Here is a 57,052-nt window from a genome sequence, read left to right on the forward strand (position 1 = left end):
AAATCCTATTGAAAATAAAAGGTAAAGAGATATAAATTTCGATGAGCTTTTAGGAATCTCAAGATCACTTTTAAGCTGGACTGCCAGAATACCCATTACGAAGAAAAGTAAGGCTGGGCTTGTCAAATTTTCTATTAAAAGATTTAAATTCATAAAAATTGCTGTTATAAGAGTTTAAGGTGCTGTTCCAGTTTTTTTAATCTTTAGCAGCTCTTCGAAGTTTATCGTTAATGGTTATTCCCAATCCTTTGTCAGGTAGCTGTTCAAAAATAATTATGTCTAAATTCTTTTGATCCAGCCGATGCATTGCAGCATAGACATTTTTTGCAGCCACTTTTAAATCACCTGATTCTGATAAAATTTCCTGGTGGTCTAATGGTAAATCACCTAAAGGGTTTTGAAAAAGAAGAGCGCCAATTTTCTTTCCTTCAAAGAATTGCAGTGTAGTTTTTAAATTGTTTGTTAAACAACTTTTGGTTTTAGGAGAATAATGTTTAGATAACATTCCCGGCGCTTTAGGTCTTTGATCCTCGTGAGTACAAAAATGAAGTTTGCCGGTGATTTTCTCAATTTCCTCTGCAGTTATAGCACCCTGCCTAAATATTATCGGGTTTTGGGATTTGTCAAATCCCACTATAGTCGATTCAATTCCCCTTTGACATTCCCCGCCATCTATAATAAGGTTCAGCTGATTCTTGAAGTACTTTAAAACATGATCAGGTTTTGTGGGACTAATAGATCCAAATGGATTTGCACTGGGCGCAGCTAAAGGAAACGGGAGTTTTTTCAGAAGTTCCAGGGTCAACCAGTGATCAGGAATTCTTACAGCTACAGTATCTAATCCTGCAGTAACTATAGAAGGTATAATTTCCTTTTTCTTCAAAATTAGAGTTAAAGGACCCGGCCAGAAGGTATGTGCTAACCTATAAGCTACATCAGGAATATTCTTTGCTAATTTTTCTAGCTCGTCCACCGAGGCAATATGTACAATTAAAGGATTGTGAAGAGGCCTATTCTTTAAATCAAATATTTTTTTTACTGCAGCTTCACTTAATGCATTCCCGCCTAATCCATAAACTGTTTCCGTAGGAATAGCTATAATTCCTCCATCTTTTAATTCGGAAATAGCAGTATCAATAATTTCACTCATCGAATTTTAAAGTTTCTCAGCCTGTTCTTCTGTTGAACAGGAAAGGATTATGGATGATTTAATACTTACAGTCGAACCTTCCCTTTCAGCCTTCTCCAAAAAAGAAATAATATGTTCCCTTGTCTCCCGTAGTTCGTCCAGTCTCACCCGTGAGCTCCTATCGGAACTCCCTATGCGAATTTTTGAACTGAAGTCTCTCTTGTTATGAAAGTGAATTTTGCTGCCAATCATGTTAAGCAAAATATCTCTTGCCTCTGCAGGACTAAAGGTTCCGTCAATCAACTTTAAATTTTTCATGATGTAGAAATTATAAGATTTTCCTGAATTAGTTTTAGAATCGACCAGGCGATTTTTTTTCCGGTGCAAATTTGAAACATTGTATATATAACGGAAAATTTATATTTTTGATAAAAAACATAAGAACTTCTTATGAATTATACTTTACATCAGCTAAAGATCTTTCTGGAGATTACCAGAACTCAAAGTATTACTAAGGCTTCTGCAGAACTACATCTCTCGCAACCGGCTGTATCCATGCAGCTTAAGAACTTTCAGGAACAATTCGATTTTCCACTGACAGAAGTTATAGGTAGAAAGATTTATATCACAGACTTTGGAAAGGAAATAGCTATGGCGGCTAAAAATATCCTGGAACAGACTGAAACAATAAGCGCAAAGAATGCTGCTTATAAAGGAGAACTTATTGGAAGGCTTACAGTTGCTGTTGTCTCTACCGGAAAATATGTAATGCCTCATTTTCTCTCCGGTTTTATGCGGAATCATTCAGCCGTAAATTTGTCTTTAGATGTTACGAATAAGGCTGCGGTTATAGAAAATCTGGAAAAAAATGAAATTGACTTTGCTTTGGTCTCTGTTCTTCCTGAACATTTACAGATCGAAAGAATTCAACTTATGGAAAACAAGTTATTTCTTGTAGGGGGAAGAGAACAGACTTTGGAAAACAAACATCACAGTAGAGATATTTTAAAAGAGATTCCCTTGATATATCGAGAAGCAGGATCTGGTACGAGACATGTCATGGAAAGTTTTATGAAGCAGTATAACCTTCCTGTATTAAAAAAAATGGAGTTAACTTCAAATGAGGCAGTTAAACAAGCAGTAATAGCAGGATTAGGCTATTCAATTATGCCGATCATAGGAATTAAAAATGAACTGAAAAACGGCGAGTTGGAAATCATACCTGTTGGAGGATTCCCTATACGGTCAAATTGGCAAATTATATGGATGAAAGGCAAAAAGTTTTCACCTGCGGCTGCCTCCTATTTGGAATATCTAAAAAAAGAGCGGTTAAAAATAATAAAGGACAAGTTCGACTGGTACGAGAAATATTAATAATAAACCTTAAAATGAGAGTGGAAAAAAAATAATTAATAGCTGTAATAAGTTATTGTTATAACTACTGAATAGATCAAATTTTTCTTCTCCCCCTCTGCAAAATCAAAAATCTGGCAATAAGAGAAATGTAATATCCGGTGTCTTAAAAAAGGTAGTATCAACAATCCTGCAGAGTTCGGGTGCGTGTTCTGGGAGTAGAGTTGGCCAGCGCCTGGCAGAATTATTATCTTTTACGGAGGGAAAGGTTCTGGCTTTTCTTTATACCTTGAGCTGAATACATGTCCCCGAAATCATTAAAAAAAGAACCGGCTCGAAGAGATCTTGAGCCGGTTGTAATCTGAGTGAAAAATTTTATTATTCCAGCCACTCTACAGCTCCGGTATCCACATTATAATAGGCCCCTACTATATTAATTTCTCCATTTTCTGCCATTTCTGCAATTATAGGACTGTCAGTCTTGATTTTGTCGATTGTATGTTTTACGTTATTTTTAATAACTGCATTCAGATATTCTTCGTTCTTAATAGTTCTCTGATCTTCAGCGAAATTATTTGTCATTTCGATAGCGGGATCAATGTGGGCAAGCATTGCAGTAATATTTCCCAGTTCCACGTTTTCTATAGCAGATTTTATGGCACCACAACTTTCATGTCCCATAACCACAATGACCTTTGATCCTGCAACCTTGGTGGCAAATTCCATACTTCCCAACATTTCTTCATCTGCAAAGTTACCTGCAATACGACCCACAAAAAGATCTCCCAGTCCCTGGTCAAAGATTTCTTCAACAGGTACTCTGCTGTCTATACAGGATAATACCATTGCCTTTGGATACTGAGCGCCGGCTGTGGCCTCAATTCTCGCCTGACGATTTCTCGGGGTGAGGCTGTCTTTTATAAATCTTTTGTTACCTCCCTTGAATTCGGCGACGACATCTGCAGGCATAAGGGCATCACGTTCCTGTTGGGTTAAAGTGACATCAGCATCCCATTCTGCTCTTTGATTTGTCATCTCCATGTCTTCAGTCCCAGTGACGGGCTCATTCCTTTCTTCAGCCTCCCCACATGATGCCAGGATTAGGGAAACACCTAAAATCGTACTTAAATAATTTAATTTTTTCATTGTTCTCTTTATTTGGTTTGTTGTTGTTTAATAATTTAAAGAATTGTGTATAGAAATTTATTTCTTGTTAAACTTATTCATATTTTAACCCACAGATGTTTAATCAGTCCTCTGACATTGATTAAATTCCTCTTTTAATCCAGAGATTTTTCCTTTATTTTTAAAAAGTTGAGATAATTTTCTTCATTTTTAAAGTACGCAACTTCCCTCTGCTCACCAGTAAGAACAATAAATGCAGTAGCTTTATCTACTTCCTCTGAGGTCATGGGATCAATAGCAATACGAACATCTTCATCTTGTGGGATACGCTCTACGCACATTTCACAGCAACCGTAATACATCCTTCCATCATAGGGAACTTCCAGCTGCAGCCTCCCCATGTATGCATTGTTTACCATGCACACCTCATTATTAGGTACTTGATCCCATAGCTTATATTTTGCCCCTGTATTGGCTGACTTTAATACTTTGTTATTTCCCTGCTCTGTGGGTGTATTACCATGAGAAATTGCAGTCTCATGGCCTTCGGCTGATTTTCTCTCAACTCTCTCTTCACACGCGGTAATGAGCGTAAAACCAAATAGGAATATTACTTTTTTTAGCATTTTCACAATTATCTTTAAACTTCCACCTTCCGGGAAATTAGGACTAGTTCTATGATTTATGGTCTGCAAAACTAAGGGAACAGACATAATAATTCAACCACGACATAACTGAAAAAACTTATGAGAATGATAAGAGAAATTTAGGATGAAAATGAGCATCCAATGAAATGGACAACCTTATTTGTTCTAATTTTATAAAAATCAACCTTAAGGATTAATAACACCGCACAGGAAGTGTAGAGTAGTTCAAAGATTGCAGATAAAACCAACCTTTTCAGAAATTAGAAACGCTAAAAACGAAAATATGAAATGTCCGAATGATAGTACAACCTTAGTAATGACTGATCGTAACGGTGTAGAAATTGATTACTGCCCAGAATGTCGGGGGGTCTGGCTGGACAGGGGAGAATTGGATAAGATCATCGAACGATCCTCAGCTACTGTACAGGGAAACCAGGCTTCACAACCCCGAAATGATAGATATTCGAGCACGGGAGAATATAAGAATCAAAAACATCGAAAAAAAGATTCTTTTCTTGGGGATCTATTTGATTTTTAAAACTCATTTTAGGTAGTCGTCAAGAAGTTGACATTTCTATAAGAAACCTTGTTGGTCAATTTTTTGAAATCATCTGCAATAAAATTTTTGGATGCCGTTGAGAAAAATATCTACTTTTGGGGCATTAGGAGGATAGAAGATGGTGGAGATTATTAATGGAATGCTGTGGAGCATTTCTCCTTTTGGAGAGGCCAAGGTGGGTATACCCTATGCTATATTAAACGGTGTTAATCCTATTTTAGCCTTTCTTTTTTGTTTTATTGCAAATGTGCTCGTATTTCCGGTAATGCACTTTTTCCTGCACTTTATTAATAAGCATTTGCTAGGCTGGAGGTTGTATAAAATTGGAGCTATAAAAATAGCTAAAAGAGCAAAAAAGGGTGCCGGCAAGAATGTTCTGAAATATGGCTTTTGGGGATTGTTGATCTTTGTAATGGTACCCATACCCGGCACCGGCGTTTATGCAGGTACTATTGCAGCCTATCTCTTCAGAATTCCAAAGGGTCGGGCTTTTGCTGCAAATTCTATTGGTATATTTTTCTCCTGTGTTATTGTATGGGTTGCGACGATAGCGGCTTCTGGAGAATTGGTACTTTAATTATATGTTCTGTTTCAACAGATTTATTATATCATATCTAAAGGTCATTTATTAACTATAGGGAATCGTATGTATATTTGAGAAATTATCACACAACGCTTTAAGTAACAGAATTTTGGGCTAATATTGTATAATTTATAATTTGAAAGGCGTTAAATTATTCAGGGGATGTAGAGTTGTGACTTCATCCCCTTTTTCAAATATCCAACTAATTTATTGTCAATGTGTTGCGGATTAACTCTGTAGCCTTGACAAGATGTTTTTCCTTTGAGTCCCCGTCTGAAAATACAAAGTCCGCCCCGCCTGTCCGCGTTGCGTTTTTTCATTTTCCTACGAAGCTTCAGGCAAGCCTGGCTTCTCCGTAAAACGAAAAAAGTCCCCAGCTTTCGCTGCGGACTTTCTACTTTAAGTGACCTCGACAGGATTCAAACCTGTAACCTTCTGAGCCGTAATCAGATGCGCTATTCAGTTGCGCCACGAGGCCTTTTTGCGGGTGCAAATATAGGCCATTTTATAAAAAACGAAAAGATTTTTGACTTAAATAAATTATTTTTCCTCTTGGCCATGATTTTCTCTTCACCGGTGTGGAATTTTAGTTCTTCTTTGTGAGGGGAATAACTCATTTATCCGGAAATTTTTTTTGTTTAAAATTTAAAAATTGGATGTTACTTGCTGCTTCCTCACCTTGCATAGAACCCTGCAAGTACTATATTTGCTTTATGGCTGAACTAGATGAGTTTGTAGCTGAATTTGCCTCCTTCGTTTGGGGCCTTCCGCTTTTAATTTTACTTACAGGAGGTGGATTATATCTACTTATACTTTCCAGATTTCTTCCTTTTCGATATTTACGACATTCCATAGAAGTGCTGCGGGGAAAATATGACGACCCCAATGATCCAGGGGAAATCAATCACTTTAAAGCACTTTCTACTGCTTTATCTTCTACCATAGGCATGGGGAACATAGCCGGTGTTGCAGTGGCGATTGCTATTGGAGGTCCCGGTGCGATGTTCTGGTTATGGATAAGTGCTATTATTGGAATGGCCACAAAATTCTTCACCAATACCCTGGCGGTCATGTACCGTGGGAAAGATTCTGAAGGGAAACTACAGGGTGGTCCTATGTATTTCATTACCGAAGGTCTTGGAAAGAAATGGTGGATCATGGCAGCCTTTTTTAGTGTTGCCGGTCTTGTAGGAGCGCTACCGGTGTTTAATGTAAATCAACTCACGCAGGCCATCAATTATATTCTCCTAACTCCAAATGGGGTGGAGGTGACTTTTACTTCCAATTTGATCATTGGGATCATCCTGGCGATAATTACGGCAGTGGTGATCTATGGAGGACTGGCCCGCATAAGTAATACGGTTTCCAAAATGGTCCCGGTTATGGTTGCGCTTTATTTTGTTTCTGTTCTTATAATTCTTATTGTAAATTTTGAGCAGGTACCTTATTATTTCGGTCTTATTTTTACAGATGCTTTTGCAGCAGAAAACTACGCCGGAGAGCCATTTTTAGGAGGTATGTTGGGAGGACTCATTATTCTGGGTATTCGCCGTGGGGCTTTCTCCAATGAGGCGGGAATAGGGACCGCTCCCATGGCACACGGGGCAGCTAAAACGGCCGAGCCTGTACGGGAAGGTCTTGTGGCAATGTTGGGTCCGGCCATTGATACTCTTATTGTTTGTTCCTTAACGGGAATGGCCATCCTTGTCACCGGGGTGTGGCAAACGCATGATGTGAATGGGGTGAGTTTAACCGCTGCTGCTTTTAATGATTCGATCCCGGTCTATGGAAATTACTTACTTTTGGTGTGCATCGCCATCTTTAGTATTTCCTCTTTGTTCTCGTATTCTTACTACGGAAGCAAATGTCTTTCCTTCCTTATTGGAGCTAAGAATAAGCATTATTACAACTATTTTTATATTCTGAGTATACTTCTGGGGGCGACCACGTCTTTAAGCTTAATGATCAATCTTATCGACGGATTCTTCGCTTTAATGGCAATTCCAACCATGACTGCGACTCTTATTATGGCGCCCAGAGTGCTGAAGGAAGCAAAAAGATACTTCTTAAACCTGAAGGCTTCTTCTAATCCTGTTAACCAAAAGTAATCACTCTTCGTTCATCCTGGCTCTGTTGCGCAGCCTCTATGATCCTTATGACATCACGGGCCTGTTCTGGTTTAACGGCTAAGGCTTCACCTGCCGTGATCGCATTATAAAGATTCTGGTAAATTACCGTGTAGTTTCCGCGTTCACTCTCGATTAAATTTTCTTCTTGTACGGTTTTCAGTTTTCCCCAGATATTCTTGGGCTCCACTCCCCATTCCGAAGTGTCTATAGGTCTTTTTCCCTCTTTAAGAGCTTCTTCCTGTACATCTGTGCCAAACTTTACAAAGCTCCCTTTGGTCCCAAAAACCTGGAATGTAGGTCCTTTATCTTTGACCAGCATTCCTGCCTTTAAGGTGACCTTGAGGTTAGGGTAGAAGAGCAGGAGTTCAAAAGCATCGGGTACTGTCGCACCTTCCCGCTGTGTCCTTATATCGGCAAAAACTTCTTTTGGGTTGCCAAACAGGTTTAGCGCCTGGTCGATGAGGTGACTGCCCAGGTCGTAGAGAATTCCGCTGCCGGGATTTTCTTTTTCTTCTTTCCAGCCGGGTTTAACTTCATTCCTAAACCGGTCGAAATGGGCTTCATATTCCACTACCATTCCTAAAAGGCCATTTTTAACGACCTTTTTTACCGTTTGGAAATCACTGTCCCACCGGCGGTTGTGATTTACACTAAGAACTAACTTTTTTTGATGAGCCAGCTCAATAAGGTTATTGGCCTCTCTTGAATGTGGTGTAAAGGGTTTTTCAACCATTACATTTTTTTTCGCTTCAAGAGCCAGTTTTGCAAAGGTGTAATGCAGGTGATTAGGTAAAACCAGAACGACAAGATCGATATCTGGATCTTCAATGATTGCTGAATATTCTTTTACCACTTTTACCTGCGGAAAGTCTTTTTTGGCAGCTTTGATGTTTTTGGGGCTGGAGGTGAGGATCTTGGTGACATTAAATCCTTTAATGCTGGAGAGGATAGGGGCATTGTAGATGCTTCCACCGGAACCATAGCCGGCAAAGGCAGTATTTACCTGCTTCATTTTTATTTTCAAGGTAGAAATTTCCGCAGAATATTACCCCTTAAAAATGGTATTTTTAGAACCTATTTTTCAGTTTCCTTTGTTTCTTCTACTCCTCTTAAAAAGAACTGTCGCACGGGCTCCAGCTTTTTAATTTTCAAGATGCATTGCGAGCTTAGTGGTTTCCTGCAAAACTGAATGACCTGGTCATAAGTTTGTGCTTTGAGATAATCCTGTTGATTTATGGAAGAGGTCACTACAACAATATATACCTGGGCCTGCGGCGGATTCTTCTTTAGTTTATTCAGGAATTTCCAGCCGTCCAGAACAGGCATATTAAGATCCAGGAAAATGAGAAAATGCTTGTCGGACCTGTCATTTTTCTGAAGATAATCCAGAGCCTCCTTTCCGTTATAACACAATACGGGAGGATGTTCAATATGAGAGGACTTGAGGCTGTTTTTATGCAAAAGGGTAACCACCTTGTCATCATCTACTACCAGTACTTCTAACTGGCCTGCGTTACCTGACTTCAACATTAATCTTTTCAGTTTTTTCTACAATATTTCGAATGATGCTGTCCAGCTCATTTGCCGAATCTTTTATGTGAAACAGGATCTCTTCTTGTGACATATCTTCAAAAACCTCTTCATCCAGCAGGTGAAGCAGGCCTTTTATTCGTGCCAAAGGAGCCCTCACCACATGTGATTGTTCCCAGGCGATCTCTTTTAAAACCTTATTTTGACTCTGTATTTTTCGAAGTAATTTCCTTGAATTGGTTACGTCCAGCACCGCACCTATCATTCTTGTCGCTTTTTTGTTTTCATCTCTAAGAATATAGCCCCGGTCTGTAATATGGGCAATCTTACCATCGGCTTTTACGATGCGATATTCCAGTTTCCATTTATCGACTTCAGGATCTTCTATGGCGCAGGCCAGGGAGCGTTGAACTTTTTCTCTGTCCTCATCGGGTACTTTGGTGAGCCAGAAAGAATGTACCGAGGTAGCTTCATTGGTGTCATAACCAAAGATCTTTTTATAACCTTTGCTTCGCGTCACCGAATCTGTAGCAATATCCCAGTCCCAAATCATTTCATTGGTAGCTTTCATAGCCATTTTAAAGCGCTTATTCGCAATCTTTAAAGCCTCTCTTTTTGCGGTAATTTCTGAAATATCACTTGTGGCGCCAATAAGCCTTAGGGCTTTGCCGGTATGGTCGCGTAGAATATATCCGCGATCTACAACCCTGGCATAAGTACCATCTGCTTTTCTAAAGCGGTATTCTGTCTTGATAAAATCTTCATCGGGATTGGAAATAATTTCAGCAAGTTTCTTTTTTTCAACAGGCTTATCTTCGGGATGTATATTAATTTTCCAGAAATCCCTCCTGTTAACAACATCTGCAGGGTAACCGAATAGCTCATGAGGGCCCCGGTGAAAACGGGTAACATCATTGCTGGTAAGATCCCAATCGTAGATTAGATCCTGCGTGGCGGTTGCTGCAAGTTGGTACCTTTCATTTATGTGTTCAATTTCACGTGCCTGTTCAATAACTGTAGTGATATCCCTGGAATTGGCAACTATACCTTTAACCGCCGAATCATTCATAAGATTAGTGGCCGTGGTCTGTACCCAGCGATACTCTCCTTGTTTATTTCTAAACCTAAAAGGAGAGATCCTTACCTGCTTTTTGTCTTTAAGTTGGTAAAACTGTTTCTTAACCCTTTCCCAGTCATCACAATGGATGAAATGGTAGGCATTTTTTCCTATAAGTTCTTTTGGATCAAATCCCAGGATGGATTTGTAATTTTCACTTACAAAGGAGTAATAACCATCAATATCTAGAATACCAATAAGATCTGATCCCTCCTGGACCATAGATCTGAATTTTTGCTCACTAAGTTTAAGTTCTTCCTCTCTTTTCTTTACTTTTTTCAAAGCAGCATTTTTCTCGAAGGCATTGGTGAGGTTCTGGGTAAGGCTTTTGAGAAAACTAATTTCTTCTTCTTTCCAAATACGCTGAACAGAACAATCGTCAAAACCCACAAAACCTGAGAGGTTTTCCTCCACAAAAATTGGAAGCAATAACATGGACTTTATTTGCTGCTCCAGGAAAATATCTTTTAATGTGCCGGGAGCCAGCTCTTCCAATGTAGCATTAAAGGGAAGATTCTTAATTAGGGGTGCTGTGATCTCCTCAACTTTTTTAATTGGCATATTCTGCATCTCCTGGTTGTCGATCTGCGGAATGGCTCTTTCACTGCACCATTCCACTTTCTGACTAATGAGGATCTCTCCTGTTTCGGGATGGGTATCGGCACCAAAATAATACATTCTGTCTGCTTCAATTGTTTCGGCTATGACGCCAAAAGTTTCATGAAGAACCTCGTTATTGATCTCATTTTCGAGGAGCGAACTTACAAATGCAGCGTTGACCTCCAGGAAACGACTTTTTTCTATAATTACTTTTTCACTCTGCTTGAGCTGGGTAACATCTTTGGCAATCCCATGAACCTCCACAACCTTCCCCTCGAGGAACATTGGCATTAAAAGAATTTTAAGGACCACGGTTTTTCCTCCGGCCGAAATGAAATCGGCTTCAAAGGAAGTGATTTGACCACCCACTGCCTTATAAAAATGATCCAGGATGAGCTGCTTGTTATAAGGGGCGCAAAATGGTAAGAAACTGGAGTTTATTAATTCTTCGGAAGTTAGTTCTGCTAATTTTAAGAGGCTGTCGTTGGCATGTAAAAAATTACCTTTCAGATCGAGCCTGTAAAGACCATCTGGGTTTTCCCTAATAAAATTCTTGAACTGTTGCCTGTTAGCGTTCAGCTCTTCCTCAATTTCCCGATCGCGTTTTTTACGTTTGTTTTCCAGAGTAACATCCTGGGTAGTATGGAGAATAGCCACTACTTTTCCCGCTTCATTTTTTACCGGTACATTTTGAGAGGTGAAATAGCGTTCTTCAAACTTTCCAGTTATCTTATTTTTAATATCGTAGCGAAGATCTTTGGCTGCTGCTTTTTTTCCGGTCTGCATTACTTTCTCCAGTGCGAGGTTGAAATGATCATGACCGTATTCTTTGAGATCGGGATTGGGAGGGAAAGCTTCTTTGCTGTTTTTGTTTATAAGTTCTTCTCTTGTAGTATCGGTCAACTCAAGATAGGCCGGGTTTACTTCAACAACTGTAAACGCTCCGGAATCTTCGGGTCTTAACACCAGGCAGGCAAATGGAATAGCTTCAAAAATTTCTTTCCAGCAGTTTTCTCTCATTGTAGGGGATATGAAAAATAAAACCTGCCTTTGGCTTAATATTTTGTTAAAGGCACAACAAATATAAACAAAAAATTATCTCTGTAGCTATTGACAATTACCAAGTTAGCCCTTTAGGCGACAAAATTATCCCCTTTAACTGGCAAAAATTAAAGTTTGTGTAAGAATATTCTTTCATTTATTGAAGTAATGAAGTATAAGCACATTTTCTATTTTAACAAATTTGTTCCCAATCAGTGTTTTACAGGTACCAGCAGTACTGGAATACCGAGATCATCAATAAGATCCTGCCCTAAACTGCCTACAAACATTTGATAAAAGAAATTCTTTTTATGGTGCCCCGCAATAACAATATCTGCATTAATTTTTTGAACCTCCTTTTTAATCATTTTTGCTGTAGATCCCTCCAATTGTACAGCCTCGGCTTCAATATTTTTTTGTCGTAGATCTTCTGCTAAACGTTTAACAAGAGCACCTTCTACTTTACGTTTTTCTACCCTTTTGTCCTGTGCAAATTGAGGACCTGCTTCAAGACCCAGGAAGTCATCGGGATCGGGTTCGCTAACGTGAAGGATCCATATCTTGGATCCAAAGGCTTGTGCTAATTCTTCGGCTTTGGCTAATAAACGATCGGCATTTTTCTCAAGGTTGATCGCAACAAGGATCTTTTTCATATTGGTTTGGATTAGGAAAATAAAGTTAGGGAAAATACTCGGTTTTTAAAAGTATCCACAGCTCCGGAATAATTAAAACCGGCCCAAAAGGGTCCGGTTTCCTGTCATTTTTGAGGGGTTTAATCGATTAAGGTTTCATTGAATAATTTTAGTATCCTTTTATACTCATCGGTCCAGCTACTGGGCTGTGTGAAACCGTGATCCTCTACAGGATATACTGCCATTTCCCAATTGTCTTTCTCCAGTTCTATCAGCCTTTGAGCCAGCCTCACCACGTCCTGGAAATGGACGTTGATATCAATCATTCCGTGCGCGATCAAAAGATTTCCTTCTAAACCTTCAGCAAAATATATAGGGGAGGAGCGCCTGTAGGCTATAGGATCATTAACCGGTTCATTAAGTATGTTTGAGGTGTAGCCATGGTTGTAGTGGGCCCAATCTGTAACCGAACGTAAGGCTGCCCCAGATTCAAATGTTTCGGCTTCAGTAAACATAGCCATCAGGGTGATGAAGCCACCATAACTGCCGCCATAAATCCCCACTTTTTCGGGATCTACACCATGTTCAGCAATAAGGTATTTTACCCCGTCCACCTGGTCGCTGAGGTCTTTGCCGCCCATATGCCTGTAGATACCCGTGCGCCAGTCCCTGCCGTAGCCGGCACTTCCGCGGTAATCAATATCGAGTACCGTGTAACCGAGATCTGTGAGCAGGTTGTGAAACATATATTCCCTAAAATAACTTGACCACCATTTATGCACATTTTGAAGATAGCCTGCCCCGTGAACAAAAATAACGGCAGCACCATTGTTTGCCTCCTGCGTGGGTTTGTATAACCTGGCGGGTACCATTGCACCATCTTCAGCTTTAAATTTCACAAGTTGAGGATCCCTCCAGTTGTAACTCTTAAATTCCGGAGATTGGCCCGATGTTACCTGCTTTGGCTGAGCTCCAGCCGAAGTTTCCTTGACGTAAAGCTCCCACGGTTTATTGGAATAGGAATATCTTATAGCCATGTATTTTTCATCGGGCGATAGGTTGACCTCGTTATTTCCCGTGAGGCTGGTGAGCTGCTGCATCTTGCCGCCGCGCACAGGCATTTTGTAAAAGTGCCTCTCGCCAGAATGAACTTTTGAGGTCGTCAAATAAAAAGTTTTTCCATCATTTGAAAGTATTGGATCAAACACTTCAAATTCTCCATGAGTGAGCTGTTTCTTTTTTCCAGAGTTGACGTTAAGAAGGTAAAGATGGGAATAGCCGCTCTCTTCACTTTGGAAATAAATGGTCTCATTGTCATGTAACCAGCCAATATCGCCTCCACTCCAGGAATAGCCGATTCCGGGACCTGCGATCCATGCTTCGTCCCTCTGTCTGTCCAGGGATTTCAATTCTCCTGTTTCAAGATCCAGCCTTGCAATCCAACGATCCTTATTGTCCTGGGAACGAATTACCATAACCGCTTTCTTTCCGTCATGGGAAAACCACGGGCCATAGGAATATACGTCCCGTACTTCCTCTGGCCATACCTTGTCGGGGTAATCCATGACATAATCGGGAAGATCTTTGATTCCGGGTAAATTCCCGGTCTTAACCTGGTAAACCGTATCTGTTTCAAGATTATAGATCATGGCTTCCATTGTAGATTGCCCGGCTCCTACTTTGGTTCGTGCAGGCAGGTTCACGGTATAACCTGAGAGATCTGTATAGTCAGGCACACCTGTATCCTTTGCATCTGTGCTGGAGATCAATTGGAAAGTGACGTAATTTCCCGTTGGTGATACCTTTAGGTTTCGCAACTGTTTGCCGCCGGTGTAAAATGAAAAAGGTTTAGGCCCGGCAGTAAGGTCACGATAACTTTTTTGTGCTTCCTTATTGTCATGACGTTTTCTTACTTCTTCGAGAAGTTCAAAATTTTCATCTTGTAGCCATTGCTCTTGTGCAGAAAGTTCCTTTTCTTTCTTTTCTTCTTTAGTGCCCGAATTTATATTTGTTAGTTTTTTAATACCACCAGATTCGAGGTCAAAAACAAATGCATTGTCGCCAAGAATAAAGCTAAGGCGGGTTTCGTCATTTAAGAACTGTGGATTCGAAATACTACCATTTAATTCGAGAAGTTTTATTTTTTCCTGCTTCTCGAGGTTATAAAGGTAAAGTTCTCCATGGCGCGTGTAGACCTTCATGTTACGTGCTTTATTAAAATCGCCCGAGTTTGGGGGCAGCTTATTCTCCTCCTGCCATGAAACTTTTTCTATTTGTTTCGGGTTTTGAATACTTACCCTGTAAAGTGAGTCTGAAGGATTATTGTCGGGATTGTAGTCAAAGTAAATGAAGTTACTGTTAGGTCCCCACGTAATGTTCGAAGGGAATGTTCCCATCCAGGAAGGATCCTGCATTATTTTTTCTACCGTTAGATCTGATGTTTGGGCGTGAATAACCTGAAGGCTAAAAAAAGCCAGAATGAAGAGAAAATACTTGTTAATCATAATAAGTGTTGGAATAGGAACGGCAATATAAAAAATCCTCAGGAAAGGGATAAACATAAAAGCACCCTTGCCTGGGCTAAGGGTGCTTTTATTATGGCAGACTTTATAATATAAAGCAGGTTTCTATGAATTACTGGGAATCTCGTCTAATTCTTCTTCTTTTGGTACCACGTATCCAAGCAAAGTTTTGAGGGATTTAAGTTCAAAGAGCCAGTTCTCAATATGTGCCTTGTGCCTAATCAAGACTTCACGGCATGAGCCGTCATGAATTCGGCAAAGTGCTTCCTGGTATTTTAGTAGACTATTTTTATTTGCTTTTAATGCTTTTTTAATGCATTTCATCTTATTTTCCTGGCAATTACTTTCCGTTTTTCTCGGGTAAGAAACGGAAGGGATAAAAGGTTTTTTTCCACTGAAAAAGTAAATTTCTTCACTTATTTCTATTGCGAATTGAGAGCGGCGGGAAGCCAGTTTTTGAAAATAAGATTTTAGAGAAGCCTCTTCCAAAGCCTCTGTGAATTTGCGTAACCGTTTTGAACTTTTGAAATTATCTTCCAGAAGTTGTCGCAATGTTAGTTCTCTTACCGCCTCATTACTCATGACATTCTTACATTAATTTTTGTTCTTATTAGGAGACATTAAATTAAGGAATTTACTCAAACGTTTTCGTTAAAAAAGGAGGCTTAACTCTTATTTGGCATTTGAAGAAAAACCTGACAAAAAGTTTCATAAATTTTTCTTTTTTGTCCCTTATTTTTAAGCAAAAAGAGGCTGTCTTAAAGTATATTTTTAACGTAAGTTCCTGAAACAAATCTGAACAACGTTGAGAATAATTTTTTAAGACAGCCTCTTGAAAAGAAATTACCTAAACAGTTAGGATTTAGCCTTTTTGTTTAAGCGGTCTTCGGCCATATCTGTAAGAAGATTATCGGCTTTATATTCTTCATCCAGCGTTTTTTGAAGTTTATCGGCAATGTCATCGTGGCCCAGTTCTTTTGCATAACGCACAGCTGTACCATAACCTGAGATCTCATAATGCTCCACCCGCTGGGCTTCTGCGATTAGACCTGCATCGCGCACATCTTTTTCGGTATCCTCTTTAAGAAAAGACTCTGCCTCCTTTACCAGACCTTCCATGGCCTTGCATTTTTCGCCGGTTGGTTTTATGCCAAGCTTTTCTGTAATCTCCTCAAGACGCTTTACATGCCCTTTAGTTTCTTTGAGATGATTTTCAAAAGCTTTTTTCAGTTTATCGTCTGTAGCGTGCTTCTGCATTTTAGGAAGTGCTTCCACCAGTTGATTTTCAGCGCTGTACAAATCCTTTAATTGATGTTCAAATAGATCTTTTAAATTTTTCATTTTTCTTATTTTTATTGTTTTTAATAAATGTATATACCATTACACTCTATACCAGTTAAATGAGTTATAAATCTTTGTTGGTTTTTTACTAAAGAAGTAGTGGAAGGAGGCTTCCGGAACACTTATTTTCTTACTAACTTCGCAATAAACCCCGTACATGTTCAAAATTCAAGAATACATTCGCGACATAAAAAATTTTCCGAAACAAGGGATCGTCTATAAGGATATCACTCCTCTCCTCGAAAACCCTGTTGCCACCCGAAAAACACTGGATGCTTTTTTGTCATTTTTGGAAGGTCATCACATTGATAAAGTGGTGGGCATTGAATCCCGGGGCTTCTTTTTTGCAACGCTTTTAGCGCAGGAATTGAATGCAGGTTTCGTCCCTATAAGAAAGCCGGGAAAATTGCCGTTTGACACACATCGCGAAAGTTATTCTCTGGAATATGGAGAAGATATTCTTGAAATTCACAGTGATGCAATTCAAGAAGGGGAAAAAGTGCTGGTACACGATGATGTTTTGGCAACGGGAGGAACTGCGGCTGCAGCATGTAAACTGGTTGAAAAGCTTGGAGGTGAAATAGTGCAGTGTAACTTCCTTATGGACCTGTCGTTCCTGAACGGAAAGGAAAAAATAAGCTCCTATAAAGTAGTGTCACTAATTAGTTATTAGTGAATTAAGGAATGGTTGATTAGGGAATGGTTATTTGGAAAACCATTTTTTTAAACCTTAAACCTTAAACCTTAAACCTTAAACCTTAAACCTTAAACCTGGGACCTTGAACCCTTCAGAGGGAATTTTTTGTCACCCATGTCTTCCATCCTATGATAGCTTTCTGAAATTTAGTGGCTTTAGCCAGATCCAATTGCCGTTTGGAATAGCTGGGAAGTACTTTCCTGTTCACTTTGGCCAGAACTCTAAAAAGGTTCTTTTTCATAAAAGGTGGTTTCCATCAAATATAAAAATAAGTTCTGAATTCTCTCTTTTTGAGGAGTCCTTCAGGAAAAGTTAAATAAAATTCCATTTCTCAAGAGTGCCAAAAGATCCCCATATCAGTTATTCCTTGAATTATTTATTGATCCTCCCAAAAGCCTAATTTCATGCATTCACTGAGAAACTTCTATCTTCGCAAAAAAAATTAATGAGCATATTTTACATTATCCTTGGTTTCATCCTGTTAGTTGTGGGAGGAGAATTTCTCGTAAGATCATCAGTAGCGATTTCTTTAAAATTAAAGCTTTCCCGCATGGTAATTGGCCTTACCGTGGTCTCTTTTGCCACATCGGCACCCGAGCTGCTGGTTAGCCTGCAGGCGGCCTTGGATGGATTTTCAGATATCTCTTTGGGTAATGTTATTGGTTCAAACATTGCTAATATTGGCCTTGTTCTGGGGATAACCGCTATGATCTCCCCGCTAGTTATTGACCGTGAATTCTATAGGTTTAACTGGCCTATCATGATGCTCTTTTCCCTGGCGCTCTTTTATTTTCTCTCTACTGAAAAAGTACTTTCCCGCCCCGAAGGGATATTTTTACTGGTAGGGATTGTTCTGTACCTCTTTTTATTAATTCGCCGGGCCCGTATTAAACCCGAATTACAACCCGATGAGGTGGATCCCGATCTACAGGTGGCATCTAACTTTAAAACAATACTGTGGTTAATTATTGGTGGTGCGGCATTGTATTTTGGTTCAGAATTTTTGGTGTCGGGTGCTGTAGACCTTGCATCGGCTTTAGGAGTGAGTGAGAGGGTGATCTCGGTAACTATGATCGCAATAGGTACCAGTGTGCCCGAGCTTGCAGCATCTGTCATCGCCGCTATGAAGCATGAAAAAGCCATTTCTCTTGGAAATTTAATAGGCTCCAATATTTTCAATATTGCCTCGGTGTTGGGAATTACCGCGATCATTCAGCCTATCGCAGTAAGTTCTGAAGCTATACTTACCAGTGACATTTTCTGGATGATTGGAATAGCCTTTATCTTAATTCCGCTTGCCTTTCTTCCGAAGAGATATTCCATGAATCGCTGGAAAGGTTTTTTCCTCGTTGCGGGATATGCCGCATTTGTGAGTCTTGCATTCTTGAATTAATTAGGGGGTTATCATAAGAAAAACAAAAATTATTATAAACATACCCCAAAATTTTAGGGGGTGTGTCTAAAAATAAAATATATTTGTTGCCGTTAACTCATAAAAAACAAAATTACTCATGGCAACATTAAGATTCCAGGCACTCAAGGAGACTCTCAATCGTAAACCTGTTGAGGTTGAAGAAAAGGAAAGACGTTCAGAATTGTTCGGCCGCAATGTCTTTACAGAAAGTGTAATGCGACAGTTCCTTACCAAGGAAGCCTACCAGAGCGTATTGGAAGCCAATGCCACCGGAAAGAAGATCGATCGTACTATTGCAGATCATATCTCTACCGGAATGAAAGAGTGGGCGATCTCTAAGGGCGCTACTCACTACACCCACTGGTTTCAACCCTTGACCGGAACCACTGCCGAAAAGCATGATGCGTTCTTTGAAACTATTGGGGACGGACTCGCAATTGAAAAATTTGGCGGAGGTCAACTTGTACAACAGGAACCCGATGCTTCAAGTTTTCCACACGGTGGGATAAGAAATACTTTTGAAGCACGTGGTTATACCGCCTGGGATCCTACATCCCCCGCTTTTATTTACGGAACTACATTATGTATTCCCAGTGTTTTTGTTTCCTATACAGGAGATGCGCTGGATTATAAGACGCCATTGCTAAGAGCATTACAGGCAGTAGACCAGGCAGCTACAGATGTCGCAAAATATTTTGATAAGAATGTAAATAAAGTGCAGGCAACCCTTGGTTGGGAGCAGGAATATTTCCTTATCGACTCCGCTTTGGCTGCTTCAAGACCCGATATACAGCTTGCAGGAAGAACTCTTTTAGGACATTCTCCGGCTAAAGGTCAGCAGTTGGATGATCACTATTTTGGCTCTATTCCTTCAAGGGTTCTCGCTTACATGAGAGACCTGGAAAAGGAGTGTATGCTGCTGGGAATTCCTGTTAAAACAAGACATAACGAGGTGGCTCCAAACCAGTTTGAGCTCGCTCCAATTTTTGAAGAGGCTAACCTGGCAGTTGATCACAACTCCCTGCTTATGGATATTATGTCAAGAGTGGCCGAGCGTCACAATTTTGTAGTGTTGTTTCATGAGAAGCCTTTCGCAGGAATTAATGGAAGTGGTAAACACAACAACTGGTCTTTGAGTACAGATACCGGAGTAAACCTTCTTGGTCCCGGTTCTACACCCATGAAGAACCTTCAGTTTTTGACATTTTTCATCAATACTATTAAAGCCGTTCACGACAATGAGGAACTGTTGAGAGCAACCATAGCCAGTGCTTCGAATGACTTTAGGCTTGGTGCCAACGAAGCTCCACCGGCCATTATTTCAACCTTTATAGGTTCCCAGTTAACTGAAGTTCTTGATGAACTTGAAAAAGTGACTGACGGGAAACTTTCTCCGGCAGAAAAAACTGAACTTAAATTAAACGTAGTTGGAAAAATCCCTGAAATTCTGCTGGACAACACCGACAGGAACAGGACTTCCTCTTTCGCCTTTACCGGGAATAAATTTGAATTCCGTGCAGTAGGGTCCACGGCAAACTGTGCCGAGCCTATGACTGCTTTGAATTCAATTGTTGCCAAGCAACTAAAGGATTTCAAAAAAGAGGTTGACAGTCTTATCAAAGGCAAGAAAATGAAGAAGGATGATGCCATCTTCAATGTCTTGAGAGAGTACATTAAAGATTCCAAAAACATTCGTTTTGAAGGTGATGGTTATTCTGAAGAATGGGAAAAAGAAGCCGCAAAACGCGGACTAAGTAATAACCGTAATACTCCGGAAGCACTTAAAGCTCTTATAAGTACAAAAACCGTTGAGATGTACAATGAACTTGGGGTTATGAACAAGGTAGAGGTCGAGGCACGCCACGAGATCGAACTGGAGGAATACATCATGAGAGTTCAAATCGAGAGCCGAATTCTGGGAGATATCGCCCGTAACCACGTGATCCCTACAGCCATTCGTTATCAAAATATCCTAATCAAGAACGTACGCGGTCTAAAAGATATCTTTGGCGATGGTTTCCAGACCCATTCCAGGGAACAACTGGAGATCATTAAAGAAATTTCCGAGCATATTGAAAAGATCAATTCGGGAATTACAGACATGATCGAGGCGCGTAAAAAGGCTAATAAGATCGATGATGCCGAAGAAAAAGCATTTGCATACTGCAACGAGGTTAAACCATTTTTCAATACAATTCGATACAACTGCGACAAGCTGGAGTTGTTGATCGATGATGAGATATGGCCATTGACCAAGTATCGTGAATTACTATTTACCCGATAATTCTTTTTAAAAATGTCACTTTAAAGCCACTTCTTTTTTGGAGTGGCTTTTATATTTTAAGAAACTGAAGGTCAAAAATCTTAAACTAATTATCTTTGCCCCGCAAAATAGATCTACATGAGCCAGGAAATAAGTAAAAGATATGCAGGCCGCGGAGTTTCTGCCGGAAAGGAAGATGTTCACAACGCAATCAAGAATGTCGATAAAGGCTTATTCCCGCAGGCTTTCTGCAAAATTGTGCCCGATCATCTTACCGGGGACGGGGACTATTGTCTCATTATGCATGCCGATGGTGCCGGTACAAAATCTTCCCTGGCTTATATGTACTGGAAAGAAACCGGTGACCTCAGCGTTTGGAAAGGCATTGCGCAGGATGCTCTTATTATGAATATTGATGACCTTCTTTGCGTGGGTGCGGTAGATAATATCATGCTTTCTTCCACAATTGGCCGCAACAAGAATCTGGTGCCTGGGGAGGTAATTTCCGCTATCATCAACGGTACCGAAGAACTGCTGGAAGACCTCAAAAGCTTCGGAATTAATATCCATTCCACAGGCGGTGAAACTGCCGATGTGGGTGACCTCGTTCGTACAATTATCGTCGATTCCACTGTAACTGCAAGAATGAAGCGCAGCGAAGTGATCGATAATGCTAACATCAAACCCGGAAATGTCATAGTTGGTCTTGCCTCTTTTGGGCAGGCGAGCTATGAAAAAGAATACAACGGCGGCATGGGCAGCAATGGATTGACCTCTGCGCGTCACGATGTCTTCGGAAAAAATCTCGCTAAAAAATATCCTGAAAGTTTTGATCCTGCAGTACCTGAAAACTTAGTGTACAGCGGCTCCAAAAACCTTACTGATGCTATTGAGGAAAGTCCGCTGGATGCTGGGAAGCTTGTGCTTTCACCAACCCGCACTTATGCTCCCGTCATTAAGAAGATCCTGGAAAAATATTCAAAAAATGACATTTCAGGAATGGTTCATTGCAGTGGTGGGGCACAAACCAAGGTGCTTCATTTTGTAGACAGGGTGCACGTGATAAAAGATAATCTCTTCGCAGTTCCGCCTTTGTTCAAATTGATACAGGAGCAAAGCAAAACCGATTGGAAGGAAATGTACCAGGTGTTCAACATGGGGCATAGAATGGAATTGTATGTTGATGAAAATATTGCAGAAGATATCATCTCCATTTCCAAATCCTTTAATGTAGATGCGAAAATTGTTGGTAGAGTAAAGGCTTCAGAAGAGAAAAAGCTCACCATAAAATCCGAATATGGATCTTTTGAGTATTAAGAATTTTTTTTCCTCATTTTAAGTTTCCGGTAATTTGCCAAAAGGGCCAGAAGCTTAAATACATACATTAATCAGTTACACAAAGTGCAGCGTTATAAAAAATTCTTATCAATAATAACTGTAGCTTTACTGGTTGCGAACTTACTGGTGTATGGTATTTTTGGGGATGATGTAAGCAGGACCATGCGGTTTATTAGTATGGTCGTATTTTTTGTGATATTTCTAAATCCTGCTTATTATAAAAAGAATGCCTTACTCATATTTGTTGCCTTTGTACTAAACGACTTCCTGCTCATTTTTTATGAGACTTTAATCAATCAAAACCTGGTGCTTTTTATAAGGTTATGTGCTTATTTACTACTAGCCAGATTAGTGTTTCCATATCTCAGGAAAATTAAAATTCACATCTTTGATAAGATCCTGTTCACAGGAATTTTAATCATAAACTGGTTCTTACTGTATAATATAAAGGATACTATTGGGTCCGGGCAAAATGCCTCATGGCTGGAAGATGTGTTGATCTATGCTTATGGAACTTCATTGATTATTGCCGTAGCGACAGCATTTTCTTTTTACAGCAGGTACATTGATAAAGCCTCCATATTTTTTCTGCTTTCAATAATTGGACTGTTAATGTCTGACTTGACTTTTTTCGTCGGATTTTATTTAGATTTTCCTGAGTTCTATTATCTGGACAGGGGGTTTAATATCGTTTCCTTAGGCTTTTTACTTCATTTTTTACTTCTTTTTAAAAATAAGATAGCAAGAGGGTTCTATAACGGGGAAAATGATGTTATTTAAAGAAGAGCAGATTACTCTCTAACCGAAGTACTGGTGTTCACCCATTTCTTCTCCTTTAGCCTTTTTAGCTTCGGCTCAATGTAACGCTTACAAAATGAAGGATCTGGATTTTTTCTGTAATAATCCTGTATCTGTTCTTGTATAGCTTCGAATTTATTTAAAGGCAACATCTTCGTCAATTTATTTGGCTTGAATTCCTTCTGCAATTTCAGATCCAGAGCTTATTTCTTAATCAATTTTGTTAGTAATGTTGTTAATTTCAGGAGAATAAACCCTGGTTATGATGAACCACAGCAATAGCTTTTGTTGATCACTTTTTAAATAACTCTTATTAAATGTCTTGGCATGATTTGTTTATGGGAAAAAGAATTGATAAATGAATTTTTTATAATTTAGCATTTTATTAACATTTTTCTCAATCACTCAAAAATTTGGGGAAAGCTAACTTTCAAAATCTTTCAATGAACAAAAATCTTCTATTGGTGCTGATGATCCTCATTGGCTACGGTTCCTACGCGCAAATCAATTACGAGCCCGGGTATTTTCTTGATAACCAAGGGAAAAGGCATGAGGTTCTTATTAAAAATTTCGAATGGAGGAACAATCCATCTATGATTGAGTATAAAACATCTCAGAATTCTGAGATAATGACAGCTTCTATTGCCGATATTCAGGAGTTTCGGATAGGGGAATTTCTAAAGTATACAAGGCAAACGGTTCAACTCGACCAATCGAGCGACAACTTGAAAAGCCTTAGTAGAACCGGTGCTCCTGAATTTAAGGAAGAAACTGTTTTTCTTAAGGTATTGATAGAAGGGCAGGCCGACCTTTACCAATTCACAGATGATGTGCGGAACCGGTTCTTATTTTCTGTTAATGACGGGCCGGTTGAACAGCTTGTTTTTAAGCAGTACCAGTCTTCAACAGGAAACCAGCGAAAGAAAAATAATCAATTCCGCCAGCAGTTGTTAAACAATCTTTCCTGTTCAGAATTAGGGTTACAGGATGTGGAAAGGTTAGGCTATTCAGAAAAAACTCTCCGCTCTTTTTTTAAAGAATACCATTCCTGTACAGGTGCAGATTATGTGGAATATGGAATACTTGAAACAGGCGAAAAAGGAGCTTTAAATTTGAAGATCAAATTAGGCCTAAACCAGGCTCCACTTGAAATAGAGCGCGAGGGAAGTATGTACGCTATTGGTCATCAAGTGAAATTAGATATGGAACCCAGCTTTAGAATTGGATTGGAGGCAGAATATGTTTTTCCCTGGAATAAGAATAAATGGTCAGTTTTTATTGAACCTGTATACCAGCAGGTAAAGGGAGAAAAAGAATTTAATTATGTTAGCTACAACCCTGATAAGGTTACGACCTTTACAGTGGATTACAGTATGATATCCGTTCCTGTTGGGCTTAGGCATTACTTTTTCCTCAATGACGATTCTCGTTTATTTGTAAATGCCGCTTACGTTTTTAATTCCTATGTCAACAGCAATGTAAGCGACAGCGAAGAGGTGTATTTCCATGAGATGGCGATAAGGAATAACAGTCATACTGTGGATATCGGAGCAGGATATTCGTTTAGAAACAAGTTTGGAATCGAGGTAAGATATGGTTTACCCCGGGAAATATTTGCCGATCACAGTTCTACTTCCCAATCCCCTACGCATGGAGATTGGAAAGCAGTAAATCATTCTTTTGTTTCTTTGATCCTTGGGTACACAATATTTTAAGGTTATTATTCCCAGAAGACACCGTCTGCAAGGTCACACGCCTTTTAGACGGTTTCTTTTTTGGAACAGATCAGGGTCATGGGATCTCAATATATCTATATTCCTATATTTCCTTTAGCCGTTCCAGCTTCGGCTCAATGTAACGCTTACAAAATGGAGCATCTGGATTTTTTCTGTAATAATCCTGTATCTGTTCTCTTGAAGGTTTAAATTTCCGGAAAGGCAGAATTTCTGTCACCAACTCCTCTTCAAATTCCTTCTGAAGTTCTTTCAGGATCCTCTTCCCTGCTTTTTCATCTTCCGTAGAGAAATAGTAGATCGCACTTCGGTATTTTTCCCGAAAGGAATGATTGGACGTGGAATTATGCGTGTGCAAGTGAATTTCCAGAAGCCTCTTCATTTTTACCCTTTTTGGAAGGTAATGAACAATGACTGCTTCAGAGAATTCTTCTGCAGGAGCTTCTGAAGCAATATATCCCTGCTCGACCTTCACTACCCCATCTACCGATTGAAAAATGGCTTCGGTACACCAGTGACAACCTCCGCCCAGGCCAATTTTAAGAGAATCTTCCACTTCAATAAATTTTAAAATTGGATTAAAAAATAGCACCGGCTTTGAATGGTGATAAGGAGTAAAAAAAGACATTTTCATGTATATAGAAAAATGATCATTAAATTTCCCGCAGATCACGCTGATTTTCACAGATCTAAAGTTCATTAATCTTTCTATGAATTCCTTCAATAATGTTGTCTACATTGAAATTCACGAGAATTCCCAGTTTTAATCCGGTTAGTTTTAAATATATAAGAGTCTGTTTATGATGAACTGGAGCAATTGCTTCTATAGATTTCACTTCAATCAAAACCTTCTTTTGTATAAGAAGGTCCATTCGAAACCCCACCTCCAATTTTTCATTATTGAAAATTACAGGTACAGCCACTTCTTTTCCTACACTAAGCCCTTCTTTTCTCAATTCCGACGCGAGAGCTGCGACATAAACAGATTCTAATAAACCCGGCCCGAATGAATTAAATACCTTAAAAATAGCACCTCCAATCTTATATGAAATTTCATTTTCGTCCATGAAGAATTAAGATAATATATTATCTGCGGTGATCTGCGAAATCTGCGGGAAACAATTTTGAAAACCAATCCTATTCCTGCAGAAGATTTTTTATGCCTTAAAAAATCCTTTTAAGAAATCCGACGGATTTATTGTAAATTTGGCCTTTTAAGGAGATGTTATGATCGAGAAATTAAATATTGTAAAGCAGCGTTTTGACGAGGTGAATGACCTGATCATTCAACCCGATGTGATCGCCGATCAAAAGCGCTATATAGAGCTGAACAAGGAGTACAAGGATTTGAAAAAATTGATGGAGGTTCGTGAAGAATACATGAGCCTAATCAACAATAGAAAGGAAGCTGAAGAGATCATTGCCGATGGCAGCGATCCCGAAATGACCGATATGGCCAAGATGCAACTGGAAGAGGCCAAAGAGCAGATTCCGGGGATGGAGGAGAAGATAAGAATGATGCTGGTGCCAAAGGATCCTGAAGATGCTAAAAATGTCGTGATGGAGATTCGCGCAGGTACCGGTGGAGATGAAGCCAGTATTTTTGCCGGAGATCTTTACCGCATGTACACCAAATATATCGAGAGTAGAGGCTGGAAACATAATATTGTTGATTTTAGTGAAGGAACCAGCGGCGGATTCAAAGAAATAATTTTTGACGTCACGGGGGAAGATGTCTACGGAACCTTAAAGTTTGAAGCGGGAGTGCACCGGGTGCAACGTGTACCACAAACCGAAACTCAGGGGCGTGTACATACTTCGGCAGCCACAGTAATGGTATTGCCCGAGGCTGAAGAATTTGATGTGGAGATTGATCCCAAGGATGTGCGTATTGATTACTTCTGTTCTTCGGGACCGGGGGGACAATCGGTAAACACAACCTACTCAGCGGTGCGATTGACGCATACACCCACAGGACTGGTGGCACAGTGCCAGGATCAAAAATCCCAGCACAAGAACAAAGAAAAGGCTTTTCGCGTGTTGAGGTCCAGGCTTTATGAGCAGGAACTTGCAAAAAAGATGGAAGCAGATGCCGCCAAGAGAAACTCTATGGTTTCCAGTGGTGACAGGAGTGCAAAGATCAGAACTTATAATTATGCACAGGGCAGGGTGACAGATCACCGTATTGGCCTTACGCTTTATGACCTTGGAAACATCATTAATGGAGATATCCAGAAGATCCTTGATGAGTTACAACTTGTAGAAAACACAGAAAAACTGAAAGAGAATTCAGACGTTTTTTAAATAATTAAACCACTAAAGCTGCCGCACCCCGGCAGCTTTTTTATTTTTAGCTAATGACAACTTCCCAGCTCTCAGAACAAATACGTTTAAAAAAGTCATTTTTGTGCATCGGTCTTGATGTTGATCTACAAAAGATCCCGGAATTTTTACTGAGAGAAGAAGACCCGATTTTTGCCTTTAATAAAGCAATAATTGATGCGACCCATCATTTGGCTGTAGCTTACAAACCTAATCTCGCATTTTACGAGGCTCACGGTCTTAAGGGCTGGAAAGCCCTTGAGAAAACGATCAATTACCTGAATGAAAATTTCCCTGAAATTTTCACCATTGCCGATGCCAAAAGGGGAGATATAGGCAACACCTCGGGCATGTATGCGAAAGCCTTTTTTGAGGATCTAAATTTTGATTCGGTTACAGTAGCTCCATATATGGGGAAAGATTCTATAGAACCCTTCCTGGCTTATCAAAACAAACACACAATTCTCCTGGCTTTAACTTCTAATGCCGGTGCCTATGATTTTCAAACGCAAATAGTGGAACGGGAGGAATTGTATAAAAAGGTGATCAAAACTTCCAGAAACTGGACCAACGGTCAAAATCTAATGTACGTTGTTGGTGCGACCAAGGCAGAATATCTGCGTGAAATACGAAAAATCATTCCCGAAAACTTCCTTTTAGTGCCGGGAGTGGGAGCACAGGGTGGAAGTTTAAAAGAAGTTTGTGAATATGGAATGAGCCGCAATGCGGGCTTGCTAATTAATGCTTCCCGGGCAGTAATTTATGCCTCCAATGCTGAAGATTATGCTGAGGCCGCTGCTGCCGAAGCCAGGAAGCTACAGCAGGAAATGGCAGCCTACCTATAACGGAAACTGCTTCTAAAAAGGCTGTCAAAAATGTCATTTTTTGCACCTCAAAAATTCCCGGTCTATGAAAGTTTTTCACGATCAATTAAATCGCAAACTTGAGTTGAAGGATCTTCCTCGGCGTATCGTAAGTCTTGTGCCTAGCCAGACAGAACTGTTGGTGGATATGGGACTGCGTAAGAAGATCGTGGGGGTGACCAAATTTTGTGTGCACCCCGAAGACCTTCGGAAGGAAAAAAAAGTTGTAGGTGGCACCAAACAGGTGCATTACGACCGTATCAAAGCACTTGCACCCGATGTTATTCTTTGCAATAAAGAAGAGAATACAGAAGAAATGGTGACTGAGCTTGAAAAGATAGCTCCTGTCCATGTATCTAATGTTATGACTATTGACGATTCCCTTGAGCTTATTCGGCAGTATGGAAAAATGTTCAGAGAATATGGGAAAGCTTTAGAAATAGCAGAGAAAATTACATTTCTACGGGACGAATTTCAGGAGGAAATGAATAGTGTTCCGCAACGCAAAGTGGCTTATTTTATCTGGAAAAATCCGTGGATGGTGGCTGGGAAAGACACTTTTATAGATCATCTCCTGGAACTTAACCGGTTCAAAAATGCCTTTTCGGGAGAAGATTCCCGCTATCCCGAAATCGTGATGCATCAGTTAGAACAGCGAAAAGTAGAACTGGTGCTTCTTTCGACGGAACCATTTCCATTTAGATCGAGAGATAGAGATACGTTTAAAGAGGATGTGAAGATGGACCGGGTCCACATCGTGGACGGAGAATATTTTAGCTGGTACGGGTCGCGTTTAATTTCAGCATTTGCTTACTTTAGAAAACTTCAGGCAGTTCTTTCCTGATTCTTTTCCATGCGACGGATCTCCTTTAGGATCTTGCAGGCTTTTTCATTGAGCAAATCGCTGCGGGATTTATCCACTAGGGCGAGCTCAAATGACCTGCGCATTAGGAAAGTATATTTTTCCTGTAGGCGCTCCAGCGTAGATCTTGGTTCAAATAATCGAAACATAGGATTTTTCTTATTACCACAAAGATATCTTTCAAGATTTCGAACAAGTGCTAACCTAAAGTTAACATTTTGATAAAAGTGGGTTTTATACCGGCTCCTGTTGTTAAAAACTCAAATTTTTGTTCCTAAAATTTCAGGTTCTATGGTTGCTTCGGGAGTTTTTCGACTGTTCATAAGCGTTTGAATGGAATAGAAATGTGCTAAAAGAAAAGTTTGCAAATTTTTATGTTTGAAAATTTAAATGCCGAATAAGTAGCTGAAGTAAAGGAGTTATTGGTGAGATTTCCTGAACATCTAAATTTTCCTTATTAATTCATTTGAAAGGTGATTCATAACAGCGAATTAATTAGGTAAACTTGCTGATTTTTAGTGATTTGATTTCTTGTGTCTTCTCATTGGCTGCAAATTTGCTTATTTAACCTTCTTAAATTTTTGAATTATCCTGAAATTGAATTGTTTTTTTCTATTCATATTTCATCTAATATTTATTTTTAAAAGGTTTTTTTAATTCGTAGCCCTAAACGTTAAATATGTGGTTTGTAAAGGATTACCTCTATATCTTGTTACTTTCTAAAGTATTAACCATTTAATTAATAATTATGACCAAAAAATTAAACTTTTCAAAAATCATGTTGTCGGCTCTTGCAATGGGTCTGGTTTTTACTTCTTGTCAAAAGGAAGAGGTTATTAACGAGGTTGAAACTGCTACTGTGGAGTTAAATGAGCCTCCTTATAATAGTTATCTCGTAGTGACAGAGAGCTCTACGATGAGTAAAAGCGCTGAAGACTTTTTAGCTGGTAGTGGAAATGTCCTTAAAAGTTTTCCTGATATTGGTGTAGCGGTTGTAAGTTCCGATGATGTCAACTTTGAAAAATCCACTTTAAAAAATAAAGAATTTGCGTCTGTAATTCCCAATTATATAATAAAATGGATTCCCACAGAGGAGCTTGTGGCTGCGGACGCTAATCCAACGAGTATAGGTGATGACGAACCTTACTTCCGATATTTATGGGGTATGGATGCTATTGATGCACCCGAAGCCTGGAATGCTGGTTATACTGGAAGTGGAGCAAGTGTATATGTTTTGGATTCTGGTATTTCACCTACTCATCCTGATATTGCTCCCAATATGAACTATGGAGATTCGAAATCATTCATTGAGGGTGAAGAATGGTACGTCACTACAGCGGATGAATCTGCACATGGCACTCACGTCGCCGGAACTATTGCTGCTGCAGACAATGGTCGTGGTGTAATTGGGGTTGCACCAAATGCTGAGATAGTAGGTATAAAAGTTTTATCGGGGAAAGATGGAAGAGGTCCGGTAAATGCACTTATTGAGGGAATATATTATGCTGGTAATATGGGAGCAGACGTAATAAACATGAGCCTCGGAGTTACTGTTGACAGAAGGAGCTTTATATTGATTGATGCAGATGGAAATGAATTTCGAATCCCGGCTAAACATTATAATCACCTTATTATCGCTCAACAAAGAGCAGTTGATTATGCTTATAAAAAAGGAAGTACGTTGATAGCTTCTGCCGGTAATGATCCTATTAATTTTGACGGATATTCTTCTCACATGAAACTCCCCGGGGGATTAAATAACGTAATTACTGTTTCTGCTACCTCACCAAATGGTTTTACGCTTCAGGACGAGTCTTCAAATTTTGATTTTGCAACCAGTTATACCACTTATGGCAGATCTTTAATAGATATCGCCGGTCCTGGTGGAGATGCGTATATGGCAGATGGAGCAATTAATCATTTAGATATGGTGTTGAGTGCCACTCCTACTGGCTGGGGCTGGATGGCTGGTACCAGTATGGCCGCTCCACACGTTTCTGGTGTAGCTGCTCTTATCATTGGTAAAAATGGAGGAGAAATGGCGCCTCATGAAGTTGAAATGCAATTATTGAACACTGCAGATCAAGTAGATGGTAATGGTCAAAGCATTTACTTTGGCAATGGAAGAGTTAATGCTTATCGTGCAGTGACCGAATAGGTGCACGTTCATTGAACATTAATTATAACAAACCGGCTTCCTAAAATTAAGGAAGCCGGTTTCTTTTTTTACAATTTTGGTTCAATAGATAAAATTCCAGGTTATAATTATGAAAAGCGCCAACCCAATTCAGGACTCCAAACTTCATAAACTTTAAACCTTAAACCTTAAACCTTAAACCTTATATATTGTTATCAGTCCTGCAAAGCGAACACTCTTTGCAATAAATTGGTTGTTCTGGAGGCGAAATTGTTCCTGATTTCTTTTTCTTCCACAGCGATCATGGTGTAAACTCCGTCGAGGGCCTCCTTCGTAACGTAATCGGCAAGATCGGGGTTGACGTCGGTAGTGAGGGGCAGAGCATTATACCGGTTGATGATGTTGGTCCATATTTGTGTGGCTCCCACGCGGTCAAGGGAATTTGTGATGACCGGGTTAAATCGGGTATAAAGTGGATCTGTAGTTTTTTGCTGGAGGTAGGACGTAGCGGCGGTGTCGTCTCCTAAAAGGATATTGCGGGCATCGGTAAAGGTGATCTGTTTTACCGCGTCAACAAAAATGGGAGTCGCTTCTTTTACGGCATCTTCGGCGGCACGGTTAAGCACTTTTAAACCTTCATCTGCAAGAGAGCTCATTCCCAGGTCACGAAGGGTTCTGTCCACCTTTTGCAATTCCGGTGGAAGGTAAATCCGTACAAGTTCATTGCTGAAAAACCCATCCTCCTGTGCAAGTTTGGTCACCTGCTTTTCAATTCCAAAATCCAGCGCCTGTCGTAGACCTGCGGCTACTTCGGTATTGGTGACGCCGGTACCTTCCTGGGGCAGGGAATCGGCTATTTGTTGTAATTCTGCACAACCTGTAAGTAATGGGACTATAAAAAGGAGGAGGAAAAGTTTCTTCATAATACTGTTTTTGCCAAAGTTACTTATTAGCCGGGGATTAAAGTCATAAACAAAAGTTATCCTGTTGTTCCCTACTTTTTAGCAAAATTCCGGAATTGGCCTTGTAAGTTTATTATCGGTTTCAAAATGGCAACTTCGTTTCTAAATTCGTAAATTGCACGCCCTAAAACGTTTTCGAAGAAATGGAACAACAAGCTCCTTATAAACCCAAGAATAAAGTAAGAATAGTAACTGCAGCTTCTCTTTTTGACGGGCATGATGCCGCAATAAATATTATGCGACGCATCATACAGTCCACCGGAGTGGAGGTGATCCACCTTGGCCATGACCGCAGTGTGGAAGAGGTTGTAAATTGTGCAATACAGGAAGATGCGAATGCGATTGCAATGACTTCTTACCAGGGTGGGCATACAGAGTACTTTAAATATATGTATGACCTGCTTAAAGAGAAAGGTGCAGAGCACATCAAGATCTTTGGCGGCGGCGGCGGAGTGATCCTGCCCGAGGAGATCAAGGAACTTGAAGATTACGGTATTACAAGGATCTATTCTCCCGATGACGGCCGCGAACTAGGTCTGCAGGGAATGATCAACGATCTTGTAAAGCAGGCAGACTATCCCCTGGGTGATAGCCTTAATGGTGAAATAAAGGAACTGGAGAACAAAACTGCGGGTGCAATTGCCAGGGTAATTTCGGCTGCAGAAAATTTTCCTGAAATAGCAAAAGACACTCTTGAGAAGATACATTTAGAAAATAAAGAAAGAGATATTCCCGTCCTTGGAATTACCGGAACTGGTGGTGCTGGGAAATCTTCCCTGGTAGACGAGCTTGTTCGCCGCTATCTTATGGATTTTCCTGAAAAGACCATTGGAATAATTTCTGTTGACCCGTCAAAAAGAAAAACCGGAGGTGCCCTTTTAGGAGATCGCATCAGGATGAATTCCATTAATAGTCCCCGGGTTTACATGAGATCTTTGGCAACCCGCCAGTCGAATCTTGCTTTATCTAAATATGTTGCTGAAGCTATCCAGGTATTAAAAGCCGCGAGTTATGACCTTATTGTATTGGAAACTTCAGGAATAGGGCAATCGGATACCGAAATTCTGGAGCATTCTGATGTCTCACTTTACGTAATGACGCCCGAATTTGGTGCTGCCACTCAGCTGGAAAAAATCGACATGCTGGACTTCGCCGACCTTGTTGCTATCAATAAGTTTGACAAGCGAGGAGCTCTGGATGCGCTTCGGGACGTAAAGAAACAATATCAACGCAACCATGGATTATGGCACGAGAATGTAGATAATCTTCCTGTTTATGGAACTATCGCTTCCCAGTTCAATGATCCGGGGATGAACACGCTCTACAAGCAGATCATGGATATGATCGATAAAAAAGCAGGAGGTCATTTCAACTCTACTTTTAACATCTCAAAAGAGATGAGCGAAAAGATCTTTGTGATCCCGCCAAACAGGACGAGATATCTTTCAGAAATTTCTGAAAATAATCGCTCTTATGATGAGAAAGCAGCTTCCCAGGCCGAGGTGGCCCAAAAGCTATATGGAGTTTTTAAGACCATAGAATCTGTTACTGGAGTAAAGCTGGGATTGAACCAGTATGGACTTGATGAAGATGATCTTAATAATGCTACCACTTCAGAAAACAAGGAACTTACCGATCTTTTAAAGAAAGAATTTGATAAAGTAAAAATGGATCTCGATCCATATAATTGGGAAGTAATTACCGGGTGGGACGAAAAAGTTAATAAATACAAGCAACCTGTCTACAGTTTTAAGGTTCGTGATAAAGAAATAAAGATCGAAACCCATACCGAATCTCTTTCGCATACCCAGATTCCAAAAGTGGCACTTCCAAAGTATCAAGCTTGGGGAGATATTTTGCGTTGGTGCCTTCAGGAAAATGTGCCCGGAGAATTTCCGTATACTGCGGGACTTTATCCTTTTAAAAGACAAGGAGAAGATCCAACCCGGATGTTCGCGGGAGAAGGCTCGCCGGAGAGAACAAACCGTCGTTTCCATTACGTAAGTATGGGCTTACCGGCAAAAAGGCTTTCTACGGCATTTGACTCGGTAACCTTATATGGAAATGATCCCGATCATCGTCCCGATATCTACGGAAAGATTGGGAACGCCGGAGTTTCTATTTGCTGTCTTGACGATGCCAAAAAATTATATTCGGGGTTTGATCTTGCAGATCCTATGACTTCGGTAAGTATGACCATTAACGGTCCTGCTCCAATGCTGCTCGGGTTTTTTATGAATGCTGCTATAGACCAGCAATGTGAGAAGTACATCAAAGAGAACGGCCTGGAAAAAGAGGTGCAGAAGAAGATCGATAAGGTCTATTCCAAAAAAGGAATGGAACAGCCAAAATACAGAGGCGAACTGCCGGAAGGAAATGACGGACTCGGATTAATGTTACTTGGTGTGACCGGAGACCAGGTATTGCCCGCAGATGTTTATGCTGATATTAAAAAGAGGACTTTAAGTCAGGTTCGGGGGACTGTGCAGGCGGATATTCTTAAAGAAGATCAGGCACAAAACACCTGTATTTTTTCTACAGAATTTGCATTGAGGTTAATGGGAGACGTGCAGGAATATTTTATCGAGGAGAATGTGCGGAATTTCTATTCGGTTTCCATTTCAGGCTATCACATTGCCGAAGCCGGAGCTAATCCTGTTACCCAGCTCGCTCTTACTCTTGCCAACGGATTTACTTATGTGGAATACTACCTGAGCAGGGGAATGGACATTGATAAATTTGGACCTAATCTTTCTTTCTTCTTTTCCAACGGAATTGATGCGGAATATGCGGTCATTGGAAGGGTGGCCAGAAAGATCTGGGCTAAAGCCTTGAAATATAAATACGGAGCGAACCCAAGGGCGCAAATGCTGAAGTATCACATCCAGACTTCAGGAAGATCCCTGCACGCCCAGGAGATCGACTTTAATGATATCAGGACCACTCTCCAGGCACTTTATGCGATCTATGACAATTGTAATTCACTGCATACTAATGCTTATGATGAGGCCATAACTACGCCAACAGAAGCTTCAGTAAGAAGGGCTATGGCGATACAGTTGATCATCAATAAGGAATTAGGATTGACAAAGAATGAAAACCCAATTCAGGGTGCTTTTATTATTGAGGAACTTACAGACCTTGTGGAAGAAGCGGTTCTTTTGGAATTCGACCGTATTACCGAAAGAGGCGGTGTGCTGGGAGCCATGGAAACCATGTATCAACGCAGTAAGATACAGGAAGAAAGTCTTTACTACGAAACCCTGAAGCACAATGGGGAATTCCCTATAATTGGGGTAAATACCTTCCTTAGTTCTACAGGATCACCAACAGTGACTCCCGGGGAAGTTATAAGGGCCACAGAAGAAGAGAAACAGGCACAGATAAATACTTTGAAGGACCTGCATGAAGCTAAAAAAGAACTGGAGCATGAAACCCTGGAAAAGGTGAAACAGGCGGCTATTCAAAATGAAAATATCTTTGAAGTTCTTATGGAAGCGACCAAAGTCTGCTCCCTTGGCCAGATCACTACAGCTTTGTTTGAAGTAGGAGGACAGTATAGAAGAAATATGTAAGCAGAGAGCCGGCTTTTACTTTTGTGAAAGCCGTGCGAATCGCTTATCCCGATGAGCGGCAGCGAGATCGGGATCTCTTTGAAACGGAATTTCGTTTATATTTTGAAAACTGTGCGAATTCCTTATCCCGATGAGCGATAGCGATATCGGGAGCTTATCTTGACAGATTTAAATCATTAACCCTTTCAGGGTTTCAAACCCCTGAAAGGGTTTTACCTTTAAACCTCACAGTTTTTCAAAACCTGTGAGGTTTTTTTATTCCCGTTTAGCAGGGTTTAAATGCGATTATCTGAGAGCCAAAAACAGGAAGGAGTCTCAAAAATGGCATTTTGAGACTCCTTTTCCCGAAGCATTTTTTATATCTAAATCTTGATTAGGTTGAGATTCTTGGTTTAATCTTCCTCATCAAAAGGATTATCAAATGGAATATTGTCATCGGGATCGACATCGTCATACTTCACCCCCGGAGGATTAAATAATCCCCAGCGGTCAATGATGTAGTTCCATTGATCAAAGGTTTGTACCCATTCGGCAAAAAGTACCCGAAATTCCTCCACTTCTGCCCTTAACATTTCCAGGTATTCCAATTCTTTAAATCCTTCCATGATGAACCCGTTGCAACCTACAAAAATCTCGCGGGCACACTTCCGGATTATTGCGGCATTTTCCATTTTTATATCGTAGAGTTCAACGCCTTCTGCTCCTGCAATTTTAGGTGCAAGCTGGAGTGCATCGGTATACATGTTCTGTGCAACCGCGATTGTGAATTCGTTGTCTTCGGGTACCAGTTGTTTAATTCGCACAACAATCTCCAGGATCTCCATGGCTTTTTGGTATAAAGGCATGCGCTCCAGTTTGTCCTTATTCATTTACAGGAATTATATAAGTGAGTCTTCTTCGTTGTTGTTGACTACATTATCCTGGTGGAGTTTCCACTTCTCATAAGCTACAAGATCATCGCTTACCAGTGTAAGGCAGGCAGCAATAACGCCTGCATCATCCAGAAAGCCGGCCACCGGAATAAAATCGGGAATAAGGTCAAATGGCATGAGCACATAAAGTAAGGCTCCTGCAACGGCAGCTATTGTCTTCCAGGGCACCTGCCTGTAATTGCCGTTCCAGTAGTCGCGAATAAGCCCAAACATACTTTTTGCTTTGGCAAGATACCCACTCATGGAATCATTATTTCGAAATTTGTCTTCAATTTTTTGCTCTTTGGCCAATACTTTTTCCAGGTCTTTTTGCTCTACTTTTTCTGCCTGTTCATTAAGTGCTTGTTTAGCCTCTTCGGGGGTGATTTCTTTCATTTTATTCTTCATTATTTCGGTTTAACTGTGCTGTCCTTCTAAATATGTTTTCTATATGGTAATGAGATGCGCTTTTGATCCTTGAGAGTTCTTCCCATTCAATTGGGGTGGCAACTCCTGCCTCTTCAGTAGCCCTTAAGGAATAAGGACAAACTGCAGTTTGAGCATAAGCATTCCGCAGGTAATCCACGAAAATTTTTCCTTCTCGCTTGTCTTTTCTCAACTGGGTTGTAAATAATCCGGGTTCTTTCTTTTCTGCCTCTTCAGCAATATCTCTGGTGAGTGTCTTTACCCTGTCAAAATCTTTCCCCCGTCTTAATTTATAATATAAATGTAAGCCGCTTTTTCCGCTAGTCATAAGAGAAGGATCATTTTTTTTGCTCTTCAGGAGATCCCTCATAATTTTCGCCCCTTCTTTTATCTTTTCAAAATCCTCGTCGAATGGATCTAGATCGAAAACCACCCTGTCTGGCTGGCGCAATTTATCTTTTTTGCTTAACCAGATGTGAAAAGCCACGGTTCCCTGGTTTGCGAGATAAACAAGACTTTTCCTGTCATTGCATAAAACCTGGGTATTTGTTCCTTCCTCTGTTTCAATTTTAATTGTTTTAATAAAAGAGGGGAAGTAATCTGAAGCGTTTTTTTGGTAAAAACCACTTTCGTTAATACCGCCTGGAAACCGGTGCAAGGTAAGCGGCCGGTCTTTGAGAAATGGCAACATTAACGGCGCGATCCTTTCATAATAGGAAATCATATCTGCTTTAGTGATCCCTTTCTTTGGAAAAAGTACTTTGTCGGGATGTGAGATCTCAACTCCGGCTATCTGCATTTATTCTTCTTTTTCAGATTCTTCCTTTTCAATTTGCTTCAAAGTTCTTCCCGACACCACACTTTTTGTCTGAGTGCTTACAGGATTGCGGCGGGCATCGGCTTCCCCGTCGTCTTGCTTCATGAGCAGCCAGTTACCTTTCATCTTGCCTCCTTTCATTTCCACAAGGTTAAAGCCGCCGGTAAGTTTTTTGCCATGCAGGGTAACTTCTACACTTCCTGCTTTAAAGCTGTCTTCGAGGGAAATTATATTGCCATCTTCATCTTTTTTATTGCTCTCAATGGTGCCCGTATCCCATATCATTACGGTTCCACCGCCATACTCTCCCTGCGGAATTACCCCCTCAAAATTGGCATAGCTCAAAGGGTGATCTTCTGTAGGGATAGCCATTCTTTTTACTGAAGGATCTGTGCTGGGGCCTTTAGGAACAGACCATGATTTGAGCGTATTGCCAATTTCCAGCCGAAAATCATAATGAAGGTTTGTTGCGTCGTGCTTCTGGATGACGAAAATTGGTTTCTGATTCTTCTTCCCTGAAGGAACATCCCTGGGTTCTTTCGTTTTGCTGAAATCTCTTTTTTCGTTATAAGTCTTCATTGATCCAGTAGTTCCTAAGGGCAAAATGTACAAAAATTGCGTCATCACCTTCGTTAAAGAAGTCTCAAAACTTAGCTGAAAAGTCAGGCTCTGTAGAAAGGATCTGGTCCATTTTTGCAGGTTGTTTATTTTAAATACTTTTACCCATTCTAATTTGTAGCACCAAAAAAATTAAATGGAAGGGATCTGGGTATTTGCCATTGCTGTTTTTACCGGGTTTATTGCAATCAATAACCCGGTTGGAAACGTGCCTATATTTTTAAGCCTTACCCGTCAAGCCGACCGTCCTACCAGGAAAAATATTTCCAAAAAAGCCACTTTTACCGCCTTTATTATTGTTTCTGGTTTTATTATTCTGGGGAAGTATATTTTTGATTTTTTTGGTTTGACCATCCCAGCCTTTAAGATCACGGGAGGAATCCTTGTTTTCTTTGTGGGCTTTGAAATGATAAGGGCGCAGGTTTCCAGTATTGATAACCAGAAGGAGGTGAATTTTAATGAAGAAATTTCGATTTCCCCTCTGGGTATTCCTATTCTTGCCGGGCCCGGAACTATAGTAACAGCTATGAACTTTACCACTACGGCTACTTATCTACAGCTGGGAATTATATTGGTCATGTTTGCACTGGTGATGTGGCTCAACCACCTTGCATTTCTTTCAAGTGAATATTTGGTGCGGTACATAGGAGCAAATAAGATCGTGGTAGTGGAGAAAATAATGGGACTTATTATTGCCATTATTGGAGTTAATATGTTGATACAGGGGATTCATATTGCCTTTATGGAATAAGAAAATAATAAATTGACTTTTAGTTGTTTATACGTTCTTTAATTGTATATTTGCATTTCAATTTAATTTTATATAATGAATAAAGGTACAGTTAAGTTCTTTAACGAATCAAAAGGTTACGGATTTATTAAAGACGAAGAATCAAATGATGAGTATTTCGTACATGCTAATGGTCTTGTTGACGAGATCAGACAGGATGACGAAGTAACTTTCGACCTTGAAGAAGGTAGAAAAGGTGTAAATGCAGTAAACGTGAGACAAGCTTAGTCTCAATTTTTGATATTTATATTCCTGAGCCTTACATTTATGTAAGGCTTTTTTTTTGTCCTAAAGCGAAATTCTGCGTTGGATTTTAGAAAATTCACTAACTTAATTCCATGAAAAAAATAATCTTTTTTTTATTCCTGGGTCTTCAACTTTCTGCACAGGAGTTAGTGGTAAAAAAGGGAATAGTAGTGGATGACCTTAAGGTGTCAGACACTCTGGATGAAAGCTATGCCTTATATCTTCCTACAACTTACCAAAATGGAAAACTCTGGCCTGTACTTTTTGTTCTTGACGGGGAAGGACGTGGAAAGGCTGCTGCCCACCTTTTCCAGTCTACTGCCGAAGAGCAGGGTTATATGATAGTGGCTTCTAATAATATTAGTCCTCAAAAAGATCTGGAACAAAATGTCCTTACATCAGCAAGGCTAATTCAACATGTGGCAGGAATTCTCCCTATAGATTCCAGCCAAATTGCCAGTGTTGGATCCATGACCGGGGGCAGGGTGGCGAGTACTGTGCCACTTATCTTTGATAATATTCTTGGGGTTATCGCAGTGGGAGATCACTGGGTTAATTTTAACTTGTTGGATAACAAAAAGAATTTTGTCTTTATTGGGATCGTTGGAGACGAACAATTCTCCACCTCGGGAATGCAGAATACCGCCAATACCCTTTCCCGCCTTAGGTTTCCTACCCAGATCTATACCTATTCGGGAGACGAAGACTGGCCTCAACCCCAAATCATTAACAGTGCAGTAGGATCCCTTACCCTTGAAGCGATGCGGAAGAAATTACGTCCTGTAGACCCACAATTGGTGGAACAGTTATACCGGCAGGATCTTGCCCGGGCAAATAAATTGATGAGCCTTAATCAACTTATGAATGCCGATGCGCTTCTGGAGATCATGGAAGAAAAATATGAAGGATTTATAAGCACAGCCGAAATAAGAGCTAAACAAAACCAACTTTCCCGTTCCCGTAACTATTCGCAGCAAAAACGGGAACAAACTGCCGTCACACAAAAGGAGACAAGGCTTATAGACGATTTCATCTATTATTTGGAAGAGGATATTCGCACAGCTAATTTTGAAAACCTGGGCTGGTGGAATTACCAAAAAAACCAACTGGACTCTCTGGCGCAAAAGAGTAATGCTGAAAGCAAAATGGCTATGAGACTTCAGGATTTTATTACTGAATATGTGCGGCTAAAACGACAGGACATGGAAGAGAGGCGAACTCCTCTGGAGAGCAAGCTGGTGGCAAATATGATCCAAACAATCTTTGATCCCCAGGCCTTTGATGCCTACCGAAAAATTATTTCTTTAAGCGCGCAGGACAATGATTTTCAAACGGCCTATTTTTATCTTGAAGAAATGCTGAAGCACGGTTACAAGGACATGGAAAATCTCTATAATATAGAAGGAACGCTGGGTTTGAGATTGACACCTGAATATAACCAGATAATCGAAAATCACCTGGGAAAATCAAAATTTTATGATGCCTCAGAGGGAGCTCAAAAATGACATTTTTGAAGCTCCTTATTTTTCTGACTTTTGCCGGGCAGGTTTTGCACAGCAGGTGAAAAAAGTTTGTGCTTTTGTGGCTTTTTAGAAGCCACATAAATTTCCAATTTAATAAATTCTTGAAAGCCACATTCCTATAAGAACTGCAGCGATCCCCAGAAAAATACTTCCAGCGGAGTAGATTCCGAAGTTCACATAATCTCCAGCTTTCAACAGCGCCTGATTTTCAAAGCTAAAAGCCGAAAAAGTAGTGAATCCCCCGCAAAATCCGGTAGCGAGCAGTAAAGTAGTGTTTGGAGAAAGCATTTCCTGTTTTAAACCTAATCCTAATATAAATCCTATCAACAAACTTCCGGAGAAATTCACCAGCAGTGTTCCCAGGGGAATTGAAGAAACCTGATTGAGGTTCTTCGAGATGAGGAAACGCAAGGCACTGCCAAGACCGCCACCTACAAAAACAAGCAAAACCTGTTTCATCATTCTACCGGAATGTAAATTTCGGTTACCCAGAGAGCGGGATTGTCAATTTCTGCAGGATCGGTGATTAAAAGTTCAAAAGGTTGCCCATTAGGATCTACAATAAGCCCGTTCTCTTCTATATATCTATAAGTGCTTTCCCATGCTTCCGCAGCATTTTTATGATGTCCGTTTAAAGTTGTCTTAACCACTTTTTGAGGCTCAAGATACCCGTTAAGAACCTCGCTTCCGGCAGGCGTAATCACCTGGCTGGGTGTTGGTACTCCGGTAGAAAAAATGGTAGTGCCGTTGCGATCATCCCTTTGATTATAAATAATAAGAGGTTGGCCACTTATGGAAATATTGTTCTGTTTCATGTAAAGCCTAACCTGTTTGATCATGTCTGCCGCACGCATATTCACTTCTCCCAGCCTGGAGGCTGTTGTAGTATACATATAATAACCGCCTCCATGTTCGGTCACACCATCTACGTTAATAGAATATGCTTCCATTTTCTGTATCACGTTTTGCTCGAGATTGGTAAGGCTTTCCTCAAAAATGGGTAAGAAAACTTCGCTTAGATCCTGGTCCTGTATGGTAAAGGCAAGCTTCTCTTTAAAACTTTGCTCGCCCTCCAGGGTCCAGTTCACCCTGGTACCACCATCTTCGGGAGTAAAAGTCCAGGTGATTGCGCCTTCAGCTTCTCCAATTATGGTTTGCATGGTAAGGACCTGTTGCAGCCTGGAATATGGAATAACAGCTGTAGTGACGATCCTGCCGTCCCTTATTTGATCTGCATGCCAGCTTATAGCTGCATTTTCACCTGTAGGTTCCCCGGTCAAGTCCATGTCCATTCCTTCTATATTACTCCACGCATTCCAGGTTTTCCAGTTGGAAAGATCGGCCACTTCTCTAAAAAGCAATGGAGCAGGTGCATTAATGACTTTGGAGCTTTCAATTTTATAGGCGCCATCTTTGGTGGCTATATAAATAGATCCTGCAATGATAACAATTAGCAGTAAAAACAGGAGGTATTTAAGAATCTTCATCTTTCTTGGCAGGTTTGTTGTATTAATTAGGCTAATATAAATAATTTGAAGTTGTTAATTCTTACATTTGTTAGCAAATGGTGAAGCCCTCCCGCCAGGACCTGCTGTTATTTTTTCTGCGGAAGATCTCATCCTAATTAATTTGATACACTATTAATTTTAAGAAAATGAAAATTAAATTCTTTTTGATGCCATTGTTGGCGTCAATGATCTTTATTTCCTGCGCCGACTCCAAAGTGGAGAATCCGGCAGAAGTGGGAGAAGTTGCACAAACCACTGACTTTGATTATCAGGTAGATGAATTTGCCGATATTAAAGTACTCAGGTACCAGATTCCAGGCTGGGAAGATTTAAGTCTAAAAGAGCAGAAGCTGGTTTATTATCTAACCCAGGCCGGACTTAGTGGTAGAGACATTATCTGGGACCAAAATTACAAACATAATTTAAAGATTCGTGAAGCCCTTGAGAATATCTACACCAGCTATGAAGGTGACAAGACTTCCGAAGACTGGAAGAATTTTGAGACTTACCTAAAACGGGTATGGTTTGCAAACGGGATCCACCACCATTATTCGATGGATAAGTTGAAGCCTGAATTTAGCAAAGAATATTTCGATACGCTATTGGCAGAGACCGGAACAGAACTTACCGGGGAGGCTTATGAGGTGATCTTTAACGATATGGATGCCAAAAAAGTAAACCTGGATGAATCTAAAGGTCTTGTAGAAGGATCTGCAGTGAATTTTTATGGTGAAGGTGTTACCGCACAAGATGTGGAGCAGTTCTATTCCAATAAAAAATCCCCAAATCCCAACAGACCTCTTGCTTTTGGTCTTAATTCCAAGTTGGTAAAAGAAAACGGGCAGTTGGTTGAAAAAGTGTATAAAAGCGGGGGAATGTATGGCCCGGCGATCGATAAGATTGTATTTTGGCTTGAAAAGGCACAAGGTGTTGCCGAAAATAAGCAACAGGCAGATGCGCTTGGGCTTTTAATTGATTATTACAAAACCGGTGACCTTGAAACCTGGGATGATTATAACATTGCATGGGTAGAGGCAACCGATGGAAACATTGATTACATCAACAGTTTTATTGAAGTTTATAATGACCCTCTAGGTTACACAGGATCTTACGAAACTATCGTGCAGATCAAGGATTTTGATATGAGCAAGAAGATGCAGGTACTGGAGGAAAACGTGCAATGGTTTGAAGACAACGCACCTTTAATGGAGGAACACAAAAAAGATTCTGTTGTAGGTGTTACCTATAAAACAGTAATTGTTGCAGGAGAAGCAGGAGACGCTTCACCGGCTACACCAATTGGTGTGAACCTGCCAAACTCCAACTGGATTAGAAAAGAGCACGGAAGTAAATCTGTATCTCTGGGGAACATTGTTGAAGCATATAACAATGCCGGTAGTACTGGGAGGCTTCAGGAATTTGCACATGATGAGGAAGAAGTAGCTCTTGAAGAAGAGTACGGCGAACTTGCCGATAAACTTCACACCGCACTTCACGAAGTTGTGGGACACGCTTCTGGTCAACTTAACCCTGGCGTAGGAGAGACAAAGGAAACTTTGAAAAGTTATGCTTCTACTTTAGAAGAAGGCCGTGCCGATCTTGTGGGACTTTACTATTTGATGGATCCTAAACTGGAAGAGCTTGGTTTGGTGGACGATTATGAAAAAATGGGTAAGGCAGCTTATGATGGTTATATCAGAAATGGTTTGATGACGCAGCTTATAAGACTTGAGCCGGGAGCTAACATTGAAGAAGCTCACATGAGAAACCGCCAGTGGGTTAGCGCCTGGGTCTTTGAAAAAGGCCAGGAAAAAGGTATTATTGAAAAAGTGACCAGAGACGGAAAAACTTATTTTAATATTACAGATTATGCTGCTTTGCGTGGTCTTTTCGGGGATCTACTTAAAGAGACCCAGAGAATTAAATCTGAAGGTGATTACCAGGCAGCCAAAGACCTTGTAGAGAACTACGGAGTTAAAGTTGATCAGGATATTCACAGGGAAGTGCTTGAGAGAAACAAACAATTCAAATCTGCACCTTACAGTGGATTCGTAAACCCTGTTCTTGTGCCTGAAACAGATGCTAACGGTGAGATCACCGCAATTAAAGTGGTACAACCAACATCTTTTGAGGAGCAAATGATGGACTACTCAGAGAAATTTGATGTGCTTCCGCTGGAGAATTAGAATTTAACAAAAAGATTGATAAGCCGCCATTCTAAAAGAGTGGCGGCTTTTTTTTGCTGAAGCCTATCCTTTTAAATAAGTCTTTAAAAGAAATAATAACCCTATAAAAACAATAAATCCTAAGAGGATGTAAAGTGTGCCTTTATAATACTTGCGGTGGAGTTTGAGGTCCTTGCGATAGCTGAAGAAGATCACTACGACAAAAGCCACGAAAAACAATGCGGCAAAAATTATTTGTCCTGTGCTAAACATTTCCATTGGCCCTAATTTTTATAAATTTATGCGAATTTAAAGTATTAGAATGGAAAAAGCCTTAGCCGCCGTACAGGAGTTTCATAAAGCATTTGGTCTGGGAGTTCAACAGCAGCCCACCGCAGTTCTGGGAGCTGCAAAAGTGCATTTGAGGTATGAATTGATGAAAGAGGAGAATGAGGAATACCTCGAGGCTGCAAAGAACGGAGACCTGGTTGAGGTGGCAGATGCCCTGGGAGATATGCTCTATATTTTGTGTGGAACCATAGTGGAACATGGGCTACAACATAAAATATCTGAAGTCTTTGAAGAGATTCAACGCAGCAATATGAGCAAACTGGGCAAAGACGGGAAACCGGTTTATCGCGAAGATGGGAAAGTGCTAAAAGGCCCGGATTACTCACAGCCGGACCTTCAAAAGATTCTTAAGTTCTAGGATTCGAGAATCAGGATTGAAAAGCAAGTTGTTCATTGATAGCGAAGCTTTTACGGAGCGAAGGATCTTTTAATTTTCATCACATTATATGTGAACTGAATGAGATCTCTCGTCGCACTTTCTTTGGCAAAACTAACTACTCTGTCGAGATGACAAAAGAATACGCAACTGGCAACCCGCAACCCCGGAACCTGCAACAATCTTGACGCAGAACCCGTAACTCGTAACCTCTTGACTCTTGTTGCTCATTTTTACTACCTTGTTAGTATGAGAGCACTTATTTTTCTACTACTCGGTTTAATTATTATTTCCTGTCGAAATTCAGGTGAAAGTGAACAGCGGGATGAATCACCTAAACCGCAGCCGGAATCCTCCAAAAACTCTGCGTCATACACTTCTGCAAAATGGCATTTTTCAGCAGAAATTCCACAGGGGTTTGAGATTTTTGAAGGAGAACTTCCCGGCGAAGCACCTGTTATAAATTTCTACGACAGCAGCATTGAGAAGCAGCCTCCTTTTGGTATCCACAATGATGCTTCCATGGCATATATCACCGTGTTACCAAAAGGTTTTGGAGTTGATGGTCCCGGTGGCCCACGAAAATCAATTCAAGATTGGGATGAAGATCTGCCTTTGTCATTCAACCTCGATCGCCAGAATTCTTATGTTTATTTGATGGAGAACGGGCAACCCTGGGCAGCGGCGCTTCGCTTTCAATCGCCTCCTCCAGGTTGGAAGGAGTATGGCGGAATTTATATTTTCTACCAGGTAGATAATTTTAGAGCCGAATGCTTCAGCAGTAATACGGGAGAGGAGATCCCAATGGATCAATGCAATCCCATGGAAGGTGATGCCATGAAGTTTTACGGGGATGTTTCCGAAGAAAAAAAGACCACCCTAAATGCCATTTTAGAGAGCTTATATTTTATAGATCCTAGCCGGGAACGTGAAGAAACAAGAGATCTTATAAAAGTTGAAATGCCTCAGGAAAATGCAACTGTAAGTTCTCCCCTGGAAATTAAAGGAGAGGCAAAAGGCTATTGGTTCTTTGAGGCTACTGCACCTGTAAGGCTGGTAACCGGAAGTGGAAAAGTACTCGCAGAAAAATATATAGAAGCACAAGGGGAGTGGATGACCGAAGACTGGGTGCCGTTTAAGGGCAAAATTGAATTTGATACAAAAGAAAAGCGCGGCTATTTGATATTTAGCCGCGCCAATGCTTCAGGAAAACCGGAGCATGACAGGATGCTTCGAATTCCGGTGATATTTGATTAGTTACTTTTTACAAGATATCTCCAGCCAAATTTGTCTTCGGCTTTGTTGTATTGAATTTCCATTAACTTCTTCTTGAAAAAGGAAGCGTAAGAATCTTCAAGTTGTGGCAGTTCATATTTTTTACCTTTGTTTCCAAATCCCTTTACAGGATTAATAGTCGCAGCAGTACCCGAACCAAAGATCTCCTTTAATTCTCCTTTTTCGGCAGCTTCAACAATTTCGGAAACTTTAATCCTCCTTACTTCAGCTTCAATTCCAAATTCTTCGGCAAGGGTAAGCACACTTTTACGTGTTACTCCATCAAGGATACGGTCGCTGGTTGGGGCTGTGAGAAGTTTGTCTCCAACCCTAAAGAAGATATTCATGGTTCCTGCTTCTTCGAGGTACTCATGTGAATTGGCATCTGTCCAGACGATTTGCTGGTAACCTTCTTCCTTAGCCAGATTAGTTGGATAGAACTGGGCGCCGTAGTTACCGGCAGCTTTTGCATATCCCACACCACCATCGGCAGCACGACTAAACTTATCTGCAAAGAACACCCGCACGTCGCCGCTGTAATAAGCCTTGGCAGGAGAACAGATGATCATGAATTTATATTTTTTTGAAGGCGATGCCGAGACTCCTGTCTCTGTAGCAATAACAAAAGGACGTATGTAAAGTGAAGTTCCAAAGCCTTTTTTCACCCAGTCGCGATCAAGATCGATAAGAGTTTCAAGTCCTTCTAAAAATAGATCTTCAGGAAACTCGGGTATTGCAAGTCTTTTTGAAGATTTATTGAAGCGCTGGATATTTTCCATGGGACGAAAAAGCCACACCTGGTCCTCGTCATCTTTGAAAGCTTTCATCCCTTCAAAAATAGCCTGCCCGTAATGGAAAACTTTTGCTGATGGATCTAACTGTATGGGACCATAAGGTTTTATAACAGGATTTTGCCATTGCCCATCGATATAATCACATTCCATCATATGATCTGTGAAGACATTACCGAATACCAAATTGTCAAAATCAACCGAATCGATCTTAGAAGTTTTAGCTTCAACTACATCGATTGCGAGAGGTAAGTTTTTCATGCTTATATATTTGTTGCAAATTTACCTAAATTAATACAGCTTCTAAAGGTGGGATTTAACTAATTTTCTCTTAATTTGAATTTTTCAAACCTTTAACAGGAACATAATGAAAAATATTAGATTTATACTGCTGTTAGCTTCCATAATGACAACTTTTTCGGGTTTTTCTCAGCAAAAAAATTCGGGTAAAAATGACGCTTATTTTTCTGTGGGAGAGGAAGTTGAGGTCTCCAATATTCTTTCTGCTCACCACATGCAGGAGCGCTATAAAAACCTGAAGCCGGGGGACACTTTAAGCGTCACTTTTAGAGCAGATGTAGCTTCTGTTTGCAAGAACAAAGGTTGCTGGATGAAAGTCGCTCTGGAAGATGGAAACGAGGTGATGGTTAAATTTAAAGACTATGCTTTTTTTGTTCCTAAAGATATTGAAAACAAGGAAGTTATTATGGAAGGAAAGGCTTATGTGACCGAAATGTCTGTGGAAGATCAACAGCATTATGCCGAGGATGCAGGAAAATCTGAAGAGGAGGTTAGCTCCATTATTTCGCCAGCTGTTACCCTTTCTTTTTTGGCAGATGGGGTGAAGATCAAAAAATAGGTTTTGAAACGGGAAATTATTAAAACCGGGGACGGTTCTGCCACTATTTTCATTCCCGAGTGGAATGAGCACTATCATTCTAAACATGGAGCCCTACAGGAGGCGCTGCATGTTTTTATAAAAACTGGATTTTTTCATTTTCTAGAAAAAAACAAATCCACTCAGCTGTCAATTCTTGAAATTGGATTTGGCACGGGTCTAAATGCCCTTCTTACCTTTTTTGAAGCTGAAAGGAATAAGGTGAATGTAAATTATACCGGCGTGGAAGCTTACCCGGTTTCTACAGAAGAACTTTCGGCCCTGGATTATGCAGAAGTTGTTTCAGAAAAGAATGCTGCCGAAGTTTTTAAAAAGTTACATGAGACCAACTGGGAGAGAAGGAATGAAATTTCCCCATTTTTCAACCTTCAGAAGGAGAAGAAATTTTTTAGTGATATTTCAGAAATTGAAGAATTTGACCTCATATTCTTTGATGCATTTGGTCCCCGGGTACAACCGGAGTTGTGGAGCGAAGAAGTCTTTAGAAATATGTACAGGACTTTAAAAGAAAATGGAGTTCTGGTAACCTATTCGGCCAAAGGTGATGTGAGAAGGGCGATGCAGGCTGCAGGCTTTGCCGTGGAAAGATTACCCGGGCCACCGGGAAAACGGGAAATGTTGCGGGCGACAAAAATTTGACCTTGTTAAACCTTTGGTAAACCGGCACGTACTCCCGTTTATATCCATTAAATTAAAAATAAAAATGCGTATTCTCATCACCGGAGCCACCGGCCTGATAGGTTCCGAAATTACACGTCAATGTCATGAACAGGGAATAAAAGTAAATTTCCTCACCACAAGTAAGGGCAAAATTGAAAAAAGCGAAACTTACCGCGGTTACTACTGGAATCCTTCTTCGGGAGAGATTGATTTAAAATGCCTTGAAGGGGTTGGCGCTATTATTAACCTGGCAGGTGCAAGTGTTTTTCAACCCTGGACAGATTCGAACAAGAAAAAGATTCTTAATAGCCGGATAGAATCTTTAAATCTCCTGTACAAAACTCTGGAGAAAAATGATCATGAGGTGGGACAATTGGTTTCGGCCAGTGCTATAGGGATCTATCCCAGCTCCAGGAGTAAGATGTATGAGGAAGATGATTACGTAGTGGCAGATGACTTCCTGGGAGAGGTTTCTGAAAAATGGGAAGCTGCCGCCGACAAATTCGAAGATCTAAAGCTTCGGGTTGCAAAAGTGCGCATTGGGATTGTACTGTCGGCAGATGGCGGAGCATTACCGCAGATCATGAAACCTGTAAAATTTAATTTAGGAGCACCTCTGGGTTCCGGGAAGCAGTGGCAATCCTGGATACATGTTCGGGATTTGGCAAGGATTTTTCTTTATATTATTTCCAATGGTCTCACCGGGGTATATAATGGCGTAGCACCAAATCCTGCAACCAATGAGGAACTCACCAAAGAAGTCGCATACGCGCTTGATAAAAAACTCTGGCTTCCAAAAGTTCCCGGGCTGGCATTGAAGGCCGTAATGGGAGAAATGTCCAGTGTTGTGCTGGGAAGTCAATTAGTGAGCAGCGGGAAAATCCAGGATGAAGGTTTTGATTTTCATTATGTGAATTTAAGACCTGCAATCCAGGATTTATTAAACAAAAAAACCGGCTAATATATAGCCGGTTTTTTGTCATTTTTGGAGAGAAGAATTATTCTGTTCTTCTTGCGGTAACGTTAATAGTTAACTCCATTTCATCACTAATGAAATTATCTCCAAGGTTATCAAATACAGATTTAGATCCATAATTCACTCCCCAGTCTGTCCTGTCAATAGTGAAAGTTTCACTCTCAAGAGTGATGGTTTCTCCATCAAGATTTGAAGTTACCGGGAACTGGATATTTTTGGTTTCTTCTTTAAGAGTAAGATTTCCCTGCAACATTTTCTTTCCATTCTCTTCAATCACTCCCGTGATCTCGAAAGTGGCAGTTGGAAATTTCTTTACATTAAAGAAGTCTGTTTCTTTTCCTTCAACAGTTCCTTTAAGGTGATTTTCAAGACTTGTTTTATCTTTTGGGTCTATTCCTTCATCTGTCACGTTAATAGAATTCATATCTATTACAACACGGCCGCTGGTGATCTCTTCCATGGTAGCCATTAAAGTTCCATCCTGTATATTGATGGTTCCCTGGTGTTCCCCGGTAGGTTTGGTACCTCTCCATTCAATGGTAGATTGAGTTGTATCAATCTCATAGGTCATAGCCTCCTCCCCGGCAACTGCCGCTTGCTGGGCCTCTCCCGGTTCAACTTTATTTTCTTTATCGTTTTTGCAGGCAACGCTTCCAAAGGTAATTCCTGCTACCAGTACAAAATTTAATACTCTTTTTTTCATTATTCTCTAAATTAAATTAAGCTGGCAAAATTAAAATTTTAACAGTGGTTTTTTCCCAATAGAATATTAAAAGTTTCCCGTGACATTTTGGCATTTCAGGTTTCTTGGCAGTACTTTTGCCAACTGTCTCACAGAATAAAATTTGTATCACATGAGCGATAAAGAACATAACTACGAGAATAACTCAGAAGACGAAAGTATAAAAGATCAGGTAGAGGAAATACTTGATGACGCAATAGAAGAAGCCGAAAGTAAAGATACCAATGAGGGGGACACTGCGCAGGAAGAGACTACTTCAGAAAAAGAGCAACTTAAAGCCGATTTGGAGAAGGAAAAGGATAAGTTCCTGCGATTATTCGCCGAGTTTGAAAATTACAAGCGCCGCACCAGCAAGGAGCGAATAGAGATGTTCAAAACTGCCAGCCAGGACGTCATTGTGGCAATGTTGCCAGTGCTGGATGATTTTGATCGCGCTATTAATGAGATTAATAAAGCTAAAGACAAGGAATTGTTGAAAGGTGTAGAACTCATTAGCAATAAATTCAGGGAAACATTGCGTGCAAAAGGATTGGAACAAATGAAGGTAAAAGAAGGAGATACCTTCGATCCCGAGATCCATGAAGCAATTACGCAGATCCCTGCACCAAAAGATAAATTAAAAGGCAAGGTTGTTGACGTAGTGGAGAGAGGTTATAAACTTGGTGACCGCATCATACGTTATCCAAAGGTGGTGACCGGCAAGTAACTTTTAATTTTGAGAATTTTAAAAATATCATGAAACAGGATTATTACGAAATATTAGGGATTAGCAAGAATGCGACCACAGCCGAGGTCAAAAAGGCGTACCGCAAGAAGGCCATAGAATATCACCCCGATAAGAACCCGGGAGATACTAAGGCAGAAGAGATGTTTAAGAAGGCTGCCGAGGCTTATGAAGTTCTAAGCAATGAAGACAAGCGGGCGAGATATGACCGTTTTGGTCACCAGGCTTTCGAAAATGGCGGCTTTGGCGGCGGTGGCGGAATGAACATGGATGATATTTTTAGCCAGTTTGGGGATATTTTTGGCGGTGCCTTTGGCGGCGGCGGAGGATTTTCGGGCTTTGGAGGCGGCTTTGGAGGCGGTGGCCAACGCAGGGTTAAAGGTAGTAACCTAAGAATTCGTGTAGCTCTTACCCTTGAAGAAATAGCCAATGGAGCAGAGAAGAAAATAAAAGTTAAGCGCAAGGTACAGGCGCCGGGAACTACCTATAAAACCTGTTCAACCTGTAATGGAACAGGACAGGTTACCAGAGTGACCAATACCATCCTGGGACGCATGCAAACAGCGACTCCATGTACCACATGTGGTGGAAGCGGACAGATGATTGACCAACGTCCTGCCGATGCCGATGCCCAAGGTCTTGTAGTGAACGAGGAGACAGTCTCAATTAAAATTCCTGCGGGGGTAGTAGAAGGAATGCAGCTTAAAGTTTCGGGAAAAGGAAATGAAGCGCCTGGTAACGGAGTTCCGGGAGACCTGCTGGTAGCTATAGAAGAAAAAGAACATCCTGTCCTGCAACGGGAAGGAGATAACCTGCACTATGACCTTTACATAAGCCTTTCTGAAGCTGTTTTAGGAACCTCCAGAGAGATAGATACAGTATCTGGTAAGGTGCGCATAAAGATCGATGAAGGAGTACAATCTGGTAAGATCCTGCGCCTTCGTGGAAAGGGTATTCCCAACATTAATGGCTACGGAAGAGGAGATCTTTTGGTACACGTAAATGTATGGACGCCAAAAACTTTGAACAGGGAACAACGTGATTTCTTTGAACGTATGGCCAGCGATGAACACTTCCAGCCAAAACCGGAAAAATCGGATAAATCATTTTTTGAAAAAGTTAAAGATATGTTTACATAATTTTTATTTGTTAAAAATTTTTACATATATTTGAACATCACTAATTCAGGTTAGTGGTAAATTTTTCTTTTTCATAGCAATTTTTTTCCCATCCTTAAGTCATTAAGGGTGGGTTTTGCTTTTAAGGGAATAAGGTATTGACAGCCTGCAGGATTCTTAAATTCTTCCCAATGCCGTCATGGCTTTTTTTAAAACTATATCTTTATACAAACAACATTTATGGATCACCTTCTGGTAGCAGAAAATGTTTCAAAACAATTCGGCGAATTTACTGCACTTAATGATGTCTCTCTTGAGATCCCAAGAGGTAGTATTTTTGGTCTTTTAGGACCTAATGGAGCCGGAAAAACTACCTTTATAAGGATCATTAATCAAATCACTCTACCCGATAAAGGAGGGATATTGCTGGATGGTCATGCTCTGCGGCCCGATGATATAAGACACATTGGTTATCTGCCCGAAGAGCGGGGGCTATATAAATCCATGAAAGTGGGGGAGCAGGCCTTGTATTTGGCACAATTAAAAGGATTGTCCAAAGCAGAAGCCAAAGAAAGGCTTAAATACTGGTTTGAGCGCCTGCAAATAGAGGATTGGTGGGGAAAAAAGATCCAGGAGCTTTCAAAGGGAATGGCACAAAAGGTTCAATTTGTGGTAACTGTATTACACCGTCCAAAATTATTGATCTTTGATGAACCTTTTAGCGGTTTTGACCCGGTGAACGCCAATCTCATCAAGGATGAGATCCTGCAACTTCGAAAGGAAGGTGCAACCATACTTTTTTCTACCCACCGCATGGAAAGTGTGGAAGAAATGTGTGATTACATGGCTTTGATCCACCGCGGAAACAAATTGCTCGATGGGGAAGTGACTGAAATAAAACGCCGTTACAAGTCCAATACCTATGAAGTGGGATTGATGGCTGCGAATCCTGAAGGTCTTCGAAAGGAACTGGAGGAGAGATTCCGAATTTCTGATACCGAATTTAAGAGCATTAATGACGACCTGAAACTACAGATCCAGATAGGAGAAAAATCCTCTCCCAATGACCTGCTTACTTTCCTAACCTCCCGGGCAGAGGTAAACCATTTCGTGGAGGTGATCCCTTCTGTAAATGATATTTTCATAAAAACTGTGACCACCAATGCGTAACCTGAAGCTAATAATCAAGAGGGAATACCTGGCAAGGGTGAAAAATAAAGCCTTTGTTTTAATGACATTTTTGAGCCCTCTCATTCTGGTGGGGATGATCGTGCTCATTGCTTATCTGGTCAATCTCAATTCTAACGAACAGCGCGTTGTGGCCATCAATGATGAAAGCGAACAGTTCGTAGGAGATTTTAATGATTCTGACGATGTAAGATTCATTGATCTTTCCAGTATCGATCTTGAAGCAGCCAAGACCATTGTAAAAGAGCAGGAATATTTTGGGCTGCTGTACATTCCGAAGTTTCAGAATAACACAGTTCCCGATATTCAATTCTTCGCCAAAGAAGCGCCTGCCTTTGGATTTCTTTCTCAGGTGGAGAAGACTATAGGAGACAAACTTACCAATCAACAGCTGCTGGCTCGAGGCATAGACGTGAATTTAATTGAAGCTTCCCAAACAAAGGTGGAGATAGGGATCCAGAATTTTTCGGGAGAAAAAACCTCGAAGATGTCTACTTATGTAAAGATGATCTTTGGCGGGGCAGCCGGTTACCTTTTGATGATGTTCATAATCATCTACGGAAATATGGTGATGCGGAGTGTGATCGAGGAAAAAACGAACAGGATCATTGAGATAATAATTTCTTCGGTAAAACCCATTCACCTTATGCTCGGAAAAATACTGGGCACCTCTCTTGCGGGAATTACCCAGTTTGTAATTTGGGTGATCCTGGGAGGAGTAATGTTAAGTCTTGTATCTATTATTGCAGGAGTTGATATAGGAGAGGTTCATGGCCCACAGCAGCAGGCCATGGAGCAGATATCAGACAATGAACTCCAGCAGCTTGTAATTGATATAGCCAAATTACCTATGCTGTTATTGCTGGTGAGTTTCCTGGTCTATTTTATTGGCGGCTATTTTCTTTACAGCGCAATTTATGCGGCCATTGGCGCAGCTGTCGATAATGAAACCGATACGCAGCAATTCATGCTTCCGGTTATACTTCCACTGATGCTGGGAATCTACGTGGGCTTTTTTGCGGTGATAGAAAACCCGCATGGGGTGGTTTCAACCGTGTTCTCCATGGTGCCACTAACCTCACCAATAGTCATGCTCATGAGAATTCCTTTTGGTGTGGCGTGGTGGGAGCTGGCGCTTTCTATCGGGATACTCATTCTTACAATAGCGGGAGTGGTATGGATAGCAGCTAAAATTTACAGAGTCGGGATCCTTATGTATGGGAAAAAACCAGGGTATAAGGATCTCTACAAGTGGCTTAAATATTAAGATTTTTTTGAGAGGGTTCCCAAAAGAGGTTGTGTTACTTTACAGGGTTAACCAGCCAAACAATGAAAAAACTTAGTATATTACCTGTATACCGGCCATACCCTTAAGATTGACATTGGGATTAGGAACGACCAAAAAGATGATGTGTATCATAAATAAAGAAAAAGCTTTTTATGGCCGAAGCGGGATATAATTTAAAAATTTAAAAGCATGCCAAAAATACTGTTGATCGAAGACGAAGCAGCCATTAGAAGAGTACTTATTAAGATCCTTACCGAAGAAAATTCTTCTTATGAAGTGGAGGAAGCTGCCGACGGACTTGAGGGGATCGAAAAAATAAAAGAACAGGAATACGATCTTATTCTGTGCGATATCAAAATGCCGAAGATGGATGGAGTAGAGGTGCTGGAGGCAGTAAAGAAGATCAAGCCAGAAATCCCGATTGTGATGATCTCCGGCCATGGAGATCTCGATACAGCAGTAAACACTATGCGCATGGGGGCTTTTGATTATATCTCCAAACCCCCCGATCTCAACAGACTTTTGAATACAGTTCGTAATGCCCTCGACCGTAAGGAACTAATGGTTGAAAATACCCGACTCAAGAAGAAAGTAGGTAAGAACTTCGAAATGATCGGAGAATCTGAAGCGATCACCAAAATTAAAGATATTATTGAAAAAGTTGCTCCTACAGATGCAAGGGTGCTTATAACAGGTCCTAACGGAACCGGAAAAGAGCTGGTCGCACATTGGTTGCACCAAAAAAGTGACCGTTCGGCTGGACCAATGATCGAAGTCAACTGTGCAGCAATCCCTTCAGAATTAATAGAAAGTGAACTTTTTGGGCATGTAAAAGGAGCTTTTACCTCGGCCAACAAAGACAGGGCGGGGAAATTTGAAGCTGCCAATGGGGGTACTATCTTTCTTGATGAGGTAGGCGATATGAGCCTCTCAGCTCAGGCCAAGGTGCTGCGGGCACTGCAGGAGAGCAAGATCTCAAGGGTTGGAAGTGATAAGGACATTAAAGTTAATGTTCGCGTAATTGCCGCAACAAATAAAGATCTTAAAAAAGAAATCGAGGAGAATAAATTTCGGGAGGACCTTTATCACAGGTTGGCCGTAATCCTTATACAGGTTCCAGGGCTAAACGAAAGAAAAGAGGATATTCCGTTACTGGTGAATTTCTTTGCTGATAAGATCTCGGAAGAACAGGGAGTACCTAAAAAGACCTTTACCGAAGGTGCTTTGAATTTACTCAAGGAATACAACTGGACCGGAAACATTCGCGAACTTCGCAACGTTGTTGAAAGACTCATCATTCTGGGCGGACAGGAAGTAAGCGAAGAAGATGTTAGGTTGTTTGCAAGTAAATAAGAAGTTAAATTTTAGAAGTTAGAAGTACGAAGTTCCGAACTCGGGTCCCGGCAGTGTTTGTAAATCCGTGCCAGCTGATCTTTGATCCGTCTTTGTGAACCACTGGAAGGAAGGGCGGTAGTCTCACAGTAGTTGAGTAAGAATTTCTTTTTGAACTGCGCCATCTTTAACTCTAAACTTTCTCGGTAATCGTCCCCTCCTTCGAAGGGGTGTCTGCAGGACGGGGTGGGGAGTTGTCTGTCGCCCCTACAGAGGGCTCTTGTTGTGGTGCTTTTAACCCAAGTCTGAAGCCCCGGGCTATCGATATGCCGCCCCTCTGGGGGCTTTTTCAATTTTCGCTCAATCTCCTGCAGCAGATGGATTAAAAAGACATAAGTGTATTTTAGTACTCTGGATTATCTTCCCTGTTCCTAAAGACGTAGAAAACGATTCTCCGTACTTCAAATTCTCAACCCCAAACTAATATTAAACCTTTTTGAATTCTCCCAGTCTTATACACTATACCTGCTGTGGAACGGTCTTTGTAGTTAAGGTGATAACTTCAGGTACAAATAAATTCATGAAAAAGACAATACTATTTTTTTTGGCTCTCCTACCGCTCCTGGCATTCACTGCTGCACATAAATTCTATGTTAGTGCAACCGATATTGAATACAATGAAAAGCAAAAATCCCTGCAGATCATTTCGCATGTTTTTACAGATGATATGGAGAAACTCCTTCAGGCGCGCTATAGTGATAAACTTGCTTTAGTAAAAGGAGATGAACATCCCGGAGCCGATGCATACATACAAAAATATTTTAAGGATAAATTCCGCGTAAGCGTAAATGGGAAAGACAGGAGCATTAATTATATCGGGAAAGAATACGATAAAGATCAACTACTTGTGTATTTGGAGATTGAAGTTGTGGAGCCAATTAAAAAAATACGTGTTGAAAATGGGATTTTAACCGATCTTTTTCCGGAGCAAAAGAATGTCGTTAAGGTGGAACAACAGGGGGAAATTAAAAGTCTGCTGCTAATGAGAGACAACCTT

At 40.6% G+C, this 57,052-nt stretch carries 57 protein-coding genes and 1 tRNA gene (2 of these 58 only partly in view); 30 read left to right on the top strand and 28 right to left on the bottom strand.

Going from position 1 to position 57,052, the window contains the following annotated elements; all coding sequences use genetic code 11:
• The 3 genes in view from OU683_RS14920 to OU683_RS14930 are tightly spaced (at most 43 nt apart) and all read right to left on the bottom strand, a layout consistent with a single transcriptional unit that may run on beyond the window.
• Positions 1–153, bottom strand: the beginning of a protein-coding gene (locus tag OU683_RS14920; RefSeq protein ID WP_268139705.1) for a sodium-dependent bicarbonate transport family permease. 807 nt of this gene lie to the left of the window's left edge; 153 of the gene's 960 nt are visible here — the first part of the coding sequence; its start codon is at positions 151–153; its stop codon lies off the left edge, out of view.
• Positions 154–196: 43 nt separating this feature from the next.
• Complete coding sequence (locus OU683_RS14925; protein WP_268139707.1) at positions 197–1,150, bottom strand: L-threonylcarbamoyladenylate synthase; 954 nt, start codon at positions 1,148–1,150, stop codon at positions 197–199.
• 6 nt (positions 1,151–1,156) lie between these two features.
• The gene (locus OU683_RS14930) at positions 1,157–1,447 is read right to left on the bottom strand and encodes a hypothetical protein (RefSeq protein ID WP_268139709.1); all 291 of its coding nucleotides are present in this window, start codon (positions 1,445–1,447) and stop codon (positions 1,157–1,159) included.
• Positions 1,448–1,579: 132 nt separating this feature from the next.
• On the opposite strand from OU683_RS14930, the gene OU683_RS14935 reads away from it, so the two are divergent.
• Positions 1,580–2,503 (top strand): LysR family transcriptional regulator, encoded by a 924-nt coding sequence (locus tag OU683_RS14935; RefSeq protein WP_268139711.1) that lies wholly within the window; start codon positions 1,580–1,582, stop codon positions 2,501–2,503.
• A 357-nt stretch (positions 2,504–2,860) separates the two neighbouring features.
• Here OU683_RS14935 and OU683_RS14940 read toward each other — a convergent pair whose 3' ends face one another.
• The gene (locus tag OU683_RS14940; RefSeq protein ID WP_268139713.1) at positions 2,861–3,628 is read right to left on the bottom strand and encodes a carbonic anhydrase family protein; all 768 of its coding nucleotides are present in this window, start codon (positions 3,626–3,628) and stop codon (positions 2,861–2,863) included.
• Between the two features lie 134 nt (positions 3,629–3,762).
• Positions 3,763–4,320 (bottom strand): hypothetical protein, encoded by a 558-nt coding sequence (locus tag OU683_RS14945; RefSeq protein WP_268139715.1) that lies wholly within the window; start codon positions 4,318–4,320, stop codon positions 3,763–3,765.
• Between the two features lie 217 nt (positions 4,321–4,537).
• Here OU683_RS14945 and OU683_RS14950 point away from each other — a divergent pair, with 217 nt between their 5' ends.
• Positions 4,538–4,792, top strand: coding sequence for a TFIIB-type zinc ribbon-containing protein (locus OU683_RS14950; protein WP_268139718.1), 255 nt, complete (start codon positions 4,538–4,540; stop codon positions 4,790–4,792).
• A gap of 139 nt (positions 4,793–4,931) precedes the next feature.
• Entirely contained in the window at positions 4,932–5,390 is a 459-nt protein-coding gene (locus tag OU683_RS14955) for a COG2426 family protein (RefSeq protein ID WP_268139720.1), read from the top strand.
• 410 nt (positions 5,391–5,800) lie between these two features.
• On the opposite strand, the gene OU683_RS14960 is transcribed toward OU683_RS14955, so the two are convergent.
• Positions 5,801–5,874, bottom strand: a tRNA-Arg gene (locus OU683_RS14960).
• Positions 5,875–6,109: 235 nt separating this feature from the next.
• Between OU683_RS14960 and OU683_RS14965 the strand changes: the two genes are divergently transcribed.
• On the top strand, positions 6,110–7,504 hold the full coding sequence (locus OU683_RS14965) for an alanine/glycine:cation symporter family protein (RefSeq protein WP_268139722.1): 1,395 nt from the start codon (positions 6,110–6,112) through the stop codon (positions 7,502–7,504).
• On the opposite strand, the gene OU683_RS14970 is transcribed toward OU683_RS14965, so the two are convergent.
• The 7 genes from OU683_RS14970 to OU683_RS15000 all read right to left on the bottom strand — a co-directional run bounded on the left by OU683_RS14970 (position 7,491) and on the right by OU683_RS15000 (position 16,308).
• Positions 7,491–8,537 (bottom strand): Gfo/Idh/MocA family oxidoreductase, encoded by a 1,047-nt coding sequence (locus tag OU683_RS14970; RefSeq protein WP_268139724.1) that lies wholly within the window; start codon positions 8,535–8,537, stop codon positions 7,491–7,493. The two genes, OU683_RS14965 and OU683_RS14970, sit on opposite strands and share 14 nt — an antisense overlap.
• A gap of 62 nt (positions 8,538–8,599) precedes the next feature.
• A complete protein-coding gene (locus OU683_RS14975; protein ID WP_268139726.1) occupies positions 8,600–9,055 on the bottom strand; it encodes a response regulator in 456 nt (151 codons plus the stop codon).
• A complete protein-coding gene (locus OU683_RS14980; protein ID WP_268139728.1) occupies positions 9,039–11,792 on the bottom strand; it encodes a PAS domain-containing protein in 2,754 nt (917 codons plus the stop codon). Before OU683_RS14980 ends, OU683_RS14975 begins: the two co-directional genes overlap by 17 nt.
• Before the next feature lie 233 nt (positions 11,793–12,025).
• Positions 12,026–12,466: a universal stress protein gene (locus OU683_RS14985; protein WP_268139730.1), complete on the bottom strand. Its 441-nt coding sequence runs from the start codon at positions 12,464–12,466 to the stop codon at positions 12,026–12,028.
• A gap of 119 nt (positions 12,467–12,585) precedes the next feature.
• On the bottom strand, positions 12,586–14,949 hold the full coding sequence (locus OU683_RS14990) for a S9 family peptidase (protein ID WP_268139731.1): 2,364 nt from the start codon (positions 14,947–14,949) through the stop codon (positions 12,586–12,588).
• Positions 14,950–15,072: 123 nt separating this feature from the next.
• Positions 15,073–15,549, bottom strand: coding sequence for a hypothetical protein (locus tag OU683_RS14995; RefSeq protein ID WP_268139732.1), 477 nt, complete (start codon positions 15,547–15,549; stop codon positions 15,073–15,075).
• A gap of 273 nt (positions 15,550–15,822) precedes the next feature.
• Positions 15,823–16,308: a YciE/YciF ferroxidase family protein gene (locus OU683_RS15000; RefSeq protein WP_228912678.1), complete on the bottom strand. Its 486-nt coding sequence runs from the start codon at positions 16,306–16,308 to the stop codon at positions 15,823–15,825.
• 157 nt (positions 16,309–16,465) lie between these two features.
• Here OU683_RS15000 and OU683_RS15005 point away from each other — a divergent pair, with 157 nt between their 5' ends.
• On the top strand, positions 16,466–16,981 hold the full coding sequence (locus OU683_RS15005) for an adenine phosphoribosyltransferase (protein ID WP_268139733.1): 516 nt from the start codon (positions 16,466–16,468) through the stop codon (positions 16,979–16,981).
• A 115-nt stretch (positions 16,982–17,096) separates the two neighbouring features.
• On the opposite strand, the gene OU683_RS15010 is transcribed toward OU683_RS15005, so the two are convergent.
• Entirely contained in the window at positions 17,097–17,246 is a 150-nt protein-coding gene (locus tag OU683_RS15010; RefSeq protein ID WP_268139735.1) for an SsrA-binding protein, read from the bottom strand.
• A 204-nt stretch (positions 17,247–17,450) separates the two neighbouring features.
• Between OU683_RS15010 and OU683_RS15015 the strand changes: the two genes are divergently transcribed.
• The 4 genes from OU683_RS15015 (at position 17,451) to OU683_RS15030 (ending at position 22,800) form a co-directional block, all read left to right on the top strand.
• Positions 17,451–18,398 (top strand): calcium/sodium antiporter, encoded by a 948-nt coding sequence (locus OU683_RS15015; RefSeq protein WP_268139738.1) that lies wholly within the window; start codon positions 17,451–17,453, stop codon positions 18,396–18,398.
• 118 nt (positions 18,399–18,516) lie between these two features.
• A complete protein-coding gene (locus tag OU683_RS15020) occupies positions 18,517–20,703 on the top strand; it encodes a glutamine synthetase III family protein (RefSeq protein ID WP_268139740.1) in 2,187 nt (728 codons plus the stop codon).
• Between the two features lie 117 nt (positions 20,704–20,820).
• Positions 20,821–21,999 carry an AIR synthase related protein gene (locus OU683_RS15025; RefSeq protein WP_268139742.1) on the top strand — a complete coding sequence of 393 codons (1,179 nt, stop codon included), beginning with the start codon at positions 20,821–20,823 and terminating at the stop codon, positions 21,997–21,999.
• Positions 22,000–22,083: 84 nt separating this feature from the next.
• Positions 22,084–22,800 (top strand): hypothetical protein, encoded by a 717-nt coding sequence (locus OU683_RS15030; RefSeq protein WP_268139744.1) that lies wholly within the window; start codon positions 22,084–22,086, stop codon positions 22,798–22,800.
• A gap of 11 nt (positions 22,801–22,811) precedes the next feature.
• On the opposite strand, the gene OU683_RS15035 is transcribed toward OU683_RS15030, so the two are convergent.
• Complete coding sequence (locus tag OU683_RS15035; RefSeq protein WP_491731102.1) at positions 22,812–23,006, bottom strand: peptide-methionine (S)-S-oxide reductase; 195 nt, start codon at positions 23,004–23,006, stop codon at positions 22,812–22,814.
• A 255-nt stretch (positions 23,007–23,261) separates the two neighbouring features.
• On the opposite strand from OU683_RS15035, the gene OU683_RS15040 reads away from it, so the two are divergent.
• Positions 23,262–24,533, top strand: coding sequence for an outer membrane beta-barrel protein (locus OU683_RS15040; RefSeq protein WP_268139748.1), 1,272 nt, complete (start codon positions 23,262–23,264; stop codon positions 24,531–24,533).
• A gap of 103 nt (positions 24,534–24,636) precedes the next feature.
• On the opposite strand, the gene OU683_RS15045 is transcribed toward OU683_RS15040, so the two are convergent.
• Together OU683_RS15045 and OU683_RS15050 are read right to left on the bottom strand one after the other, a co-directional pair.
• Complete coding sequence (locus OU683_RS15045) at positions 24,637–25,251, bottom strand: peptide-methionine (S)-S-oxide reductase (protein ID WP_326493559.1); 615 nt, start codon at positions 25,249–25,251, stop codon at positions 24,637–24,639.
• Entirely contained in the window at positions 25,241–25,618 is a 378-nt protein-coding gene (locus OU683_RS15050) for a GxxExxY protein (protein WP_268139750.1), read from the bottom strand. The genes OU683_RS15045 and OU683_RS15050 overlap by 11 nt, the downstream gene beginning before the upstream one ends.
• Positions 25,619–25,778: 160 nt before the next feature.
• On the opposite strand from OU683_RS15050, the gene prfA reads away from it, so the two are divergent.
• From prfA to OU683_RS15065, 3 genes are all read left to right on the top strand, one after another.
• Positions 25,779–26,855 (top strand): peptide chain release factor 1, encoded by a 1,077-nt coding sequence (gene prfA / locus OU683_RS15055; protein WP_268139751.1) that lies wholly within the window; start codon positions 25,779–25,781, stop codon positions 26,853–26,855.
• 53 nt (positions 26,856–26,908) lie between these two features.
• On the top strand, positions 26,909–27,718 hold the full coding sequence (pyrF, locus tag OU683_RS15060; RefSeq protein WP_268139753.1) for an orotidine-5'-phosphate decarboxylase: 810 nt from the start codon (positions 26,909–26,911) through the stop codon (positions 27,716–27,718).
• Between the two features lie 64 nt (positions 27,719–27,782).
• Complete coding sequence (locus OU683_RS15065; protein ID WP_268139755.1) at positions 27,783–28,580, top strand: ABC transporter substrate-binding protein; 798 nt, start codon at positions 27,783–27,785, stop codon at positions 28,578–28,580.
• Here OU683_RS15065 and OU683_RS15070 read toward each other — a convergent pair.
• Positions 28,562–28,747 (bottom strand): Lacal_2735 family protein, encoded by a 186-nt coding sequence (locus OU683_RS15070; RefSeq protein WP_228912690.1) that lies wholly within the window; start codon positions 28,745–28,747, stop codon positions 28,562–28,564. The genes OU683_RS15065 and OU683_RS15070 overlap by 19 nt on opposite strands.
• Before the next feature lie 599 nt (positions 28,748–29,346).
• On the opposite strand from OU683_RS15070, the gene OU683_RS15075 reads away from it, so the two are divergent.
• A complete protein-coding gene (locus tag OU683_RS15075) occupies positions 29,347–30,756 on the top strand; it encodes a S8 family peptidase (RefSeq protein ID WP_268139758.1) in 1,410 nt (469 codons plus the stop codon).
• A 194-nt stretch (positions 30,757–30,950) separates the two neighbouring features.
• On the opposite strand, the gene OU683_RS15080 is transcribed toward OU683_RS15075, so the two are convergent.
• Entirely contained in the window at positions 30,951–31,658 is a 708-nt protein-coding gene (locus OU683_RS15080) for a DUF4197 domain-containing protein (RefSeq protein WP_268139760.1), read from the bottom strand.
• A 182-nt stretch (positions 31,659–31,840) separates the two neighbouring features.
• Between OU683_RS15080 and OU683_RS15085 the strand changes: the two genes are divergently transcribed.
• Entirely contained in the window at positions 31,841–35,272 is a 3,432-nt protein-coding gene (locus OU683_RS15085; protein WP_268139762.1) for a methylmalonyl-CoA mutase family protein, read from the top strand.
• Between the two features lie 392 nt (positions 35,273–35,664).
• On the opposite strand, the gene OU683_RS15090 is transcribed toward OU683_RS15085, so the two are convergent.
• Genes OU683_RS15090 through OU683_RS15105 form a run of 4 tightly spaced genes read right to left on the bottom strand, consistent with a single transcriptional unit; the run spans position 35,665 to position 38,005 of the window.
• Positions 35,665–36,141: a hypothetical protein gene (locus OU683_RS15090; protein ID WP_268139764.1), complete on the bottom strand. Its 477-nt coding sequence runs from the start codon at positions 36,139–36,141 to the stop codon at positions 35,665–35,667.
• 9 nt (positions 36,142–36,150) lie between these two features.
• Positions 36,151–36,591, bottom strand: a complete 441-nt coding sequence (locus OU683_RS15095) for a YkvA family protein (protein ID WP_268139766.1) — start codon at positions 36,589–36,591, stop codon at positions 36,151–36,153.
• Positions 36,581–37,408, bottom strand: coding sequence for a non-homologous end-joining DNA ligase (ligD, locus tag OU683_RS15100; protein ID WP_268139768.1), 828 nt, complete (start codon positions 37,406–37,408; stop codon positions 36,581–36,583). Before ligD ends, OU683_RS15095 begins: the two co-directional genes overlap by 11 nt.
• The gene (locus OU683_RS15105; protein ID WP_268139770.1) at positions 37,409–38,005 is read right to left on the bottom strand and encodes a DNA polymerase ligase N-terminal domain-containing protein; all 597 of its coding nucleotides are present in this window, start codon (positions 38,003–38,005) and stop codon (positions 37,409–37,411) included. It abuts the gene before it with no gap.
• Positions 38,006–38,180: 175 nt separating this feature from the next.
• Here OU683_RS15105 and OU683_RS15110 point away from each other — a divergent pair, with 175 nt between their 5' ends.
• The 3 genes from OU683_RS15110 (at position 38,181) to OU683_RS15120 (ending at position 40,585) form a co-directional block, all read left to right on the top strand.
• Positions 38,181–38,795, top strand: coding sequence for a MarC family protein (locus OU683_RS15110; protein ID WP_228912698.1), 615 nt, complete (start codon positions 38,181–38,183; stop codon positions 38,793–38,795).
• A gap of 75 nt (positions 38,796–38,870) precedes the next feature.
• Entirely contained in the window at positions 38,871–39,062 is a 192-nt protein-coding gene (locus tag OU683_RS15115) for a cold-shock protein (RefSeq protein ID WP_029035283.1), read from the top strand.
• Positions 39,063–39,172: 110 nt separating this feature from the next.
• A complete protein-coding gene (locus OU683_RS15120; protein ID WP_268139774.1) occupies positions 39,173–40,585 on the top strand; it encodes a hypothetical protein in 1,413 nt (470 codons plus the stop codon).
• Positions 40,586–40,693: 108 nt separating this feature from the next.
• Here OU683_RS15120 and crcB read toward each other — a convergent pair whose 3' ends face one another.
• Together crcB and OU683_RS15130 are read right to left on the bottom strand one after the other, a co-directional pair.
• Entirely contained in the window at positions 40,694–41,065 is a 372-nt protein-coding gene (crcB, locus tag OU683_RS15125; RefSeq protein WP_326493560.1) for a fluoride efflux transporter CrcB, read from the bottom strand.
• Entirely contained in the window at positions 41,062–42,090 is a 1,029-nt protein-coding gene (locus OU683_RS15130) for an SRPBCC family protein (protein ID WP_268139776.1), read from the bottom strand. Before OU683_RS15130 ends, crcB begins: the two co-directional genes overlap by 4 nt.
• A 167-nt stretch (positions 42,091–42,257) precedes the next feature.
• On the opposite strand from OU683_RS15130, the gene OU683_RS15135 reads away from it, so the two are divergent.
• The gene (locus OU683_RS15135; protein WP_268139778.1) at positions 42,258–44,297 is read left to right on the top strand and encodes a dipeptidyl-peptidase 3 family protein; all 2,040 of its coding nucleotides are present in this window, start codon (positions 42,258–42,260) and stop codon (positions 44,295–44,297) included.
• A 63-nt stretch (positions 44,298–44,360) separates the two neighbouring features.
• Here the strand turns inward: OU683_RS15135 and OU683_RS15140 are convergent, their stop codons facing one another.
• Positions 44,361–44,549 carry a hypothetical protein gene (locus tag OU683_RS15140; RefSeq protein ID WP_268139826.1) on the bottom strand — a complete coding sequence of 63 codons (189 nt, stop codon included), beginning with the start codon at positions 44,547–44,549 and terminating at the stop codon, positions 44,361–44,363.
• 49 nt (positions 44,550–44,598) lie between these two features.
• Here OU683_RS15140 and OU683_RS15145 point away from each other — a divergent pair, with 49 nt between their 5' ends.
• Together OU683_RS15145 and OU683_RS15150 are read left to right on the top strand one after the other, a co-directional pair.
• Positions 44,599–44,985: a nucleoside triphosphate pyrophosphohydrolase family protein gene (locus OU683_RS15145; protein ID WP_268139780.1), complete on the top strand. Its 387-nt coding sequence runs from the start codon at positions 44,599–44,601 to the stop codon at positions 44,983–44,985.
• 267 nt (positions 44,986–45,252) lie between these two features.
• On the top strand, positions 45,253–46,260 hold the full coding sequence (locus OU683_RS15150) for a Gmad2 immunoglobulin-like domain-containing protein (RefSeq protein ID WP_268139782.1): 1,008 nt from the start codon (positions 45,253–45,255) through the stop codon (positions 46,258–46,260).
• On the opposite strand, the gene OU683_RS15155 is transcribed toward OU683_RS15150, so the two are convergent.
• Positions 46,257–47,330, bottom strand: a complete 1,074-nt coding sequence (locus OU683_RS15155; RefSeq protein WP_268139784.1) for a branched-chain amino acid aminotransferase — start codon at positions 47,328–47,330, stop codon at positions 46,257–46,259. The two genes, OU683_RS15150 and OU683_RS15155, sit on opposite strands and share 4 nt — an antisense overlap.
• A gap of 106 nt (positions 47,331–47,436) precedes the next feature.
• On the opposite strand from OU683_RS15155, the gene OU683_RS15160 reads away from it, so the two are divergent.
• The 3 genes from OU683_RS15160 to OU683_RS15170 all read left to right on the top strand — a co-directional run bounded on the left by OU683_RS15160 (position 47,437) and on the right by OU683_RS15170 (position 49,588).
• A complete protein-coding gene (locus tag OU683_RS15160; protein WP_268139786.1) occupies positions 47,437–47,928 on the top strand; it encodes a DUF4920 domain-containing protein in 492 nt (163 codons plus the stop codon).
• A 3-nt stretch (positions 47,929–47,931) separates the two neighbouring features.
• Positions 47,932–48,606 (top strand): tRNA (5-methylaminomethyl-2-thiouridine)(34)-methyltransferase MnmC2, encoded by a 675-nt coding sequence (gene mnmC2, locus OU683_RS15165; RefSeq protein ID WP_268139788.1) that lies wholly within the window; start codon positions 47,932–47,934, stop codon positions 48,604–48,606.
• A gap of 64 nt (positions 48,607–48,670) precedes the next feature.
• The gene (locus OU683_RS15170) at positions 48,671–49,588 is read left to right on the top strand and encodes a TIGR01777 family oxidoreductase (RefSeq protein ID WP_268139791.1); all 918 of its coding nucleotides are present in this window, start codon (positions 48,671–48,673) and stop codon (positions 49,586–49,588) included.
• A 37-nt stretch (positions 49,589–49,625) separates the two neighbouring features.
• On the opposite strand, the gene OU683_RS15175 is transcribed toward OU683_RS15170, so the two are convergent.
• Entirely contained in the window at positions 49,626–50,306 is a 681-nt protein-coding gene (locus OU683_RS15175; RefSeq protein ID WP_268139793.1) for a YceI family protein, read from the bottom strand.
• A 151-nt stretch (positions 50,307–50,457) separates the two neighbouring features.
• Here OU683_RS15175 and grpE point away from each other — a divergent pair, with 151 nt between their 5' ends.
• From grpE to OU683_RS15205, 6 genes are all read left to right on the top strand, one after another.
• Positions 50,458–51,051 carry a nucleotide exchange factor GrpE gene (grpE, locus tag OU683_RS15180; RefSeq protein WP_268139796.1) on the top strand — a complete coding sequence of 198 codons (594 nt, stop codon included), beginning with the start codon at positions 50,458–50,460 and terminating at the stop codon, positions 51,049–51,051.
• A 29-nt stretch (positions 51,052–51,080) separates the two neighbouring features.
• Entirely contained in the window at positions 51,081–52,208 is a 1,128-nt protein-coding gene (gene dnaJ, locus OU683_RS15185; RefSeq protein WP_268139798.1) for a molecular chaperone DnaJ, read from the top strand.
• 219 nt (positions 52,209–52,427) lie between these two features.
• Positions 52,428–53,357: an ABC transporter ATP-binding protein gene (locus tag OU683_RS15190; protein WP_268139800.1), complete on the top strand. Its 930-nt coding sequence runs from the start codon at positions 52,428–52,430 to the stop codon at positions 53,355–53,357.
• A complete protein-coding gene (locus OU683_RS15195; protein WP_268139802.1) occupies positions 53,350–54,642 on the top strand; it encodes an ABC transporter permease in 1,293 nt (430 codons plus the stop codon). Before OU683_RS15190 ends, OU683_RS15195 begins: the two co-directional genes overlap by 8 nt.
• Positions 54,643–54,852: 210 nt before the next feature.
• A complete protein-coding gene (locus tag OU683_RS15200; protein WP_268139804.1) occupies positions 54,853–56,016 on the top strand; it encodes a sigma-54-dependent transcriptional regulator in 1,164 nt (387 codons plus the stop codon).
• A gap of 559 nt (positions 56,017–56,575) precedes the next feature.
• Positions 56,576–57,052: the 5' portion of a DUF6702 family protein gene (locus OU683_RS15205; RefSeq protein ID WP_268139806.1), read on the top strand. 27 nt of this gene lie beyond the right edge of the window; 477 of the gene's 504 nt are visible here — the first part of the coding sequence; the start codon lies at positions 56,576–56,578; its stop codon lies off the right edge, out of view.

Origin of the sequence: Salinimicrobium sp. TH3, assembly GCF_026676115.1 — a bacterium.
Classification (GTDB): Bacteria; Bacteroidota; Bacteroidia; order Flavobacteriales; family Flavobacteriaceae; genus Salinimicrobium.

Excerpts from the sequence above, each read along its gene's own strand:
- OU683_RS15065 (WP_268139755.1), top strand. The coding sequence starts at position 27,783 with ATGAAAGTTTTTCACGATCAATTAAATCGCAAACTTGAGTTGAAGGAT.
- OU683_RS15070 (WP_228912690.1), bottom strand. The coding sequence starts at position 28,747 with ATGTTTCGATTATTTGAACCAAGATCTACGCTGGAGCGCCTACAGGAA.
- OU683_RS14985 (WP_268139730.1), bottom strand. The coding sequence starts at position 12,466 with ATGAAAAAGATCCTTGTTGCGATCAACCTTGAGAAAAATGCCGATCGT.
- OU683_RS15040 (WP_268139748.1), top strand. The coding sequence starts at position 23,262 with ATGAACAAAAATCTTCTATTGGTGCTGATGATCCTCATTGGCTACGGT.
- OU683_RS15200 (WP_268139804.1), top strand. The coding sequence starts at position 54,853 with ATGCCAAAAATACTGTTGATCGAAGACGAAGCAGCCATTAGAAGAGTA.
- OU683_RS15080 (WP_268139760.1), bottom strand. The coding sequence starts at position 31,658 with ATGAAGAAACTTTTCCTCCTCCTTTTTATAGTCCCATTACTTACAGGT.
- OU683_RS14990 (WP_268139731.1), bottom strand. The coding sequence starts at position 14,949 with ATGATTAACAAGTATTTTCTCTTCATTCTGGCTTTTTTTAGCCTTCAG.
- OU683_RS15170 (WP_268139791.1), top strand. The coding sequence starts at position 48,671 with ATGCGTATTCTCATCACCGGAGCCACCGGCCTGATAGGTTCCGAAATT.
- OU683_RS14930 (WP_268139709.1), bottom strand. The coding sequence starts at position 1,447 with ATGAAAAATTTAAAGTTGATTGACGGAACCTTTAGTCCTGCAGAGGCA.
- OU683_RS15025 (WP_268139742.1), top strand. The coding sequence starts at position 20,821 with ATGAGCCAGGAAATAAGTAAAAGATATGCAGGCCGCGGAGTTTCTGCC.
- OU683_RS14935 (WP_268139711.1), top strand. The coding sequence starts at position 1,580 with ATGAATTATACTTTACATCAGCTAAAGATCTTTCTGGAGATTACCAGA.
- OU683_RS15090 (WP_268139764.1), bottom strand. The coding sequence starts at position 36,141 with ATGAATAAGGACAAACTGGAGCGCATGCCTTTATACCAAAAAGCCATG.
- OU683_RS15130 (WP_268139776.1), bottom strand. The coding sequence starts at position 42,090 with ATGAAGATTCTTAAATACCTCCTGTTTTTACTGCTAATTGTTATCATT.
- OU683_RS15195 (WP_268139802.1), top strand. The coding sequence starts at position 53,350 with ATGCGTAACCTGAAGCTAATAATCAAGAGGGAATACCTGGCAAGGGTG.
- pyrF (WP_268139753.1), top strand. The coding sequence starts at position 26,909 with ATGACAACTTCCCAGCTCTCAGAACAAATACGTTTAAAAAAGTCATTT.
- OU683_RS15000 (WP_228912678.1), bottom strand. The coding sequence starts at position 16,308 with ATGAAAAATTTAAAAGATCTATTTGAACATCAATTAAAGGATTTGTAC.
- OU683_RS15175 (WP_268139793.1), bottom strand. The coding sequence starts at position 50,306 with ATGAAAAAAAGAGTATTAAATTTTGTACTGGTAGCAGGAATTACCTTT.
- OU683_RS15075 (WP_268139758.1), top strand. The coding sequence starts at position 29,347 with ATGACCAAAAAATTAAACTTTTCAAAAATCATGTTGTCGGCTCTTGCA.
- OU683_RS15110 (WP_228912698.1), top strand. The coding sequence starts at position 38,181 with ATGGAAGGGATCTGGGTATTTGCCATTGCTGTTTTTACCGGGTTTATT.
- OU683_RS15050 (WP_268139750.1), bottom strand. The coding sequence starts at position 25,618 with ATGGACGAAAATGAAATTTCATATAAGATTGGAGGTGCTATTTTTAAG.
- OU683_RS15015 (WP_268139738.1), top strand. The coding sequence starts at position 17,451 with ATGAGCATATTTTACATTATCCTTGGTTTCATCCTGTTAGTTGTGGGA.
- OU683_RS14965 (WP_268139722.1), top strand. The coding sequence starts at position 6,110 with ATGGCTGAACTAGATGAGTTTGTAGCTGAATTTGCCTCCTTCGTTTGG.
- OU683_RS15135 (WP_268139778.1), top strand. The coding sequence starts at position 42,258 with ATGAAAATTAAATTCTTTTTGATGCCATTGTTGGCGTCAATGATCTTT.
- OU683_RS15105 (WP_268139770.1), bottom strand. The coding sequence starts at position 38,005 with ATGAAGACTTATAACGAAAAAAGAGATTTCAGCAAAACGAAAGAACCC.
- OU683_RS15095 (WP_268139766.1), bottom strand. The coding sequence starts at position 36,591 with ATGAAGAATAAAATGAAAGAAATCACCCCCGAAGAGGCTAAACAAGCA.
- OU683_RS14955 (WP_268139720.1), top strand. The coding sequence starts at position 4,932 with ATGGTGGAGATTATTAATGGAATGCTGTGGAGCATTTCTCCTTTTGGA.
- OU683_RS15150 (WP_268139782.1), top strand. The coding sequence starts at position 45,253 with ATGAGAGCACTTATTTTTCTACTACTCGGTTTAATTATTATTTCCTGT.
- OU683_RS14940 (WP_268139713.1), bottom strand. The coding sequence starts at position 3,628 with ATGAAAAAATTAAATTATTTAAGTACGATTTTAGGTGTTTCCCTAATC.
- OU683_RS14995 (WP_268139732.1), bottom strand. The coding sequence starts at position 15,549 with ATGAGTAATGAGGCGGTAAGAGAACTAACATTGCGACAACTTCTGGAA.
- OU683_RS14975 (WP_268139726.1), bottom strand. The coding sequence starts at position 9,055 with ATGTTGAAGTCAGGTAACGCAGGCCAGTTAGAAGTACTGGTAGTAGAT.
- OU683_RS15085 (WP_268139762.1), top strand. The coding sequence starts at position 31,841 with ATGGAACAACAAGCTCCTTATAAACCCAAGAATAAAGTAAGAATAGTA.
- OU683_RS15145 (WP_268139780.1), top strand. The coding sequence starts at position 44,599 with ATGGAAAAAGCCTTAGCCGCCGTACAGGAGTTTCATAAAGCATTTGGT.
- OU683_RS15010 (WP_268139735.1), bottom strand. The coding sequence starts at position 17,246 with ATGAAAAAGAACCTTTTTAGAGTTCTGGCCAAAGTGAACAGGAAAGTA.
- OU683_RS14970 (WP_268139724.1), bottom strand. The coding sequence starts at position 8,537 with ATGAAGCAGGTAAATACTGCCTTTGCCGGCTATGGTTCCGGTGGAAGC.
- OU683_RS15120 (WP_268139774.1), top strand. The coding sequence starts at position 39,173 with ATGAAAAAAATAATCTTTTTTTTATTCCTGGGTCTTCAACTTTCTGCA.
- crcB (WP_326493560.1), bottom strand. The coding sequence starts at position 41,065 with ATGATGAAACAGGTTTTGCTTGTTTTTGTAGGTGGCGGTCTTGGCAGT.
- OU683_RS14950 (WP_268139718.1), top strand. The coding sequence starts at position 4,538 with ATGAAATGTCCGAATGATAGTACAACCTTAGTAATGACTGATCGTAAC.
- grpE (WP_268139796.1), top strand. The coding sequence starts at position 50,458 with ATGAGCGATAAAGAACATAACTACGAGAATAACTCAGAAGACGAAAGT.
- OU683_RS14945 (WP_268139715.1), bottom strand. The coding sequence starts at position 4,320 with ATGTCTGTTCCCTTAGTTTTGCAGACCATAAATCATAGAACTAGTCCT.
- prfA (WP_268139751.1), top strand. The coding sequence starts at position 25,779 with ATGATCGAGAAATTAAATATTGTAAAGCAGCGTTTTGACGAGGTGAAT.
- OU683_RS14980 (WP_268139728.1), bottom strand. The coding sequence starts at position 11,792 with ATGAGAGAAAACTGCTGGAAAGAAATTTTTGAAGCTATTCCATTTGCC.
- OU683_RS15140 (WP_268139826.1), bottom strand. The coding sequence starts at position 44,549 with ATGTTTAGCACAGGACAAATAATTTTTGCCGCATTGTTTTTCGTGGCT.
- OU683_RS15020 (WP_268139740.1), top strand. The coding sequence starts at position 18,517 with ATGGCAACATTAAGATTCCAGGCACTCAAGGAGACTCTCAATCGTAAA.
- OU683_RS15190 (WP_268139800.1), top strand. The coding sequence starts at position 52,428 with ATGGATCACCTTCTGGTAGCAGAAAATGTTTCAAAACAATTCGGCGAA.
- dnaJ (WP_268139798.1), top strand. The coding sequence starts at position 51,081 with ATGAAACAGGATTATTACGAAATATTAGGGATTAGCAAGAATGCGACC.
- ligD (WP_268139768.1), bottom strand. The coding sequence starts at position 37,408 with ATGCAGATAGCCGGAGTTGAGATCTCACATCCCGACAAAGTACTTTTT.
- OU683_RS15045 (WP_326493559.1), bottom strand. The coding sequence starts at position 25,251 with ATGAACTTTAGATCTGTGAAAATCAGCGTGATCTGCGGGAAATTTAAT.
- OU683_RS15160 (WP_268139786.1), top strand. The coding sequence starts at position 47,437 with ATGAAAAATATTAGATTTATACTGCTGTTAGCTTCCATAATGACAACT.
- OU683_RS15005 (WP_268139733.1), top strand. The coding sequence starts at position 16,466 with ATGTTCAAAATTCAAGAATACATTCGCGACATAAAAAATTTTCCGAAA.
- OU683_RS14925 (WP_268139707.1), bottom strand. The coding sequence starts at position 1,150 with ATGAGTGAAATTATTGATACTGCTATTTCCGAATTAAAAGATGGAGGA.
- OU683_RS15155 (WP_268139784.1), bottom strand. The coding sequence starts at position 47,330 with ATGAAAAACTTACCTCTCGCAATCGATGTAGTTGAAGCTAAAACTTCT.
- OU683_RS15115 (WP_029035283.1), top strand. The coding sequence starts at position 38,871 with ATGAATAAAGGTACAGTTAAGTTCTTTAACGAATCAAAAGGTTACGGA.